This window comes from Alteribacillus sp. YIM 98480 (assembly GCF_009765375.1).
Lineage (GTDB): Bacteria > Bacillota > Bacilli > Bacillales > Marinococcaceae > Alteribacillus.
The window spans coordinates 1-54,459 of sequence record NZ_VTOK01000018.1 but is presented as its reverse complement, the minus strand read 5'-3'; the positions used below and the strand labels follow the sequence as shown (position 1 = coordinate 54,459).

Annotated in this window: 48 protein-coding genes, 1 rRNA gene, 2 pseudogenes, 1 riboswitch and 1 other annotated feature; of the genes and pseudogenes, 17 read left to right on the top strand and 34 right to left on the bottom strand. The window is 41.0% G+C overall.

The annotated features are described in order from the left end of the window. Positions 1 to 311 precede the first annotated feature (311 nt). A complete protein-coding gene (locus FZF09_RS19110) occupies positions 312 to 524 on the bottom strand; it encodes a hypothetical protein (RefSeq protein WP_158738190.1) in 213 nt (70 codons plus the stop codon). 94 nt (positions 525 to 618) lie between these two features. Then, positions 619 to 853, bottom strand: a binding site (T-box leader). 185 nt (positions 854 to 1,038) lie between these two features. Here FZF09_RS19110 and FZF09_RS19105 point away from each other — a divergent pair. Together FZF09_RS19105 and FZF09_RS19100 are read left to right on the top strand one after the other, a co-directional pair. After that, positions 1,039 to 2,013: a cation diffusion facilitator family transporter gene (locus tag FZF09_RS19105; protein ID WP_158738189.1), complete on the top strand. Its 975-nt coding sequence runs from the start codon at positions 1,039 to 1,041 to the stop codon at positions 2,011 to 2,013. Between the two features lie 96 nt (positions 2,014 to 2,109). Continuing rightward, the gene (locus FZF09_RS19100; protein WP_158738188.1) at positions 2,110 to 3,198 is read left to right on the top strand and encodes a PRK06851 family protein; all 1,089 of its coding nucleotides are present in this window, start codon (positions 2,110 to 2,112) and stop codon (positions 3,196 to 3,198) included. Positions 3,199 to 3,244: 46 nt separating this feature from the next. Here FZF09_RS19100 and FZF09_RS19095 read toward each other — a convergent pair whose 3' ends face one another. Together FZF09_RS19095 and FZF09_RS22685 are read right to left on the bottom strand one after the other, a co-directional pair. Next, on the bottom strand, positions 3,245 to 3,589 hold the full coding sequence (locus tag FZF09_RS19095) for a hypothetical protein (RefSeq protein ID WP_158738187.1): 345 nt from the start codon (positions 3,587 to 3,589) through the stop codon (positions 3,245 to 3,247). Positions 3,590 to 3,615: 26 nt separating this feature from the next. After that, a complete protein-coding gene (locus FZF09_RS22685) occupies positions 3,616 to 5,838 on the bottom strand; it encodes a hypothetical protein (RefSeq protein ID WP_199256827.1) in 2,223 nt (740 codons plus the stop codon). 472 nt (positions 5,839 to 6,310) lie between these two features. Between FZF09_RS22685 and FZF09_RS19085 the strand changes: the two genes are divergently transcribed. Then, complete coding sequence (locus tag FZF09_RS19085; protein ID WP_158738186.1) at positions 6,311 to 7,270, top strand: MBL fold metallo-hydrolase; 960 nt, start codon at positions 6,311 to 6,313, stop codon at positions 7,268 to 7,270. 111 nt (positions 7,271 to 7,381) lie between these two features. Continuing rightward, positions 7,382 to 8,935: a BCCT family transporter gene (locus tag FZF09_RS19080; RefSeq protein WP_158738185.1), complete on the top strand. Its 1,554-nt coding sequence runs from the start codon at positions 7,382 to 7,384 to the stop codon at positions 8,933 to 8,935. Between the two features lie 101 nt (positions 8,936 to 9,036). On the opposite strand, the gene FZF09_RS19075 is transcribed toward FZF09_RS19080, so the two are convergent. Continuing rightward, on the bottom strand, positions 9,037 to 9,708 hold the full coding sequence (locus FZF09_RS19075) for a TraR/DksA C4-type zinc finger protein (RefSeq protein ID WP_158738184.1): 672 nt from the start codon (positions 9,706 to 9,708) through the stop codon (positions 9,037 to 9,039). Positions 9,709 to 9,869: 161 nt separating this feature from the next. Between FZF09_RS19075 and FZF09_RS19070 the strand changes: the two genes are divergently transcribed. After that, positions 9,870 to 10,019, top strand: coding sequence for a YfhE family protein (locus FZF09_RS19070; RefSeq protein ID WP_158738183.1), 150 nt, complete (start codon positions 9,870 to 9,872; stop codon positions 10,017 to 10,019). A 191-nt stretch (positions 10,020 to 10,210) separates the two neighbouring features. Then, positions 10,211 to 11,449 (top strand): MFS transporter, encoded by a 1,239-nt coding sequence (locus tag FZF09_RS19065; RefSeq protein ID WP_370514511.1) that lies wholly within the window; start codon positions 10,211 to 10,213, stop codon positions 11,447 to 11,449. Positions 11,450 to 11,836: 387 nt separating this feature from the next. Here FZF09_RS19065 and FZF09_RS19060 read toward each other — a convergent pair whose 3' ends face one another. Both FZF09_RS19060 and FZF09_RS19055 read right to left on the bottom strand, forming a co-directional pair. After that, complete coding sequence (locus FZF09_RS19060) at positions 11,837 to 12,031, bottom strand: hypothetical protein (protein ID WP_158738182.1); 195 nt, start codon at positions 12,029 to 12,031, stop codon at positions 11,837 to 11,839. 28 nt (positions 12,032 to 12,059) lie between these two features. Beyond that, a complete protein-coding gene (locus FZF09_RS19055) occupies positions 12,060 to 12,278 on the bottom strand; it encodes a hypothetical protein (RefSeq protein ID WP_158738181.1) in 219 nt (72 codons plus the stop codon). Between the two features lie 163 nt (positions 12,279 to 12,441). Here FZF09_RS19055 and FZF09_RS19050 point away from each other — a divergent pair, with 163 nt between their 5' ends. Further along, positions 12,442 to 12,627, top strand: coding sequence for a DUF3243 family protein (locus tag FZF09_RS19050; RefSeq protein WP_158738180.1), 186 nt, complete (start codon positions 12,442 to 12,444; stop codon positions 12,625 to 12,627). A gap of 207 nt (positions 12,628 to 12,834) precedes the next feature. Here the strand turns inward: FZF09_RS19050 and FZF09_RS19045 are convergent, their stop codons facing one another. The 7 genes and pseudogenes from FZF09_RS19045 to FZF09_RS23475 all read right to left on the bottom strand — a co-directional run. Then, positions 12,835 to 14,400: a SagB family peptide dehydrogenase gene (locus FZF09_RS19045; protein WP_158738179.1), complete on the bottom strand. Its 1,566-nt coding sequence runs from the start codon at positions 14,398 to 14,400 to the stop codon at positions 12,835 to 12,837. Positions 14,401 to 14,422: 22 nt separating this feature from the next. Beyond that, positions 14,423 to 16,360, bottom strand: coding sequence for a TOMM precursor leader peptide-binding protein (locus FZF09_RS19040; protein WP_158738178.1), 1,938 nt, complete (start codon positions 16,358 to 16,360; stop codon positions 14,423 to 14,425). After that, positions 16,357 to 18,306 (bottom strand): putative thiazole-containing bacteriocin maturation protein, encoded by a 1,950-nt coding sequence (locus FZF09_RS19035; protein ID WP_158738177.1) that lies wholly within the window; start codon positions 18,304 to 18,306, stop codon positions 16,357 to 16,359. The genes FZF09_RS19040 and FZF09_RS19035 overlap by 4 nt, the downstream gene beginning before the upstream one ends. A 205-nt stretch (positions 18,307 to 18,511) precedes the next feature. Then, positions 18,512 to 18,766 carry a heterocycloanthracin/sonorensin family bacteriocin gene (locus tag FZF09_RS19030; RefSeq protein WP_370514509.1) on the bottom strand — a complete coding sequence of 85 codons (255 nt, stop codon included), beginning with the start codon at positions 18,764 to 18,766 and terminating at the stop codon, positions 18,512 to 18,514. A 254-nt stretch (positions 18,767 to 19,020) separates the two neighbouring features. Then, complete coding sequence (locus FZF09_RS19025) at positions 19,021 to 19,167, bottom strand: hypothetical protein (RefSeq protein ID WP_158738175.1); 147 nt, start codon at positions 19,165 to 19,167, stop codon at positions 19,021 to 19,023. 65 nt (positions 19,168 to 19,232) lie between these two features. Continuing rightward, positions 19,233 to 19,802, bottom strand: a complete 570-nt coding sequence (locus FZF09_RS23480; protein WP_483296085.1) for a glucosaminidase domain-containing protein — start codon at positions 19,800 to 19,802, stop codon at positions 19,233 to 19,235. Then, positions 19,797 to 20,588: pseudogene (locus FZF09_RS23475) on the bottom strand (N-acetylmuramoyl-L-alanine amidase); the annotation flags it as partial. The pseudogene FZF09_RS23475 and the gene FZF09_RS23480, both read right to left, overlap by 6 nt. Before the next feature lie 188 nt (positions 20,589 to 20,776). On the opposite strand from FZF09_RS23475, the gene FZF09_RS19015 reads away from it, so the two are divergent. Next, positions 20,777 to 21,580, top strand: a complete 804-nt coding sequence (locus tag FZF09_RS19015) for a TIGR00266 family protein (RefSeq protein ID WP_158738174.1) — start codon at positions 20,777 to 20,779, stop codon at positions 21,578 to 21,580. Between the two features lie 174 nt (positions 21,581 to 21,754). Here FZF09_RS19015 and mgtE read toward each other — a convergent pair whose 3' ends face one another. The 3 genes and pseudogenes from mgtE to FZF09_RS19000 all read right to left on the bottom strand — a co-directional run bounded on the left by mgtE (position 21,755) and on the right by FZF09_RS19000 (position 25,171). Further along, complete coding sequence (gene mgtE, locus FZF09_RS19010; protein WP_158738173.1) at positions 21,755 to 23,110, bottom strand: magnesium transporter; 1,356 nt, start codon at positions 23,108 to 23,110, stop codon at positions 21,755 to 21,757. Between the two features lie 444 nt (positions 23,111 to 23,554). Then, positions 23,555 to 24,931, bottom strand: a pseudogene (locus FZF09_RS19005) (Na+/H+ antiporter NhaC family protein); the annotation flags it as partial. Between the two features lie 102 nt (positions 24,932 to 25,033). Continuing rightward, positions 25,034 to 25,171 (bottom strand): hypothetical protein, encoded by a 138-nt coding sequence (locus FZF09_RS19000; protein ID WP_158738171.1) that lies wholly within the window; start codon positions 25,169 to 25,171, stop codon positions 25,034 to 25,036. Positions 25,172 to 25,723: 552 nt separating this feature from the next. Between FZF09_RS19000 and FZF09_RS18995 the strand changes: the two genes are divergently transcribed. Next, positions 25,724 to 25,885 carry a hypothetical protein gene (locus FZF09_RS18995; RefSeq protein ID WP_158738170.1) on the top strand — a complete coding sequence of 54 codons (162 nt, stop codon included), beginning with the start codon at positions 25,724 to 25,726 and terminating at the stop codon, positions 25,883 to 25,885. Positions 25,886 to 25,889: 4 nt separating this feature from the next. Here the strand turns inward: FZF09_RS18995 and FZF09_RS23175 are convergent, their stop codons facing one another. Both FZF09_RS23175 and FZF09_RS18990 read right to left on the bottom strand, forming a co-directional pair. Next, positions 25,890 to 26,024: a hypothetical protein gene (locus tag FZF09_RS23175; protein WP_255450612.1), complete on the bottom strand. Its 135-nt coding sequence runs from the start codon at positions 26,022 to 26,024 to the stop codon at positions 25,890 to 25,892. A 95-nt stretch (positions 26,025 to 26,119) separates the two neighbouring features. Then, on the bottom strand, positions 26,120 to 26,632 hold the full coding sequence (locus FZF09_RS18990; protein ID WP_158738169.1) for a MogA/MoaB family molybdenum cofactor biosynthesis protein: 513 nt from the start codon (positions 26,630 to 26,632) through the stop codon (positions 26,120 to 26,122). Between the two features lie 126 nt (positions 26,633 to 26,758). Between FZF09_RS18990 and FZF09_RS22680 the strand changes: the two genes are divergently transcribed. Next, complete coding sequence (locus FZF09_RS22680; RefSeq protein ID WP_199256825.1) at positions 26,759 to 26,920, top strand: hypothetical protein; 162 nt, start codon at positions 26,759 to 26,761, stop codon at positions 26,918 to 26,920. A 224-nt stretch (positions 26,921 to 27,144) separates the two neighbouring features. Beyond that, positions 27,145 to 28,149 (top strand): TIGR00341 family protein, encoded by a 1,005-nt coding sequence (locus FZF09_RS18985; protein ID WP_158738168.1) that lies wholly within the window; start codon positions 27,145 to 27,147, stop codon positions 28,147 to 28,149. Positions 28,150 to 28,942: 793 nt separating this feature from the next. Here FZF09_RS18985 and FZF09_RS18980 read toward each other — a convergent pair. The 7 genes from FZF09_RS18980 to FZF09_RS18950 all read right to left on the bottom strand — a co-directional run bounded on the left by FZF09_RS18980 (position 28,943) and on the right by FZF09_RS18950 (position 36,563). Further along, a complete protein-coding gene (locus FZF09_RS18980; RefSeq protein WP_158738167.1) occupies positions 28,943 to 30,046 on the bottom strand; it encodes an NADH:flavin oxidoreductase in 1,104 nt (367 codons plus the stop codon). Between the two features lie 71 nt (positions 30,047 to 30,117). Continuing rightward, positions 30,118 to 31,284 (bottom strand): TraB/GumN family protein, encoded by a 1,167-nt coding sequence (locus tag FZF09_RS18975; protein ID WP_158738166.1) that lies wholly within the window; start codon positions 31,282 to 31,284, stop codon positions 30,118 to 30,120. Between the two features lie 113 nt (positions 31,285 to 31,397). Further along, positions 31,398 to 32,396 (bottom strand): LLM class flavin-dependent oxidoreductase, encoded by a 999-nt coding sequence (locus tag FZF09_RS18970; protein WP_158738165.1) that lies wholly within the window; start codon positions 32,394 to 32,396, stop codon positions 31,398 to 31,400. An 18-nt stretch (positions 32,397 to 32,414) separates the two neighbouring features. Further along, the gene (locus FZF09_RS18965; protein ID WP_158738164.1) at positions 32,415 to 32,696 is read right to left on the bottom strand and encodes a DUF3219 family protein; all 282 of its coding nucleotides are present in this window, start codon (positions 32,694 to 32,696) and stop codon (positions 32,415 to 32,417) included. 160 nt (positions 32,697 to 32,856) lie between these two features. Continuing rightward, the gene (locus FZF09_RS18960; RefSeq protein ID WP_158738163.1) at positions 32,857 to 33,411 is read right to left on the bottom strand and encodes an NADPH-dependent FMN reductase; all 555 of its coding nucleotides are present in this window, start codon (positions 33,409 to 33,411) and stop codon (positions 32,857 to 32,859) included. Positions 33,412 to 34,056: 645 nt separating this feature from the next. Further along, positions 34,057 to 34,821: a 3-oxoacyl-ACP reductase gene (locus tag FZF09_RS18955; protein WP_158738162.1), complete on the bottom strand. Its 765-nt coding sequence runs from the start codon at positions 34,819 to 34,821 to the stop codon at positions 34,057 to 34,059. Between the two features lie 206 nt (positions 34,822 to 35,027). Then, positions 35,028 to 36,563: a BCCT family transporter gene (locus tag FZF09_RS18950; RefSeq protein ID WP_158738161.1), complete on the bottom strand. Its 1,536-nt coding sequence runs from the start codon at positions 36,561 to 36,563 to the stop codon at positions 35,028 to 35,030. A gap of 440 nt (positions 36,564 to 37,003) precedes the next feature. On the opposite strand from FZF09_RS18950, the gene FZF09_RS18945 reads away from it, so the two are divergent. Genes FZF09_RS18945 through betB form a run of 4 tightly spaced genes read left to right on the top strand, consistent with a single transcriptional unit; the run spans position 37,004 to position 40,959 of the window. Continuing rightward, entirely contained in the window at positions 37,004 to 38,074 is a 1,071-nt protein-coding gene (locus FZF09_RS18945; protein ID WP_158738160.1) for an amidohydrolase family protein, read from the top strand. Positions 38,075 to 38,076: 2 nt separating this feature from the next. After that, positions 38,077 to 38,436: a Rieske (2Fe-2S) protein gene (locus FZF09_RS18940; RefSeq protein WP_158738159.1), complete on the top strand. Its 360-nt coding sequence runs from the start codon at positions 38,077 to 38,079 to the stop codon at positions 38,434 to 38,436. A 21-nt stretch (positions 38,437 to 38,457) separates the two neighbouring features. Next, on the top strand, positions 38,458 to 39,447 hold the full coding sequence (locus tag FZF09_RS18935) for an NAD(P)/FAD-dependent oxidoreductase (RefSeq protein ID WP_158738158.1): 990 nt from the start codon (positions 38,458 to 38,460) through the stop codon (positions 39,445 to 39,447). A 42-nt stretch (positions 39,448 to 39,489) separates the two neighbouring features. Then, positions 39,490 to 40,959, top strand: a complete 1,470-nt coding sequence (gene betB / locus FZF09_RS18930) for a betaine-aldehyde dehydrogenase (RefSeq protein WP_158738157.1) — start codon at positions 39,490 to 39,492, stop codon at positions 40,957 to 40,959. Positions 40,960 to 41,091: 132 nt separating this feature from the next. Here the strand turns inward: betB and FZF09_RS18925 are convergent, their stop codons facing one another. The 6 genes from FZF09_RS18925 to thiC all read right to left on the bottom strand — a co-directional run bounded on the left by FZF09_RS18925 (position 41,092) and on the right by thiC (position 48,754). Further along, a complete protein-coding gene (locus FZF09_RS18925; protein ID WP_158738156.1) occupies positions 41,092 to 43,302 on the bottom strand; it encodes an S-layer homology domain-containing protein in 2,211 nt (736 codons plus the stop codon). Positions 43,303 to 43,539: 237 nt separating this feature from the next. Further along, positions 43,540 to 44,358, bottom strand: a complete 819-nt coding sequence (locus FZF09_RS18920) for an STAS domain-containing protein (protein WP_158738155.1) — start codon at positions 44,356 to 44,358, stop codon at positions 43,540 to 43,542. Positions 44,359 to 44,573: 215 nt separating this feature from the next. Beyond that, positions 44,574 to 45,764, bottom strand: coding sequence for a S1C family serine protease (locus FZF09_RS18915; protein ID WP_158738154.1), 1,191 nt, complete (start codon positions 45,762 to 45,764; stop codon positions 44,574 to 44,576). Positions 45,765 to 45,841: 77 nt separating this feature from the next. After that, entirely contained in the window at positions 45,842 to 45,976 is a 135-nt protein-coding gene (locus tag FZF09_RS23170) for a hypothetical protein (RefSeq protein ID WP_255450611.1), read from the bottom strand. Positions 45,977 to 46,085: 109 nt separating this feature from the next. Then, positions 46,086 to 46,646 carry a hypothetical protein gene (locus tag FZF09_RS18910; RefSeq protein ID WP_158738153.1) on the bottom strand — a complete coding sequence of 187 codons (561 nt, stop codon included), beginning with the start codon at positions 46,644 to 46,646 and terminating at the stop codon, positions 46,086 to 46,088. A 323-nt stretch (positions 46,647 to 46,969) separates the two neighbouring features. After that, entirely contained in the window at positions 46,970 to 48,754 is a 1,785-nt protein-coding gene (gene thiC, locus FZF09_RS18905; protein ID WP_158738152.1) for a phosphomethylpyrimidine synthase ThiC, read from the bottom strand. Between the two features lie 146 nt (positions 48,755 to 48,900). Then, positions 48,901 to 49,015: riboswitch (TPP riboswitch) on the bottom strand. 210 nt (positions 49,016 to 49,225) lie between these two features. Between thiC and FZF09_RS18900 the strand changes: the two genes are divergently transcribed. Next, positions 49,226 to 49,471 (top strand): hypothetical protein, encoded by a 246-nt coding sequence (locus FZF09_RS18900; RefSeq protein WP_158738151.1) that lies wholly within the window; start codon positions 49,226 to 49,228, stop codon positions 49,469 to 49,471. A gap of 645 nt (positions 49,472 to 50,116) precedes the next feature. Here FZF09_RS18900 and FZF09_RS18890 read toward each other — a convergent pair. Further along, positions 50,117 to 51,109 carry a protein kinase family protein gene (locus FZF09_RS18890; RefSeq protein ID WP_158738149.1) on the bottom strand — a complete coding sequence of 331 codons (993 nt, stop codon included), beginning with the start codon at positions 51,107 to 51,109 and terminating at the stop codon, positions 50,117 to 50,119. Beyond that, positions 51,099 to 52,289, bottom strand: a complete 1,191-nt coding sequence (gene spoVID / locus FZF09_RS18885; RefSeq protein ID WP_158738148.1) for a stage VI sporulation protein D — start codon at positions 52,287 to 52,289, stop codon at positions 51,099 to 51,101. The genes FZF09_RS18890 and spoVID overlap by 11 nt, the downstream gene beginning before the upstream one ends. Positions 52,290 to 52,543: 254 nt before the next feature. Here spoVID and FZF09_RS18880 point away from each other — a divergent pair, with 254 nt between their 5' ends. Beyond that, the gene (locus FZF09_RS18880; RefSeq protein WP_158738147.1) at positions 52,544 to 53,842 is read left to right on the top strand and encodes an MFS transporter; all 1,299 of its coding nucleotides are present in this window, start codon (positions 52,544 to 52,546) and stop codon (positions 53,840 to 53,842) included. Positions 53,843 to 54,163: 321 nt separating this feature from the next. On the opposite strand, the gene rrf is transcribed toward FZF09_RS18880, so the two are convergent. After that, a 5S ribosomal RNA gene (gene rrf, locus FZF09_RS18875) occupies positions 54,164 to 54,280 on the bottom strand. Positions 54,281 to 54,459: the final 179 nt, after the last annotated feature.

The following is a 54,459-nucleotide window of genomic DNA, read 5'->3' as shown; positions in this document are numbered from 1 at the left end:
GTTCAGCACTTCTGTTGCTTGGTTCAGCGCTTCCTCCTCTGAATTCGGACCTTCTCTTTGGATCCAGCGCTCTTCTCTTTTGGTTCAGCTCTTCTCCTCTTTAGTTCAGCGCTTCTTCTCCTTGTTTCGGCGCTTCCTCCTCTGAATTCGGCTCTTCTCTTTGGATCCAGCGCTCTTCTCTTCTGGTTCAGCTCTTCTCCTCTTTAGTTCAGCGCTTCTTCTCCTTGTTTCGGCGCTTCCTCCTCTGAATTCGGTCCTTCTCTTTTGGTCCAGCGCTCTTTTCTCCTGATTCAGCGCTTCTCCTCTTTGGTTCAGCGCTTCCTCCTCTGAATTCGGTCCTTCTCTTTTGATTCAGCGCTCTTCTCTTTTGATTCAGCGCTCTTCTCTTCTGGTTCCGCTCTTCTCCTCTTTAGTTCAGCGCTTCTTCTCCTTGATTCGGCGCTTCCTCCTCTGAATTCGGACCTTCTCTTTTGGTCCAGTGCTCTTTTCTCCTGGTTCAGCGCTTCTTCTCTTTGGTTCAGCACTTCTACCTCTTGATTTGGATCTTCTCTTTTGCTTCAGCACTTCTTCAAAGATGGGAAAAGCTTCTTTTTAAATACAAAAAACCTCTCTTCATCTTTAAAGGACGAAGAGAGGATCGCGGTACCACCTTTATTCACGCAGAATTAACATAAAACATACGTTTCTTGCATGCACTTAATTGGATAACGGATCTTCCGTCTTCCCCTACTTCATTCAAGGAAGCTGCTCGAGGGCGACATTCCTTCCATTTAACCTGAAAAATCTCGCAGCCGTGGATTTTTCTCTCTGGACAGGCGGAAATGAAAGTACTCCTCCCTGTTTTCGCTTTTCTTGATATATATAGTCATATTTTATACATCTATCTTTTTTTCGTCAAGGCGGTCTCTCAGCACCCATTATATCCTTTTTCGAGTTGAGCCTGAAATCGGATTTTTTTAATCTGTCGGTCATTGAGCATGGCATCTAATTTTTTAGCTCATATTAAAAGTACTATTATCAATTTGAGGGTGAAACGTTATGGCAATTATTGATTTTTTAAAACGTGGTAATAAATCATCGGGTATTGCAGCTCTTGGAAATACTGGTTTAACAATTACAAAAGGTATTGCTGCTGCCATAAGCGGCAGCGGGGCTATGTTTGCTACAACCATGCATTCGTTAGCAGATGCGACAAACCAGGGATTTGTTTTTTTTGGAAGCGCCCTTGCTGAAAAAGAACCAACGAAACGGTTTCCAGCAGGCTTTGGACGTGTTGTTAACCTATTTGTCTTGGTAGCAGTGATTGTCGTTTCTATTATGGCGTATGAAACTATTTTAAAGGGATGGGAAATAATCCAGGATCCTAAAGCTTCTTCAAATTTTTGGATGAACGTCATTGTCTTATCTATAGCGATTATTATTGATGGTTTCGTTTTAATTAAAGCAATGAAGGAAGTAGTAAGAGAATCACATTCCAGCGCAAAAGGACTTCAAATTGCGCCGGAAGCTTTTAAAAATATTCAATATGCAGCTCCTCCGACACGACTTGTATTTTATGAAGACATTATTGCTACTTTTGGTGCTATTTTGGCCTTGGTCTTTGTGGTGTTAGCTAATTATACAGGACTATATTTCTTAGACGGTGTTGGTACGATGCTGATTGGGCTGCTTCTAATTGTTATTGCTTTAAAACTTGGTTATGACAACACGATCGGTTTAATCGGTGTTGCCGCTCCAAAAAAGGTAACAGACCGAATTGCCGATATTATTTTAAATGATAACGATGTAGTAGATATCAAGGCAATGAGAATCCTTCAAGAAGGAAGGCAATACCATGTAGAAAGTTATATTGAATTAACAAAAGGCCTTACTCTCGATGAAGCAGATGATATAAAATTACGTGTACGTGAATCGATTTTAGAAGATCCTGACATTGATGATGTAACGTTAGGGGTCATCGAAACGGACGAGCAGCAAAACTGGACAATAGATGACGAACCTCAACCAGAATGATCTACTGCCCAGCAATTTAGTTACTCACCTATAAGCACCGTTTGCATATTTTACAGTAAAGGTAAAAACGGAAACTGCTTTAGGGAGTGTTTCATAATGGAAAGAGATAAGCACTATTTTGCTGGGGACCACACAGCTAAAGGTTTTTATCCATTGTATTCTACGAATTTTCAAGAATTGGATCTCATTTTGAAACTGACAGGATCATCAAACTTTGTAAAAACAGCTGGGATGAAAAAACTAGCAGCAGAATGGAAAAGTAAAGGGTATGACGTGGAATGGATTCACTGTTCTTCTAACAATGATTTAATAGATGGAATTATTCTTCCAGAATTAAAAACTGGTGTTTATGATAGTACTTGCGGCACACTCGAAAACGAGACTGCATCAATTGAAATAAACGTAAATAAATCGCTTAAAACAGAGGCGCTTGAAGAAAAGAAAACGTCTATCTTGAACTATCATCAACGAATAAATAGAGCACTCCAATCAGCTCGTCAATCGTTTAAAACGGGCTTATTCATTCACGATGATCTAGAGGAGATTTATATTAATAATATGGATTTTCTTAAAGCAGATAAAGTCGCTAACGAACTAATAAACCATTTATTTAATAATACACCACATACAGGCAAAACTTCTCAAATAAAGCATCGATTTTTTGGAGCTTCCACGCCAAATGGAGTTATTGATTATATACCTAACTTAACTGATAATCTTGATAAAAGGTACTTTATTAAAGGAAGAGCAGGAACTGGAAAATCTACTCTGCTTAAAAAAATTGCGGCTGCCGCTGAAGAACTTGGCTTTGATGTAGAAATATATCATTGCGGGTTTGATCCAGAAAGTTTAGATATGGTGATTGTAAGAGAGTTAGATTTTTGTATTTTTGATAGTACTGATCCTCATGAATATTTTCCCGAAAAGGAAGGGGACGAAATTATTGATCTTTATGACAAAATCGTCACTTCTGGTACAGACGAAAAATACAAAGAAGAAATAAGTAAATTAACGAAAAAGTATAAATCCTATATGAAAAAAGGAGGTACTTTTTTAAAGAAAGCTAAACGAAATAAAGAAGAATTAGATCAAATTTATATGGATGCAATGGATAGTTCAATCACTGAGGAAATTTTTTATACAATGAATGGGAAAGTACAACGGCAGGCAAGCGTACTAGACTAAAAATGTTGACGCCAAAAGAAATTAAATCTTTTGGCGTCATAGTTCGTTATTTTATTCCTATCTCTGCGTTTATGGCCCCCCTGTTTTTAGAAGAAACAGAAAGCCCTTTTCCTCCACTAAATTGAGTAGCTTCAAAAACTACTTTTCTGCTGACATTGGACACATCGATTTTATACACTTTATCTTCTCCAAATTTCAAAATATCTGATTTTATTAGCTTATCGTTTAAATAAATGGGTAATGATTCTTTTTCTGCTGAGTCTTTGTCATAAGCTTTCATTGCAAGTTTGCGGGCTTTTTGCGCTGCTGTGTTGTTTTTTATTTTAACGTATAATTCATTTTTACCGTTTCGAACCGGTATCGAACAGCGCGATACATTCTTTTTTGCCATACGATCTCCTCCATTTATTTAAAAATTTAGTCTTTTTTAAGAGAATTAATAGCATCCATTATAGCTTTACGTTTAACATCTTCGTCTTGTGACATTACATTTAGTGTATTTGTTAGCTTTGAGATGAGAGCGTCGGTATTTGTTCCATTTTCGCCGCCTTGCAGAGCTTCTAACATAACGAGCGTAGCTATTGCCATAGCTATCGGTTGAGTCCCTCCATCGTAGACATTGACAAGAGTATTGTCTCCTGTTCTCAGCGTGTTTCCGCCTGCATCTGCGGTAATAGTGTTATTGTCAAAACTAGTAGAGGATTCAGATTCTGACTCTGAGTCAGCTTCGGCTTCCGCTTCTGCCTCTGCTTCCGCTTCTGCCTCCGCTTCTGCCTCCGCTTCTGCCTCTGCTTCTGCTTCCGCTTCTGCTTCTGCTTCGGCCTCCGCTTCCGCTTCTGCTTCTGCTTCCGCTTCTGCTTCTGCTTCTGCTTCCGCTTCTGCTTCTGCTTCCGCTTCTGCTTCTGCTTCTGCTTCTGCTTCCGCCTCGGCCTCTGCTTCCGCTTCTGCTTCTGCCTCGGCCTCTGCTTCTGCCTCTGCTTCCGCTTCTGCTTCTGCTTCTGCTTCCGCTTCTGCTTCTGCTTCCGCCTCGGCCTCTGCTTCCGCTTCTGCTTCTGCTTCCGCTTCTGCTTCTGCTTCCGCCTCTGCTTCCGCTTCTGCTTCCGCCTCTGCTTCTGCTTCTGCTTCTGCTTCCGCCTCGGCCTCTGCTTCTGCCTCTGCTTCTGCTTCTGCCTCTGCTTCCGCTTCTGCCTCTGCTTCTGCTTCTGCTTCTGCTTCTGCTTCCGCTTCTGCTTCCGCTTCTGCTTCTGCTTCCGCCTCGGCCTCTGCTTCCGCTTCTGCTTCTGCCTCCGCTTCTGCCTCCGCTTCTGCTTCTGCCTCCGCTTCTGCTTCTGCTTCTGCCTCCGCTTCTGCCTCTGCTTCCGCTTCTGCTTCTGCTTCCGCCTCGGCCTCTGCTTCCGCTTCTGCCTCTGCTTCTGCCTCTGCTTCTGCCTCTGCCTCTGCTTCTGCCTCCGCTTCTGCTTCTGCCTCTGCTTCTGCTTCTGCTTCCGCCTCGGCCTCTGCTTCCGCTTCCGCTTCTGCTTCTGCTTCCGCTTCCGCCTCGGCCTCTGCTTCCGCTTCTGCTTCTGCTTCTGCTTCTGCCTCTGCTTCTGCCTCCGCTTCTGCCTCTGCTTCTGCTTCCGCCTCGGCCTCTGCTTCTGCTTCTGCCTCCGCTTCTGCCTCCGCTTCTGCTTCTGCCTCCGCTTCTGCTTCTGCCTCCGCTTCTGCCTCTGCTTCTGCTTCTGCCTCTGCTTCTGCCTCTGCTTCTGCCTCTGCTTCTGCTTCTGCCTCTGCTTCTGCCTCTGCTTCTGCCTCTGCTTCTGCCTCTGCTTCTGCCTCTGCTTCTGCCTCTGCTTCTGCCTCCGCTTCTGCCTCTGCCTCTGCTTCTGCCTCCGCTTCTGCCTCTGCTTCTGCTTCTGCCTCTGCTTCTGCTTCCGCCTCTGATTCAGATTCTGCGAACGCTACTGATTCTGCTTCCGCCTCGGCCTCTGCTTCCGATTCGGATTCTGACTCCGCCTCTGCTTCTGCTTCAGATTCTGACTCCGCCTCTGCTTCTGCCTCCGCCTCGGCCTCTGCTTCCGATTCGGATTCCGCTTCCGCCTCAGCCTCTGCTTCCGATTCGGATTCCGCTTCCGCCTCAGCCTCTGCTTCCGATTCGGATTCCGCTTCCGCCTCAGCCTCTGCTTCCGATTCTGATTCCGCTTCCGCCTCAGCCTCTGCTTCCGATTCGGATTCCGCTTCCGCCTCAGCCTCTGCTTCTGATTCGGATTCCGCTTCCGCCTCAGCCTCTGCTTCTGATTCGGATTCCGCTTCCGCCTCAGCCTCTGCTTCCGATTCGGATTCCGCTTCCGCCTCAGCCTCTGCTTCCGATTCGGATTCCGCTTCCGCCTCAGCCTCTGCTTCCGATTCGGATTCCGCTTCCGCCTCAGCCTCTGCTTCTGATTCGGATTCCGCTTCCGCCTCAGCCTCTGCTTCTGATTCGGATTCTGACTCCGCTTCCGCTTCTGCATTTGCTTCAACGTTTAGTAAGCCGGAATAACCACCTCCAGATAGTTCACTATTTTCTAAATAATTTATAAGGTTTTCTAACTCTTCTATTTTTGAAAGTAATTTATCTTTTCTCAATTTTAATCTACTAAGCCTTGAATTACTGTTTTCTGCCATTTAGTTTCTCTCCCCCATTCTTAGTTGTTAAATTAGCCATGTGTCAAAAGGGTTCCAATGTTACGGGAAATAATTTTTCTAGTTTTAAAAAGCAGTATTTTAAAGAATAAATAAAAATAAATGCTTTACAAATAAAACTTGCTTTTTTTGTTTAGCTTTTATTTGACTTAGATTCTTCTTCTGCAATTTTTCTTTTTAACTTATTTAATTGCTTTACTAACCTTTCCCGTTTTCTTTTCGCTATTTTTAGTCTATTATCACTCATTCTAGTCCCTCCTTTTTGCTCGAGGTATTTTCATTATAGTAAGGTTCGTACGATTTGTTGTGGGGCCGTACCTCTTACGATTAGCGGAAATTCCTCTAGTAACAAAAAAAGAGACTAAATAAAACGGCTTTTCCATGAGATAAGCCTATTATTCAAAAATTTGGTAAAATTAGTTTTAATAGAACCAAAAGAAAGTAGTGATTAACTTTGAAATATGGAAGCAGTGCGGTATATCCCATCAAAGTGCCTGTAGAAAATAGTCTAAAAAGCTTCAATTTCTTTTTATATCAAAACGAAGATTCTCTCACGTTAATCGATGCTGGTATGGACAATGAAACGTGTTGGAATGGGTTGCTAGAGACGTTAAATGAAAATAATTTTTCACTCTATGATATTGACCAAATTGTGCTAACCCATCACCATATCGACCATGTCGGTTTAGTTAATAAAATTACTTCCAGACACTCTGTCCCTGTTTATGCTCACGAACGATCTATTCCTCGTTTAAAGAGAGATGAAAATTATTTGAAGAGGAGAATAGATTTTTTTGAAGTGTTATACCAAGAGGCAGGATGCGGAGAACGGGGGCAAAAACAGATTACCTATTTAAAAAAAGCTCTTCATAAAAATAAAAATCAAACCATTCAAACAGACATTCTTCCTTTCCTAACAGCTTTCTGTAATTTCAAGATCATAGAAATGCCAGGTCATGCTGACGATCAAGTTGCTTTTTATGATGAAAACGAGAAATGGCTTTTTGCTGGTGATCTCCTGATTAACCATATATCCAGCAATGCCCTTATCGAACCTAATATAAATGGAAGGCGAACAACTCCTTTGCTAGATCATATAGAATCATTAAAAAAAGCAGCCTTATTAGAAGCAGAGCTTGTCTTCCCAGGTCATGGTTTCTTTATAAAAGACCATCAGATATTAATAAAAAAACGATTAGAAGCGATAGAGAACAAAGCGAACAAACTTTATCACTTGATTGGCAAAGGATACACAACCGCAAATGACTTGGCGAAGACCTTTTACAAAAAGAAATATGATCAACAGTTTGCCCTTGTTATGTCAGAAATTATTGGCCATTTAGATTACTTAGAATCGGCTGAACGTATCCAAAAAGAACGAATAAATGGCATTTGGGAGTTTTCTTTCGTTTAAACATTACATCTAACATAACCCAGGGAACAACCCGGTACATATTTTCTTTTGAACGCCTTACATAAATACATCCCCTTCTTCAGACACTAACGTAAAAAGGGGGCGTATCGAATGGACAAAGTAACCAGGGTCTTTTGGGTTTCCATCGCACTAGCTATTATTTTTGTTCTATGGGGTGTTTTCTTACCTACTAACCTTGAGAATGTTATGAATGCTGCACTCACCTTTTTCATGGAAAATTTCGGATGGTTTTATCAAATTGCAGCTACTTTCTTCTTGCTGTTTGCCTTATATTTAATATTCAGCCGGTACGGAAAAATTAAACTTGGAAAAGATGAAGACAAGCCTGAATTTAAACGTTCTACTTGGATTGCCATGTTGTTTAGCGCAGGGATGGGGATAGGGTTATTATTTTTCGGAGTATCCGAACCGATTTCCCACTTTGCTAATCCTCCCTTGTTAGAAGGGGGAGGTACAGATGATGCGGCTGTTTTAAGTCTCCGTTACACTTATCTTCACTGGGGTTTTCATGCATGGGCTATCTACGCCACCATTGCCCTTGGTTTAGCTTATTTTAAATTTCGTAAAGGGTACCCTGGTTTAATGAGCGCAACGCTTCGACCATTGCTTGGAGATAAAGTGAAAGGGAAAACCGGTGAGGTTATTGATGTTGTTGCGATTTTTGCCACCGTTTTTGGAGTATGTGCTTCTCTTGGTTTAGGAGCTGCTCAAATTAACGGAGGTCTCAGTTATTTAACTGGCATACCTAATACCTTTTCTATTCAATTTCTCATCATAGCTATTGTTACGGTCCTGTTTATGTTTAGTGCTGGGACGGGAATTAAAAAGGGAATTAAATACTTGAGCAACGCCAATATGGGGCTGGCTGTTATTCTTTTTGTACTCTTTTTTGTACTAGGCCCTACCGTATTCTTATTAAATTTGTTTACGACTACGTTTGGATCTTATCTGCAAAACCTGCCGCAGATGGGGCTTCGTTTAGCACCATTTAATACCGAAGATGCTGCCTGGTTTCAAAGCTGGACCATTTTTTACTGGGCATGGTGGATTTCCTGGGCTCCATTTGTAGGTACCTTTATTGCCAGAGTTTCAAAAGGGAGAACAGTCAGAGAATTTATGATTGCAGTATTAATTGTTCCAACTGTCGTTTGTTCCATCTGGTTTTGTGTGTTCGGAGGAACGGGCATCTTTTTTGAGTACAATTTGGGACTTCCCGTATCGGAACAAGGTTTAGAGACGGCCCTGTTCTATGTATTCGAACAAATGCCTTTAAGCTGGCTATTATCCATTATCACCTTGTTTCTTATCAGTACTTTTTTTATCACATCGGCAGATTCTGCTACCTATGTATTAGGCATGCAAACCACTAAAAAAGGGGTAGAACCTCCAAATATGGTGAAGTTCAGCTGGGGAATCATTCTTGCTGCAGCAGCTATCGTTTTAATGGCTTCAGGGGGACTAGAAGCTATCCAAACAACCATTATTGTAAGTGCCTTCCCTCTTGCCATTGTGCTGGCAGCAATGTCCTTTTCTATTATAAAAGCATTTCGAACAGAGCCAAGACCGGACCCTCGAAAGGAACGACGGAAACGAAAAAAGAGAAAAGGGGACGAAAATATTAACGAACAAGTAAACCCGACTTAAGAGATGAACACTGGCTGTGACAACTGCAGCCAGTGTTTTTTTATTGTTAGGAGTATGCGAACTGCTGAAACGTAGGGCAGTTACGTCTCTATTTCACACTTTTATTCGTCAGGATTCTTCCTATCAAAGGAATTTCTGTTCCCCTCTCCGTATTCTTTCTGATCAGATGTTTGTCCGGTATCATATCCTTCTAAATCCGCCACCGGTGTGTCTTTAGGAGCTTTTGAATTTCCTTCAGCATTGTTGTAGCCTTTATCTTCTAAATTGTCCGATGGAGATTGGGAGGTCCCATGATCGCTCGCTGCTTCCCATGCATCCTCTCTGTCAAAAATCACTTCTTCTTTATTGTCATTGTTTATAACAGATGATGGAATCACATCCTCTTCAACCGCTCTATTGTCCAAGGGTTTTTGTTCATGAGCATGTTTTAGACATCTTCTTGTTTCTGGTACAATTTCTAAACGCTCCATCGAAATTGCTTCTTTGCACACCTCACACCTTCCATAAGTGCCTTCTTCCATGGCTTTTAAAGCTGCTTCTACATCCTCTAACTGCTGTCTGGAATGATTATTAAAAGCAATATCCTTCTCTCTTTCAAACATTTCCGTAGCCTCATCTCCGGGATGATTACTATTATGAGATAATTCTCCTGTTCCTTCGGGTCTGGCAGATGGTTCTGTTTCGTTTATTCCGCTAGCCAGTTGATCCTGAATTGCTTCTTTTTTGTTTAACAATATATTTTTTTGCTTATTTTTCTGCTCCGTTGTAAGCATTAGGATCCCTCCATTACATTTCTTTTTCAGCCCTTAGAAGCCGTTATTATGCTCATTCACAATAATACTTTGTATTAAACATATATGGACAATCCCAAACGTTTAATTGTCCGTATCGGTGGGAAAGATACAATCAACATCTTAAAGGAAGGAGAATTTGGATGGACGAAAAAAAACCACCTCACAAACAGATGACAGATAAAAACAATGGCTTAAGCAGTACACAAGAAGTTATTTACCCTGGTGATTATAAAGAGGCCGATGAAGCTTACCAAGACGAAGCACACGATACAAATGAGAAAAACGATTAATATCATCCCCTGCTATCGAAAGTGTCCCTAATATTGCTTTTCATTAGGGACACTTTTTTGTACTGTTATAGATAAGCTTTTATTTTTTCAGCTTCTTTACATAAAGCTGAATTTTCCAATATGATATATTATTTACATCGCTTTTTATTGTTTTATTTTATACACTTGTATTTGATAGAAAAACTAAACTTATCGAAACAGACATTAGATTGTCTGCTACATATAATATTGAACGGAGTGAACACCTTTTGCATACAAAAAAAGCGTTGCCGATATTATTTTCCGTTATGTTTCTTGTTATGGTAGGATTTGGGATTATTATTCCTGTTCTGCCCTTTTATGCCGAAGAGCTCGGTGCCTCACCAGCCCAATTAGGATTATTAATGGCTGTCTATTCTTTCATGCAGCTTATGTTTGCGCCGATGTGGGGGCGGATTTCTGATCGGATCGGCCGCAAGCCTGTCATGATGCTTGGCATCTTGGGCCTGGCTTTTTCATTTTTTTTCATGGGTGCAGCTACAGAGCTGTGGATGCTTTTTGCTGCCAGGATAATTGGAGGCTTTCTTTCATCGGCTAATATGCCGACTGTCATGGCTTATGCTGCCGATATTACAAGTGAAGAAGACCGTGGTAAAGGCATGGGGATCATTGGAGCTGCTGTTGGTCTAGGGTTTGTTTTTGGTCCAGCCATCGGCGGTATTTTTTCAGAAACGAGCTTAGCACTGCCTTTTTATATAGCTGGAGCTTCCTCTCTCCTTACATTTTTTCTCGTGCTGTTTATCCTAAAAGAATCGTTAGGCAATGAAGAAGAAAGGATACGGGCTGAAAAAACACCATTTCGAAAAGCTTGGAACAGCCCTATTTCTATCTTGTATTTCTTACAATTATTTGTTTCTTTATCCCTGTCCGGTTTAGAAGCAACGTTTGCTTATTTTGCTGCTGAAAAAGCAGGATTGGGAACGATCGAGTTAGGTTACATATTCATGATCATGGGTTTTTGCGGCGCACTTGTACAGGGAGGATTAGTTGGGAAGCTGACGAAGCAATTTGGAGAAGGGTTTGTCATCCAAATTGGAATCGTTACTTCTGCTCTAGGATTTGCGCTTATTTTACTTGTAAACAATTTTGCTACGGCTGCCGTCTTTTTAAGTATTTTCGGGATTGGAAATGGTGTTATCCGTCCAAGTGTTTCTGCACTCATTACAAAAACAGCAACAACAGGCTACGGAAATGCTGCAGGATTTTTATCGTCGTTCGATTCACTTGGAAGAATTATCGGACCTCCCTTAGGAGGCTGGTTTTTTTCTATCTCCATTGGCCTGCCGTACATTTCAGGCATTGTTTTGTCTTTTGCTGCCTTTCTTTTATACTATGTTTATAAAACCCAATCCAAGAAATTACCTGTCTCCGCTTCCTCTGCGGAAGGATAAAATGAATAAGAAAAGCGCAAGCGCCCTGGTCAGCCGCGACAGGTTCTGGAGCTTTCGCGCAGGGTCGCCTGCGGTCCGGAGTCGAAAGGGAAGGCATCAGACGTTCAGTTCATTTTAATGAACTTCTCCTAAAATCGCACACGTCGACGCATAGGATGTCGCCAATGCCCCAGGACGTGGCGTTTTTGGCGACGAGTGTGCAACGTAGAAGTCACCACATCGTGTGGAAGGAAGTCCTGTGCCAACGCTGAACGGGCTTGCACTGGAGGTGTTGACTTTTGCGTTGCGACAGGACGTTCGCGGTTTTAGTAAAAGTTCCTCTTTATCGTGTGCGCCTGAGCGGCTGGGCGCTGAAGCTAGACATTAAAAACGCCAACTATTTATAATTTAATACTTTTTAAGAAAAGCGCAAGCGCCTTGCTCACGAGCGACAAGTCCTGGAGGGGTGGCATAAGGAAAGCTGATCTTTGCTTTCCATTGACGAACCGAAGGAAGCTCGAGCGAGTAGGCGCTTGCGCTAGCTAAAATGATATGGAAATAGTCATCTGCAAAATCTCCTAGACAGATATAAAAGCCCCCCACTTATTCATACAGGTGGGGGTTGTATTTATTAACTCTGATTTTGATCCGGATATGTTTGCATCGCATTCGCGTTTGCTCCAGCTCCATTATCTGCCTCTGTTAATTCCTTTAATGAATGAATATTACTCTCAAGCCTCTGTACTTCTGTTTTAAGTTCTTCCGGTGAATTAACGATTTCCCTTATTCTTTTTCCGGATTCCTCGATCTCATCACTCATTCGAGATACAAGAGACACATCGAATTTCATAGTAACTCCTCCTCAAGAAGTGTTTTTAATAGGATGACCTTTACATCCACTCTTTATTACGTAGGAAATTTAACATTGCGAAAAGAAAGGTGATCCTCTACTAAATAAATATGGAAAACATAAATAAACCGGAAGAGAAAGAAAAGAATGAAGTGAAGAGAAAATGAAAAATTTCACAGCGTTTCGTGATTTTTCAGAAGATAAATTAGGTGAAAAGTTAGACATGGGCGAAGATGCCCTTACTAAAAATGCAAAACGGATCGCCGATTATTTAGCAAATCATAAAGAACCCCGAAATCGTGAAGAGCAGCTGCTAAATGAGACGTGGAACGTTGCTAATAAAAGATGAACGGGACCACTTAGCTCACCTTTAGTTAAACTTGCAGATCGAACTAATGATTGATGGAAGAAGCTGTCTCAAAAGTCTTTTAAGACAGCGATTGCTCTTCCTAGGTTAGTAACGCACCATATTTACTTTCAATTCAGGCAAAATTTTTACTAATATCCGAAAAGTTTATCGACACCTCAAATTGTACGAGGACTGCAAAAGCTACCATTAATGAAATAAACTCCCCCTCAACCACGGCCGCGGCCGATAAGGACCAATCGGGATTTGTATAAGAGTTGTTTTTTCCTGTTTATCAAGCTTGTAAATCTCATCACACATGCCCGCATCAAACCCGAGAATAGGGTGTCCACCCATTCCTATGGCTGCAGCTGTTAACAGCAATCGCTGTACGAGCATGCCTGCTTCCATTTGTTGGATACGGTATCCTCTGTATCCGAGTTCGTTTATTAAATGATCTTTGTCGCCTGCAATATGCAAGCATAGCGGAACTTGAAATAGGTTCACATTGTCGAGTGACATTCCATACTGCAGGCTGTGCCGATGATCTCCAGGGTTAATCTGGCATAACGCATGATTGGTGCTGTCATAATAATAAGCACCGTCTGGAATACCACTGACATTATAAAAACATCCATACAACGATACGCGGGATCCCAGCTTTGCAGGACTTTTATCCAAATCGTTTTGATAGGTGAAAGAAGCTGCCGCCTCATGCAGCAGAAGAGCCAGCTGTGATTGGCTTACCTTTTCCAAAACAAAATCCATATTAGGTGAATACCGTTTACGGCAGGCCGACGCGAAATCATACGACAATCGTTCTGTCTGAGGCAGAGTTATTACTTGCCCCTCCACACTACTTCTCTCTTGCGCCGTAATCTCTTGAAACGAGCTAGAAGTTTCCAGCATGGATGCTTCATTTATCTTCGTTAACAACGTATGTTCTTTCACCCTTTGGGAGCGGACGTAGTGATCAAACGTCTTTTCTTTCAATTGCATGCAAAGTTCTTTAGAGGTGATGTCCTTTTCTTTAGTAAATCGGTTGATAGGATTTAACGACAGAGGGATAACAGCATACACGCTTTCCTCTTGTTCAGGTAATCCGAGAAGATGGTTAAGAGCGCGATCGAGAAATTGAAAATACACTTTCGAGGAGAATCCAAACCGATTTGCTGCTTCACGCAGCTGTTCAATCACTACCCCGGCATCGAGCCCTTGCAGCCGGTAGGCAAAGTTATTGTATTTAAAGAAATTTTTCCAAAACAGAGTAGACACAAACACCGTACCAAAACAGGCAGTCACGTCACATCGGCTGCCAAGTGCCTTTGATATATAGGAATCGAAATTGCCTTTTCTCAACAAGACCAGGCGGTGGTGCGCCACATCATAATGATACACCCCCTCTGGCAAATCTTTTATTTTCAAATAGATGTACAATTCATTTGGATACAAGCCGCCGCCGGAAGGAACAAAGCGCCGGTACGACTGGATGAGATCCGCTGTTTGTTCGGCGGAATCCAAGCTGGACACGGACTGACACATTTCCGTAAGACCAAACACATACCAGAGTAAATCACCGATATGGTGAAAAACAGGGTTCACCGGAGTTTTTTGTTCCTCAAGAGCTAAGGGTACTTCAAGAGAAAACGGAACACTAGGCAATCCTCGATAGAGTTTATACGTAAGCGGGGCATCCTCCCAATCCACTTCCCAGTCCGGCGGGCTTATCTTGTTAATGTCAAAATGCAGATTGTGTAGAAATGTTTTTAAGTTCATCCTCCTGCCTCCTAGCCCCTGATTATGGAAATGGATGAGGATATGGATTAAGCTGGTCAAATGTCAGGGGCTGTTTTGTATACCCTAGCTCCATAGGTACCGTCAACACCCTCTTCAGTCCTGTAATGCGAGTTAGATGTTGACCGAATGTCATCGGCAGCATCCCTGGAATTAGAACTTTCACACAATACAATCCGTTCCTTGCAATTTCTGGTGTTGTCTGGTCTACTACAATGACTTCGAGGTTCAACTGGCGAAATGCTTGAAGAATTTCCTCTAAATCATCAGTTAGATCGTCATGCCCAGGCGGCCGTTTGAACTCTTCATCAAACGTTCGTAATGGACGATTATCGTCAAGCAAAAACTTCAGCCGCTCCTCTGCTTCTGGCAATCCATAGAGCAGACCATGATCATCCATCTGCTGAACGAGGGAAGAATCCTTTAACATTCGTAAAAGCTCCTTCTTATTTTCCTCAAGCTTGTCGTCAAGCGTCAGCATCATGCCAGCTAACTCATGAATCGAGCTTTTCACAGCCCGTAACGGATCTAAATGAGCTCCAGCAGCACAAATGATATTTAATCCCTTTTTCTTTCGATTTTTAGCCATCGCAAAAACACTTGGAATACCGTGCTCCATCGTGGAATTAAAGAAATACAGATCATATCCCGCAGCCGCTCGCACACGGTCGATCATTAACGCCAGTTCCTGATCGTCAGCAGAGTAAGGATCAATGCGTGGAAGAGGCAGCTGCGCATACCAAGTCATCAAAAACGCATCACGCTCTAACACTTCCATAATGCCGTAAAAGACAGCCTCTTCCAAACTTCCTCCTAATGCACATCCGTTTGACGTTTCATAGACAAATCCATCTCCGCAGCCTAAACTATAGTAGGCGAGCAATTCTGGAACGAGTGTTGGACGCTCTTGTAAAAACGAATAGCCCCATACCCAATGGATAGAGCGCTCAGGATCAAAAGGTTTGAATGGGAAGCCAGGTTTGGTATACTGTTCCTTTTCATGCACCCCTACATCCATAGGATGAAGAGCTTGGTCTTTAACATTTTGGTAACTATCGTGAATGACTGTCCGTTTCCCATGGGGGGCAAGACCACAATACCGCTCCAATCCTTCTAAAATAGCAGTTAATTCACTTTCAGCATATGAATGTGTCCGTCCTGCTACTCCCTCATCTCCCATAATCAATGGCAGATTAACATTAACATCGGCAAACGGCGGCACAAGATCATACATTTTCTCGTTTAAAAATCCTGTCCGGGAATCGAGATAGTCTTTAGCAAGAACTTTTTTCAATTCGTCCATTGAACGGCAGCGATAACTGTCTGCACTTACCTTTGGACTCGGTTGAAGGGATATTTGCGCTCTAGTTGATGAATCTTCAGGTAATTCACTGCAAACGGAACACATTGGGTCAGGAAGATAAGAATGTCGTGAGCTTTTTAGTGTTTTCAAGTTCATTAGAAAAATCTGCTGTTTGGAAATGGCACCAGAAAGCGCCTTTTTTGCCTCTGTCTCAAGTAGGTGAGCTAACTGCAATACCCCCGTGCGTGATGCCCACGCATCCCTTATCAATCCTTTATTGTTCTTTAGCTTTTCTTCCAACCCGAGCATCTCTTTACGATCGCGTCCTGCCATGAGACGCCGCATATTCGCACATTGAGAGCACCCTTGCGTTCCCGGCTGAATCAGCGGACCAACCACACCTTCCCCAAACGAAATAAACCCTCTCAGCCAAGGGATTCCCGCCGGCTGCAACACTTCTTCTGCCTTTTTATGAATAATTGGTTTCCAGGCATCATGTACTACCAGCACCAAATCAGCACCTTCTGGCACTCCATGTTCAAAGTCATTGTGATGGGATACCTGGTATAGAGTGGACAGTTTTTCCGATACAAAGTCTTTTAATATTCCTTCACCGACTATAGCTACGTAAGTACTCACCGGGATTCCTCCTCTCTAAGCAGCACACCAAATACGCCCGCAAGTGGTGTTTTTAAAAATGGTTCTAGTTCTAGTTCGAAAACCAAAAAGCGCATATGGTTTTGTTCTAGCACTTGTTTAGAGGAGTGCAGCATGTCTGAAGATCTATTTTCTTCTGTAATTTTTATAGGTTCTGGCCGTATCTCATCGAGCCTAACTGATGAAAATGAAACCTCTAATACTTGGTCTGCCTGGCAGTCTTCTTTGTTTTGCGCCTTTAAGAGCGCCCCTTGTAACGCATGCCGCAGCGCCATGGTTATACTCAATCCTGGGCTTGCGTACCAGCTGGTGTTCGTACCAACCCACACAACAGGAAATCCATGTATGTTCTTTCCCACCCCTATCAAGGGATCTCCTTCTATCGTTGTCAGTGCCTGCAAATAAAACTGGCATCGTTTGTCTTCCACTGTACGCAACTGTACTGGTGAGACCACATACTTTTGGTCAACCTGTCTTTTCCATTCATCAACCAAACATTTATTTAATCCACGGCATACTCCTTCAGAAAATGTTTCTCCTGCTCCAACACCAACAAATAGATTAGTTTCATTCAGACTGCCTTTTAATGCAGGATTGGGAGGCAGACTCACAGCGAGCCGGTCAGCTATTCGTGCCCCATACATTTCCACCCCGGTGAGGCCTGCTTCTTTTCGTACCTCCGTATGTGTAAGACCTGTACAAACAATTTCAGGCAATCGTTCAGCTGGTCCTTCCGATAAAGGATCCATTGCCTGAACACGGCATTGAGCCAATGGCAATTGTTTTAAGCTCCCCTCTTCCCATATATGAAAAATTCCTGATTCCTTTGAGGTCAGCTCGTTAAAATACAGAAGCAATTCATTTGAACTGGTTTTGCTTACATTCTGTTTTCGATGCTCAAAATCTTGAACCCATTTTACCTCTGTACGTCCGGAAACGAGGGGATGAGGGCTGAACATGTGCCAATTTCCTTCTAACGTCTCTAAATCAAGCAGAAAGAATTGGTTTTTCTGTTCTGATTCCGTCAAGTCTGCAGCCATTTTAAACCATTCAAACACAATCACATTCGCCAGCATAGCCAGTGCTGTGGACGAGGAGGCGGTCTCTTTAGAAAGAATATATTGGTGTAAAGAGCGCCATGCTGACTCCCAGCATCCGTTAGAATCTGGATGGACAAGCGGTCCTGCCATTCCCGCCTGTTGGAAACACACTGCTGGCAAGAACACTTTTTTTTCTTCCCTGCAAGCCTTATGCAGCTTTTGCAGTTGTTCTATTTCACCTTGAGCAACATAAAGAATGGCATGATACGGTTTAATAATCTCCTGCCAAGCGCTCTCCCCCTCCTTTGGCAGCGGGACTTCTTCTATTTCTACCTCAGGATCTCTTTGACGGGCATGTTCCACAAGTTCCTTCAACCGCTGTTTATTTGTCTGTACCGGATCGGTTATGAACATATGAATCTTAGGAAGGCCCGATTCGATTAAAGCAGAAACCAGCGAAACAATAAATGCGCCAGTTCCAACTGCCAGTACTTTTGTTTGCCGATAAAGTTGAAAACGATATGCTCCCGAATCGCCGAAACTATTCAAAAATTCTATTTGGGAAGCATATGTTTTAACAATTTGCTCCTTTAACTGGTGCGGACGATCTTTACTGACATCTCGAACAAATCCGTTTTGATATAATACTTCTGCAATCTCAAACACCCGATTACGGTGGGAAATTGGCAATCGGTTCGTCATCTCCCCCAACGTATGCTCTCCGTTAAACATTGGCAGCAGCTTTTCCACCCACTGATCGATCATACTGCCTTCCATTCGAAACGAGCTTTCGTTGTTCCGAAAATACACACCTCCACTGTTTGACTCAGGGAGGAAAAAGGTGTCATTTTTTACTTTCAGACGCATAGACGGGGTCAACTTTGTCATGTCGCTCCTCCTTACCCGTAAGGCTGGTTACCACTCTGACTGATATTGCTCTCTTATCATCTTATGTATCGAGATTTGTCTTATATGTCGTTATCTTAATGAGAAATCGATCGGTCTCTTTCAGCTTGTTATTTTATACCACCTAAAGATGGAGCTGCCCGGTGATGGACAACTCCTATCTTTTTCGCACGATCTTCGTGAATAGTTAACCGCTGCAGCGTCCTCCACAGCGACCGCCGCATCTTCCTCCGCAACGTCCTCCGCATCTAAAACAATTCGAGCATCTAAAGCAGTTAGCGCACCGAAAACAGTTAAAGCAAAAGAAGCAAAAAAAGCAGCTAAAACCACCGCATTGCCGAGCCTGATCAATATAGTGCTGATTTTGATCCCAAGGAACTGCTTCATTCGCCTGGAAATCACCTACATTCAAATTTTGCAGTTCGTTTTGAAATTCATCCATTTTCATAACCTCCATAAATGTAATAAAAAATGTGTGCTTGCAATATGAAAGAGGAGCTAAACAAATACCCTTCTTTCGTTTCCTCTCCTTCAACAAAGTATGAAGGATAATTGGGTATTGTTACTGATTCAAATAGACCATTTAAAATAAGTGCTTATTTACGTTGAAAATTATTTAAGGAATGCAGATAGAAAACTGGACAAAAACGGATAAAGTTGAAACCGCTCATTAGCAAAAGAATGAAAAGGATTGTCCTAGACAATAAGAAAAGCGCAAGCGCCTTGCTCACGAGCGACAAGTCCTGGAGGGGCGGCATATGGAAAGCTGATCTTTGCTTTCCATTGACGAACCGAAGGAATCTCGAGCGAGTAGGCGCTTGCGCTAGACAGGTAAAACGCCAACTATTTATAATTTCTTACCGTTAAAAAAAGAGCCGTCCTCTGAATGAACAGCTCCGTTTAACCCATTATGCTTTAATTTCTTCAAGTAAATCTTCTAATGTTTTCTGGCTGGCTTTTACATTTCTTTCATATAAGTTTAAGATCATTTGGCCGTACCTGTCTCCAGGAACTGCCCACTTTCCATTTAATCCAACCCAGGTCGTGGCTGAACCTCTTTCTACTAGTTGAAATCTCGGATCTACTAAGGGATATTTATCTGGCAGAGCAGATGAGGAACTATACGCATACAAGTGTTGGATATGAGCAAGCACCCCTTCCTCTGGAGTATCAAAACTTGCTCCGGGATTATCGCGATCCGTAGCTCCTAATCCGCAAAAATTATTTTGTTCAGGCTTTACAACCCCAGTAAAACGGAAAAAATCGGTTTCATGTAATGCTTGAGCGAAAGCAACGTCTCCTCTTATGCCGTAATATTCTCCATATTTCAAATAGTAGTATCCCAATTCAGGTGCACCTGAATGAATAGATTTTGCAAATTGATTTAAAAGTTGTGGGGAAAGAATCGTATCACCTAAAATAGAATAATTTTCTTCATCCACGTCTTGATTGTCTTCATTTGTTTGATCTTGATCGATAGTAATAAAAGCGTCCTCAATCCCCAGCTGCCTTATCCGTTCTACACGTGTTTCTGCATTATCTCTATATTTAAACGATCCAGCTTGAACCCGGTACCATATTTTATCGGAAATTGTCGTTAATACAACAAATGCTTCTATTCCATTATCATTTAATAATGCCGCACGATTATCAGCATGTTCTCTATTTTCAAAAGATCCCGCTATTACTTTATATAATGTTCCATAATCTTGTTTTTGCTGAAGATTAAAGGCCTCTTCTAATCCATTAACATGTCCGCGTGCAACCGCCTGCCGCCATGATGATTCTCTCATGATTGCCGCATCGCTGCTGTTATCAATAAATCCATTTTCTGTTAGTAATGCCGGCATTCTTGTTTCTCTTAGGACATGAAAATTAGCTTTTTTCTTACCCCGGGTTGATAAACGATTAACAGAGGTAATATGCTTATGCATAATTTCTCTTAATCGAGCCGTTTGAGAAGAATCAGATAAACTATTGTGGATATAATCTTCATAGCCTCTTGCCTGACCATTATATGCATTACAATGAATAGATAAAAAATAATCAGCATTCCATTGATTAGCATCATTGGTTCGCTGGGTTAAACTTACGGTTGTATCCGTTCTTCTACTCATTCTTACTTCAACATTTTGGTATTCGTTTAACAAAATATTTCTTATTCTTAATGCAATATCCAAATTTACAGCTTTTTCTAGTAATCCATTCCCACTAGCTCCTGTGTCGCTTCCTCCATGTCCCGGGTCTAAATACAGCTTCATCATAAACCCTCCCTTCCTCATTTATCATATGGACCAAATGGTTTGATGTGTGGACAAACATACTAATCCATCTAAACCCAGCATGTTTTTTCAAAAAATTCCGTTTATAACTATTCATGTATGGTATATTTTTACTATACAACATGAAAAACCCGTTAATTATTATTTCACTACAAAAGGATGATTTAATTATGAATAATCACGAAATCGATTATACGTTATACGGAGATGACATGCAGTTTGTAGAAGTGGAATTGGATCCCGATGAAACCTGTATTGCAGAAGCAGGCGGTTTGATGATGATGGAAGATAATATTAAAATGGAAACAATCTTTGGAGATGGCTCTAGTTCATCTAGTGATGGAGGCATCGTCGGAAAACTAATTGGTGCTGGAAAACGAGTCGTTACAGGAGAAAGCCTCTTCATGACCACTTTCACAAACGAAGGGAGCGGTAAAAAACGCGTCTCCTTTGCTTCCCCTTATCCTGGAAAAATTATTCCTATGGATTTAAGTGAAATAAATGGGAAATTAATATGTCAGAAAGACGCGTTCCTTGCAGCCGCAAAAGGTGTTTCTATTGGAGTTGAATTTCAGCGGAAAATGGGTACTGGTTTTTTCGGCGGGGAAGGCTTTATTATGCAAAAGCTCGAAGGGGACGGAATGGCATTTATCCACGCTGGCGGCACCATTCATAAAAAGGAACTGGAACCTGGTGAAACATTGCGTGTTGACACAGGTTGTCTCGCTGCAATGACAGGAGAGGTGGATTACGATGTAGAGTTTGTTGGCGGTGTGAAAACCGCACTATTTGGCGGAGAAGGAGTCTTTTTCGTTACCTTGCGCGGACCAGGAACTGTTTGGATTCAAACCCTTCCATTCAGCCGTCTGGCAAGCCGTGTGTTTGCTGCTATGCCGCAAGAAGGAGGATCTAAAGGAGAGGGCAGTCTTGCCGGTAGTTTGTTTAATAATATTTTTGGCGGGGACAGAAGATAGTTGATGATGGAGAAGTATTATATAGCCATACAGTTGATACTGTTTCCGTTTGAACAATAAAGTTTAGCGTATCACTACTTAGAAAAACTAGATAATTTCAAGAATAATTGTCATTTCGCATGACTATTAGAAATGATGAAGAACAGCCTGCTATCTTTTTAGCAGCTGTTCTTTTTAAAGATACTGAATGAATGAGGTAGCAATGGTGAAGTAAATGAATAGTCCAATAATGTCATTGAGCGTAGTAATAAACGGTCCGGATGCTACAGCTGGGTCAATATGAAGTTTATTAATAATAAGCGGAAGTACCGCTCCAATGAAGGCAGCAACACTTAAAGTGAGGAAGATAGAAACAGCAACAATACCTGCAAGCATGGGACTGTCATATATAATGCTAACCGTTATAATAAGTACCAGTGCACATGTTAGTCCCATCAGCACACCTGTGCCAAGTTCACGCTTTAACATTTGCGAAATTCCTTTTCTTTCAAATGAACCTGTTGCTAAGCTGCGTACAACGACAGCCAATGACTGCGTTCCTGTATTACCAGCCGAATCCATAATTAATGGAATAAACACAGATAACAAGACAACCGCCTCTAAGGTTTCTTCATATTGCCCTATGACATTTGCGGTTATCAGACCAAGAAACATGAGAAGCACAATCCAGGGAGCTCTTTTTTTCGCCGCTTGAAAAGCAGTCAAATTCGTATCCGTTGACCCTTTTGAAGCTGAAATCTCACCAATATCTTCTGTCATTTCGTCTTCTAGTACATCCATTACGTCATCTACTGTCACAATACCCACTAGATCTTTTTGCTTGTTAACAACCGGTACTGCTAGAAGATCGTATGTTTTTATCATTCTAGCAACTTCTTCCTGGTCAAGGTCATCCTCTACAGAAACTACTCGTGTGCTCATAATATCTCGTATATTGGTATTTTCGTTATTTACTATCACATCACGAAGCGATACTACTCCAACAAGACTCCCTTCTTCATTTACTACATACAAATAATAAATCGTTTCTACTTCCTGACCCGTTTTTCTAAGAAATGTCATGACATTCCCAACAGTTTGGTCGGCAAAAATTTCTAAATACTCCTTCGTCATGATGGCCCCTGCTGTTTCGCGGGGATAGGACAAAATTTCTCGTACCTTTGCTGCTTCGGTCGGGTCCATCATTTTAAGCAGGGACTCTTTTCGTTCTTCTATTGGAATTTTATCAAAAAATGCAGCTGCGTCGTCTGCACTTACTTCATTTAACATTTCAGCTGCATCATTTTCACTTATTTCTTTTACTGTGAAAAATTGGTCTTCATAATCCATTTCTTGAAATATATCGGAAAACTCCGCTGGTGTCAGCCACTCATAAAGAAGGCGGCGTTCTTGTTTTTCTAGTTCACGGATAACTTGCATCTGATCATTTGCGTGCCAATCTAAAAACGTTTCTCGAAAAGCACGATCATCATGCTCCTTTAACCAATTCCTTACTTGCTTTTTCATTTGAACTATCGAATGTTGCATCATTTTATCATGTGACCTCCTTTCACACCGTTCATTCTCGAATATCTTTATTATTCCTCAATGCTCTATGATACAAACCCCTTTGTACGAAAGAAAACTGGCTAGCGCCAAGCCTTTAGGTGCAGGAGATTGCCTAGTTGCACTTATACTGATTTCCTCAACATTTTAACGACGTCCTTTCAGTGGAACAAAAGTGAAAGCTCCTGAAAGAGGAAGTTCAGCTAAGATATAAAAGAACTGCTACTACTAAAAACGCAATCATAGATGTACAGGGAGCTACAACAGGAAGTACGCGTCTTAGCAAAAGCTCCTTTTTATCGTGTCTGCTCGCACGGCTGGATACTGAAGCTAGACATACACCAAATAATATAGAACAGTTATCTGCCATTTTATAGACAGAAAAAAACCGCCCTGACAATGAGGACGGCTCTAGTAACTACTAAATTTTTATTCTTTAGGTCTTTCCTTCAAAGCTTCTCCTTTTTTGCCTTCATATCGTAATCCCCAGCTGGTCAATGCAGCAATAAGCATAATGAGAGCTAAAAACCAGCCGTGAAAGACAAATGGGAATACTTCGCTTGGCTGCACAATCGGAAGCCAGTTATACGTCTCTTGCATGCTCCGAATGGTGGACCAGCCTAGTAAAACAGGTGCTCCCCATGGGAAGATATAACCTAAAGCAGAAGTGACAGCGTCGAGCATATTCGCTCTTCTATATCTGTGAATACGATATTTTTCTCCTATGGCTCTGACAAACGGGGCAGCAGCAATTTCGGCTGCCGTATTAATCGTAATGGCACTATTTAAAAGCGCCACAATTCCCCACATCGCTGATTCTGCCCGCCGCATCGAGGAACGAACCCATTTAATAACGGCATTTGTGATCGCCTGCATGGTTCCTCCTAAATGCATAAGATGAGCAGCTGCTACAATTAATAATATTAACACAGCCATATTCACATATCCTTTAATCCCTTCCATAAGCGCGCCTTGTATAATATCATCGGATGAAGCATCAAAATGAATAATATCGCTTAATGTTCCTAAGTTTAATAACAGAATTAACGGAATCGAAGAAATAATTCCCCAGGTTAAAGAAGTTAATAGATGATGACCACTTAACGCTAAAATAAGGACTAAAACAAAAGGCAGCAGCATAATTAAACCGATTGGATCGGTTGAATTCATAATAGTAGAAAGGGATCCTTGTTCTCCAAGCGGAGCTGAACTTCCTCCAAAAACAGCAAATAACAGAACAGAAGGAACAGCTGCTGCAATCGAATACTTAAAACGGCTCCGTACAACTCCTGGCACATCTGCATTTTGTGTGGTAGCTGAAACAATGGTCGTATCCGAGACAGGAGCTAAATTATCACCAAACACTGCTCCTGCTAAAATCGCTCCAAAAAGCATTACAGGATCAGCTCCTGTTGCTACTCCTGCCGGAAACATTAACGTACAAAAAGCAACCGTAGTACCGTATCCTGTTCCAACGGCAGTAGAAAATACAGCAGCTAGAATAAATGTAAGCGCAACAAATAGGCCTCCGGTAACGCCTGTTGCTATACCTATCCAAACAAGACCTTCTACTAATCCGCCCAGCTGGAGAACTTGAGAAAACATACCTGCATAAAACCAGGCTATAATAGCTACAACCCCTACAGGTTGCGACAAACCTTCAAATAGTCCTTGTGCATAATGTTCCCATCGGCTTTTACAAAGAAGCAAGCCGATAGTTAATCCAATCATCGCTCCCATTACTAAACCGATTTCAGAAGATATCTGTAATACACTGATCGTCACAGCCCAGGCCACAAAAAAGACAAGTGGTAAAGCCGCTCCGAATGGTCCGAACCGGAAATGCAATGAGGTAATTTTATTCCCAATTTCTGAATTGTCCGCCATATGTTTCACCTTCATTTCCAATCAATTTTGCATTAGAAAAGCGCAAGCGCCTTGCTCACGAGCGACAAGTCCTGGAGGGTCGACATATGGAAAGCTGATCTTTGCTTTCCATTGATGAACCGAAGGAATCTCGAACGAGTAGGCGCTGGAGCTAGACATGTAAAACGCCAAATATTTATAATTTCTTACCTTTTTAGAAAAACTCGGCTTATCAACGAGTCCTTATGGCCAAAGCCGAAGTTTCACTTATACTGTTTACCAATAAAAATTTTTGCTTTCCTAACAGTATAAAAAAGTTAAAAAACCCAATTTTCTATTATGAAGGGTTCTCGCTTACATTTCAATCATCACTTTCTTCCTGCTGCTTAGAAAAGCTCAATTTGCCGCTGAGACCCTTTAACAAAAGGAAACTTTACTAAAGGATAAGAAAAGCGCAAGCGCCTTAAAAGAAGGAAGTTCGGCTACGAGCGTCACGTCCTGTGACAACGCCGAACTGACTCCCATCCTGGGAGCCCGCGACAGGTTCTGGTGCTTTCGCGCAGGGTCGCCTGCGGCCCGGAGTCGAAAGGGAAGACATACGACGTTCAGCTCATTTTAATGAACTTCTACTAAGATCGAACACGTCGACGCATAGGATGTGCTAATGTCGCCAATGCCACAGGACGTGGCGTTTTTGGCGACGAGTGTGCAACGTAGAAGTCACCACATCGTGTGGAAGGACGTCCTGGGACAACGCTGAACTGGCTTGCACAGGAGGTGTTGACTTTTGCGTTGCGACAGGACGTCGCGGTTTTAGCAAAAGTTCCTCTTTATCGTGTGCGCCTGAGCGGCTGGGCGCTGAAGCTAGACATCAAAAACGCCAAATATTTATAATTTATTATCTTATAAGAAAAGCACAATCGTCTTGCTCACGAGCGACAAGTTCTGGAGGGTAGGCATATGGAAAGCTGATCTTTGCTTTCCATTGACGAACCGAAGGAATCTCGAGCGAGTAGGCGCTTGCGCTAGACATGTAAAACGCCAAACATTTATAATTTCTTACCTATCAAAAAAAGAGCCGCAAAAGTATGTACTCAAGCGGCTTGTGTCACCATTTTCTGCCTTTTGTTAAAGATCCTTTCGAACTTCCCGAATTACATGCGCTAATTCAGGTATGATGATTTTATTCATAGCCAAACGTACGGCTCCTGAGGACCCGGGCATGGAAAAAATAGCTGTGTCACGATACACGCCTGCAACTGCCCTGCTTAAAATGGCAGCAGATCCTATATCTTCCACATAGCTTAAATAGCGAAATAATTCACCAAAACCAGGCATTTCTTTTTCGAGCATCTTTTGCACCGCTTCATATGTAGTGTCACGCTTTGCTATTCCTGTACCGCCGTTTAATAAAACAGCATCAATACTCTCATCCTTCGCGGCGTTATCAATTAATTGTTGTATGTCTTCGTATTCATCTTTTACAATTTTATGTTCTTGAACAGTGTAGTTGGCTGATTCAAGACATTCACTTATTAATCTTCCGCTTTTGTCATCCTCTTTTGTCCGCGTGTCTGAAACTGTAATAATCATACAAGCAGCTGTCTGTGGTGCTTCCTGCCGATGTTCTCTCACTGACATACTTTTTCCACTCCTTTTTCTTAATCGTAATCATTATGATCTATTGTAACATATCAAAGAATCTATTCATAAAACGAATGCTATTATCGCAGACTATTTACTAAACAATGAACAGGAGTGATTGACGTGAGCGACTGGAACGAGCAAGCGAGTAAAAATAACAACATCCAACCTGATATCTCATTTAAAAAAGAGAAATTAACGGAAAAAAAGATTCAGTACGATGTCCAAGAGCAGTTTGATATGGATGCGGAAGAAACAGACATTAAGCCGAAAAGAAATAGATAGTATTTCGGATAGATTGGCTAGTATTTTGATAAAAACGGCTAGTAAATCTCAATTTTTGGCCAGTATTTGTAAAAAGTGGAAAATACTTTGGAGTGAAAATGCTAGCTCGCCGTCTTGATTTTTCTGCCTCTTTTCAATTTTTAATGATTTTACTCTTTTTTAAGAATAAGATTTCTTTTTAGATAGAAAACTAATCTGTAGATCCTTTTATGGAGGATAATCAGATGACGACACAGCTTATTGAAGTTTATGTTCCGCAAGAAACCTTTCCTGTATTAAAAAACGCAGTAGAAAAGTTCGACATTATTTCCCAATGGACGTCATATGAGTCCTCCGATTATATACTTGTTCGAATTTTAGTAGAAACCAAACATTCAGAAGAAATTCTAAATTATTTAGAACAAGCATCCAATCAAAATGACAAATTAAGTGCACTATTATTTTCCTTGAAGACCTATATTCCACACTTAGAAGACAAAAAAGAAGAATTAGAAGAGGAAGATGAAAAATCAGAAGAACGAGAACTGATCCGTGCAAGCCGGCATGAACTATATTCCGTCGTTTTTGAATCAAGTGAGATTAGTAAAAGTTTCTCCTGGTTTTTATTATTGTCGGCTCTTGTAGCTACAGCCGGTATTGTAAAAAACAGTCCTGCTATTGTGATTGGTGCGATGATGATAGCGCCAATTATCGGTCCTTTTTCAGCGGTTGCTTTTGCTTCTGTACTAGGAGACTATAAGCTGTTACGACGAGCTTTAGTATCAGCTTTATATGGCCTTATCCTTCCTATAGGAGTTGCAATCATATTCGGATATTTTTTTGCCCTTCCCGTTAACAGTCAAGAGTTTTTATCGCGTATGAATATTGAATTAATTGATATTATTGCGGCCCTGGCTTCTGGGGCTGCAGGAGCTATTTCGTTTATAAAACGCGTGTCCGAAGCTTTCGTCGGGGTAATGGTGTCCGTCGCTTTACTGCCGCCAGCTGTCGTATTTGGCATGATGGTTGGAGCGGCAAAATGGGAGGGTGCCCTTACTCCCCTTCTATTATTGTTAGTGAACACTTCCTCTATTGTTCTATCTGCTATTGTTGTCTTTTGGTTAAGCGGCATTAAACCAGTGAACTGGCAGGAAATACAAGAAGCTTATACTTCACGGAAGTTTTCCTTGCTTTTTGTTATTCTAATCATTCTCACTTTATTTGCAGTTATTTTCTTTATTCAATTTTAAGAAAAGCGCAAGTGCCTTAAAAGAAGGAAGTTCGGCTACGAGCGTCACGTCCTGTGACAACGCCGAACTGACTCCCATCCTGGGAGCCCGCGACAGGTTCTGGAGCTTTCGCGCAGGGTCGCCTGCGGCCCGGAGTCGAAAGGGAAGACATAAGACGTTCAGCTCATTTTAATGAACTTTTACTAAGATCGCACACGTCGACGCATAGGATGTGCTAATATCGCCAATGCCACAGGACGTGGCGTTTTTGGCGACGAGTGTGCAACGTAGAAGTCACCACCCGTGTGGAAGGACGTCCTGTGACCACGCTGAACTGGCTTGCACAGGAGGTGTTGACTTTTGCGTTGCGACAAGACGTTCGCGGTTTTAGCAAAAGTTCCTCTTTATCGTGTGCGCCAAAGCGGCTGGGGCTAAAGCTAGACATCAAAAACGCCAACTATTTATAATTTCTTATCTTTTAAAAAAGAGCTGTCTCACAAATTCTATAGAAAAGGAATCTTTCATTTAACAGTGCCTGCATTTAAAATTCATTGATTCGGGAGTTTATCAGCTTTGATTTCTTTTGACGGAGACAGGCACCACATTTTGAACAGAAGCCTTAACAATGGAACCGTGACCGAGAAAATATTTGTTCGATTAAGTATTTATGATCCACTTTTTCCCGCTTATTACTTACTCGCACCAAGTCCCAATAGCGGAAGTCGCAGTTTTTTCTTATACTTTGATCCTTTAATATTATTCCTAAAGTACAAAAGAGCCATCCCCTTTTGCTTTGGGGAAAGCTCCATATCGATTAATATAATGTTTTTAAAGAGTCTCTGCTGTAAGGCAGCAGCTCTTCGGCTTTACCGTTGCGAATTTTTTCGACCCACTCCGGATCCTTTAATAGAGAACGTCCAATTGCAACAAGATCAAATTCTTCATTATTAAGCCTTTTCATCAATCCATCAAGACTGGTTGTGTCAGCACCTCTGCCGCTCGTAAATTCTCCGTCAAGACCTACTGACCCAACAGAAATGACGGGTTTACCCGTTAATTTTTTTGTCCAGCCTGCAAGATTTAAGTCAGAGCCTTCAAATTCTGGTTCCCAGAAACGACGAGTGGAACAGTGAAAAATATCAACACTTGCTTCTGTTAGAGGTTTTAAAAAGCGTTCTAACTCGTCAGGTGAACTAGCAAGCTTTGCTCCGTAGTCACTCATTTTCCATTGAGAAAAACGCAGGATAATTGGAAAATCAGGACCCACTTCACGACGGCAAGCTTCTATAACTTCGACTGCAAAACGAGTGCGGCCGATGATATCGCCGCCGTAGCGATCGGTCCGCTGATTTGTTTTTTCCCAGAAGAATTGATCGATTAAATAGCCATGAGCACCGTGAAGTTCAATGCCGTCAAAACCGATACGTTTAGCATCAGCCGCTGCTTCGGCATAGGCTTCTACCATCTCTTCTATTTCTTTTTCCGTCATCGGCTCCGTTACTTTTTCTCCGGATAAATCAAGACCCGACGGCCCTACCGGAAGCGCATCTTTATTCGGCAGATCACCAATACTTCTTGTCATACCGACATGCCATAACTGAGGTACCATTTTCCCGCCGGCTTCATGTACCTGTTTTACGACATGAGCCCAGCCATTTAAGGCTTTTTCTCCATAAAAAACCGGGATGCTTGAGCCTGAAACAGAAGAAGGATGGTTAATCCCTGTTCCTTCTGTCACAATCAACCCTACATTATTTTCAGCTCGACGCCGGTAATAAGCTGCCACATCTTCTCCGGGCACACCCTCCGGTGAAAAACGCCTTGTCATCGGCGCCATTACCGTGCGATTGGTCAGCGATAAACGGTCACTCGTAAATGGTGTAAATAATGGGGCTGTCGATGTATCAGTATTTCCCAATTATCGTTCTCTCCTTTCTTTACTTCCGCATAAATTATTACAAAAACGGACTCGAAAGAAAAGAAATCTGCTTATAAGTTTTCTATAAATAACCGGACTACATCCGCCCCGCCTATCATGGTTCCTAGCGTACTTCCTAAGTTCGCAAGTACAACCGTTAGTAAAATACGAGTTACTTTATTGTTCCAAAATCCTTTCACACTATAAACATCTTCATTCAGCGTTTCAAAATCACTAACACTTGGCCGCCGCATATACGCTTGTACGATACCTGCAAACCATCCAGCCGCAACGAGTGGATAAAGAGAGGTAATTGGTGCAGCTACGAAGGCTGTCAGAACCGCAAGCGGATGTCCTAATGCCATCGCAGTTCCAAGCGCAGAAAACGACCCATTCCAAAGCAGCCAGCTGATCGATTGCTGTAAACCAACAGAAGGATTCGCATAAAAGGTATACGCAATCACAGCAAGAATAAGAATCGGTATACTCCAGGCAATGATAGCAGGAGTTTTCGACTTTTTCGGCCGTTCGGATAACCGTGACAAATCATGTTCTTTTTCTATTTGTTTTTTCACGCCTGGAACGTGAGCAGCTCCTAACACAGCAACCACTTTTTCACCAGGTGCATCTTTAATTTTTTGCGATAAATACTGATCTCGTTCATCAATTAAAGGAATCTTTAATTTTGGAAAATTCACGGTCAAATCGTTCAGCATTGCATCAAGCATATCTTGGGATTTTAATTTTTCAAGTTCTTCTTCGGAAATATCCTCATTATAGAAAAAGCTGTAAATCATCTGAAAGAACAACTTCATTTTTCCCCAAAAACCTACTCCATGCCAAATACGAGCAAAAGTTATTTGAATATCTCTATCTGCTAAAACAAGATTGGCGTCTGTTTCTTTTGCAGATTGTATTCCTTGGATCATTTCTTGGCCAGGCTGCACACCAAATTGACTTCCCATGCGTTTTTGATAAGAGGAAATAATAAGGTTCATTAAAAGCAGCGTGGCTTTTTTCTGTTTGATAACTTTGAAGATGTCCATATCTTTCCATTTATTTCTATTTACTATGGATTGGTAACGCTGCTCGTCCAATTCAACACAAATAGAATCCGGATTTTCGGCTTCTATAACTTCCTTTACCTGCTCCGCGCTCTGTTTGGAAACGTGTGCTGTTCCAATAAGAACAATTTCTTTTCCATTTACTTCTAATCTTGTTATGTTTTCTGCCGACATAATGACCTACCCTTTTTCATTTTTCTTCCTGCTAACAAAAAGATATTCTCCTTTTGTTATACATGAAATGGAACAAGAAGTCATGTGTTTTTCAGAAGGAAACTTTCATTACACTAGGAAATAAAATTTTCCGCAATTAATTCATACGATTCTGTTCGGTGTACCGGATCGTGTGTAATCGTGTTGATCATTATTTCATCTGCTTGATAATAGGTTTGCAAATCTATTAGTTTTTCTTTAACTTCATGCGGGTTGCCGATGATCATCTTTTGTTTCTTTTTATGAAACGAGTCTTTTTCTTTTTGATTTAACTTCATGTGCTTTGCTTCTTCGATAGAGGGGACGCCTCGCTGTCCTCCGCCCTTATCTTTTTGTACGCCCCAAATTAGAGAGCTTAACGCGATTTCTTCTGCTTTGTCGGTTGTTTCTGCACAAAGAGCAGACACTGTAACGTTCACTCGCGGTCTATCCCCTTGTTTTCGTGGCTGAAAATTATCTTTGTACGTCTGAATGATTGCTGAGCCATCTTGATCACTCATAAACTGGCCGAATGTGTAAGCCAGTCCGTTCTTCGCCGCAAGCCGCGCGCTTTTTTCACTTGTACCTAAAAGCCACGGAACTGGCGGTATTTCTGGATAAGGGGAAGCTGTAACTTTTGCATGCTTTTGATCAATGGGGAACTGTTTGTTTACAAAATGCAGCAGTTCTGTTACTAACTCAGGCATTTTCCCAACGTTTTGTAAAAAGTTATCAGACAAAGCGTTAGCCGCTTCTGCTGATCCTCCAGGAGCCCGGCCGATTCCAAGATCAATCCGTCCCGGAAAAAGTGTTGCCAGCATGTTAAATAACTCTGCTACTTTATATGGTTTATAGTGCGGCAGCAAAACAGCCCCGGATCCAATGCGGATTGTATTAGTGCTTGCTCCAATATAACTGAGCAGCACTTCTGGTGCCGGACAGGCAAGTCCAGGAAGATCATGATGTTCTGCTGCCCAATAGCGAGTATACCCTAATCTTTCCCCAGTTTGGGCCAATTGCATCGATGCCGTCAATGCATGTTGGGCTGTCTGATCAAAAGATATAGGAGATAGATCTAATATACTTAACTTCATCGCTGCTACGCCTTCTTTCTATTTCACCTCAATCAATCGTAAATGAAAATCAGCTGTCTGTCCTTTTTTATATAGATTGGTAATAGAGGTGAAGTATTGTTGAATGGTTCCTGTAAACGTGATATCACGCTCTGGAACCGCTACGTCAAATGTACCTCTGTACAGTAAAGTAGTTATGTCATGATATTGTTCACTGTTCACTTTAAAATCAATAGAAATTTGATGAAAACCGTTTAGATTATTTTCATCATAACCATTTATTTTAAGCTTGGTGTCATTTAGCCATATTTCTTTAACCAAAAGCACTCTCCTCCTTTTCTTTCGCAGTTCCTTATATTATAGAAAAACTTGACTTACCGCCAACCTTATGGCAGAAGGCGTAGTTTTACTTATACGTTGATCTTTTAACAAAGTATAAAAAATCCGCTGAGATCTTTTTCTCAACGGATTAATACCCTCATTAGTTGTGTACAAAAAATTGTTTTTCGAGCCAATGAACAACGTTATTTACAGCACCATCTAGAAATGAAATGGTTGCTTCATCTACAAGTTTTCCCTCATCATTTACTTTTTCATGTACATTTCCTATTAATACTTCATTACCAGGAAGAACAGGAGAAGATAAACCAGGTGCAAATAAAATATCACGTAAATGGGATTGTGCTTTCACAGTGCCAAGCGCTCCCATTGATGCTCCTACGATCCAAGACGGTTTTCCAATCATCACTTGATCGACCCGCGACAGCCAATCAATTGCATTTTTAAGCGCACCGGAAATCGAACCGTTATATTCTGGCGTTACCCATAAAACGGCATCTGCATCTGCTACCTTTTTCTTAAACTCAGCCACTTCTTCCGGCGGATCGTTTTCAATATCTTGATTGTAAAAAGGGAGACCACCAATTTCTAAGATATCAACCGAAAATCTATCACGATATCTTTCCTGAATATGTTTAGCAATTTTCAGATTATATGATTCTTTTCTCGTGCTTCCTATAATAGCAGCAATTTTCAAGGTAAACCCTCCCGCTTATTTTTATTAAGTAACTTTCTACTTTTATTATTGTAACTGTGGTTTGATTGAATTGCTAATAATGTGCTTAGCTGTTCTCACAATGAAACTTAGCGCAATCGTATGGTGCTTATGATGTAGTGTTTTACACGCTGTCCAAACAAACTCAAAAGGAAATAAACCGTTTGAGCGGCGAATAGACAAAGTTTGTTGCGTAGCAAAATTTCGAGCTATGCACAAAACAAGCATAAAGGCCCATCCATATAATTCACTAAAATTTTTCTCCATGTTATCCATGAAAAATAAACAGTACTCCATAATGATTTCTAGTGTCATCAATGCTAAAATCACGATTATTTGTTTAATTTTTCTGCCTGGCTAAACATTTTCCTCTGATATAAGGCAACATTTCCGATGAAAACCTATAAAAACATCACCTATAGCAATGTTCATTTCCATTTCTTTTCCAATACTATCCGAATTTGTTGATTTACTCACCGTTTCTAACCAAATACTCGCCAAAAACATGTTTTTACTCGCCGAAAATCACCATTTACTCGCCAATAAGAAAAGCGCTGGAGCTAGACATGTAAAACGCCAACTATTTATAATTTCTTACCTTTTAAAAAACTCACCATGATGGTGAGCTTAATCCATTACTAATCCCCCGTCCACCACAAGATTTTGACCTGTTACGGCCCGGCTCCACGGAGAAGAGAAAAACAACACAGCATCCGCAACATCTTCAGGTGTGGTTACTTTTTGCAGCGGAGTATTTTCTTTTATGACTTGAAAAACGTCATCCGGTGTTGCAGCGCTGGCATCCGTTTTTTCGAGCAGCCCGCCAGAGACCATATTAACTGTGATATTCTCCGCTCCAAGTTCACGTGCCATATTTCTCGTAAAGCCAAGCAGTGCGGCTTTGCTCGTATTGTATTCATGGTAAGCAACGACAGGGTTTTGAAAGAGATTGGTTCCAATATTTATAACTCTTCCAAAATTCAAATCGGCCATGTCTTGTTTGGCAGCTTGTACTGTGTGAAGAGCTGCTTTCACACTTCCTTCGAACTGCTCCTGGTAATCTTCCCAAGTAAGCGTATCAGCAGTTTTCTTGTTCACCGCATCAAAGGTGAAATGAATTAAAGCATTATTAACCACTGTTGTGACCGGCTTCCCGAAATGGTCTTTCGCTTTTTTAAACATCGTATCGACTTGATATTCATCCCTCACATCTGCTTGAATAGCAAATGCTCGATCATTGCCTATGCTCTCCACTACTTCTAACGCTTTATCTGCATTTTTTACATAATTAACAACGACACTCGCACCTTCATTTCCAAATGCTTTTGCAATCGCAGCACCAAGCCCCCGGCTGCTTCCTGTTACTAACACCACTTGCTCATTAACTTTCATTAAAAAACACTCCCTACAAATAATTTTCAAAAACTGTTTCTTATTATTGCCCAATTTTCGTTGAATACTTTCTATTATAAGCTTTCATCCATTTTTTCTGAAAAAACCTGGTTTACCGCCAATTCCATAAGACCTTTTTAACGTAAAACAAGCCACCTCATACCAGAATTGCCGGATTCTGGTATAAGGTGGCTTTCTTACTTGATTCAACTAACCTGCTCGGTTTCTTGTTTTCTTCTTCTTCTGCTTTCTTTTCTTTTTACAGAAACAACTTCCTTATTGGCAGATAAATAGAACGAGTAACCCATTAATAATATGACGACAGAAAACGGAAAGGCTGCGACAATTAGAACATTTTGCAGTCCTTCTGTTCCGCCGAAGTAAACGATAATAGCTGCCATCGCTGACAACGATAATCCCCAAATGATCTTTACCGCTCTTGACGGGTTTAATGAACCGGAAGTAGACAGCATTCCCAACACAAAAGTGGCAGAATCTGCCGATGTAATAAAGAAAATAGCGATAACGACGATGGTAAGTAACGACAAAATCATTCCAAGCGGATAGTGTTCAAGCATGGCGAAGGTAGTCGTTTCCATCGAGTAGTCAGACAGAGTTGCAATGCCTTGTTGTTGAAGCTCTAATGCCGATACGCCAAAGACGGCAAAAAAGAAAAAACATACAACCGCTGGAACAAATAATACCCCTAACATAAATTCTTTTATTGTACGGCCTTTTGAAATTCTCGCAATGAAAATACCGACAAATGGAGACCAAGAGATCCACCATGCCCAGTAAAAAATCGTCCAGCTGTCAATCCAGGATCGATTGTCTGCGTTTAATGGCTCCATCCTCAAACTCATTTCAAAAAAGTTGGTAATATAACCACCGACAGAATTGGTGAACATATTCAAAATTAACAACGTAGGACCAACGATTAATAAAAGCACCATTAAAACAAAACCAAGGATCATATTGACATTACTCAAATATTTGATTCCTCTGCTAAGGCCTGACCAAGCTGAAATGATAAATAAAACAGTAGCAATGACGAGAATCCATAATTGAAATCCGTAGTTATTTGGAGTGCTGAATAAAAAGGCAAGACCTTCGTTTATTTGGGCCGAGCCAAACCCAAGGGTAGCAGCTACACCTACTACTGTTGCAAAGACAGCTAAGATGTCTATTATCTTTCCAGCGGCCCCTTCCATCCGTTTTTCACCAAATAAAGGTACAAGTGTGGAACTAATCAAACCTGGATACCCTTTATGAAATTTAAAATAAGCCAGTACTAACGCGACCAGTGCATATACGGCCCATGCATGGATCCCCCAATGGAAAAATGAAAATTCGAGAGCTTCCTTGATGGCCTGAGGAGTACCTTCTTGTCCATTTGGACTGCTTATAAAAGCATGAGAAATTGGTTCTGCAGTTGTCCAAAAAATTAAACCAATTCCCATTCCAGCACTAAACAGCATCGCAAACCAGGTTGGCAGGCTAAACTCCGGCTTGTCGTCATCTTTACCCAGCTTTATTTGATTGAACCTGGAAAATATTAAGTAAATACAAAACGCAAGCATCAGCATGATGATCAATAAATAATACCATCCAAACCTAGTAGAAATAAATGCTGTTACATTAGTTGTCACTGTTTTTAAGTTCTCTGGAGCTGCTCCTCCCCATAAAACAACGAGCCCGCAAATAGCAATACTATACCAAAAAACGAGAGTGGCGTTTTTCATATACTCACCTCTTAATCTAATGATTTTTTTCTTAGAAGTAGGAGTGATTATAGATGGATGTCAACAACATTTTCTTATGGTACATACGATTGCTATTAATTGCAAACCTCTTTACTCTGCAATGCCACGAGCGCGCACAGATTGTATCAAGTGCCTTAAGGCCTATATAGAACAGGCATTACGAAGTTTTTATATCCTTCAATATGACGTAGTTTAATCCTCCAAAAAAAAATATTTTAGGCCTCTATTTTGTAACGAGCTGCAGTACCTGCACTCACCCTATTGTTAAAAATTAAAAATGTGTCACTGAACTTCACTGAGCTTTACTGAACTTCACTGAACTATCTAACTTGCGCTCAATCGTTCTCAGTAGGTTTGGTACATTGTTTAAGCCCTGATACTATTTATATTGCGAAACGAACGAGAAGGAGGAATTTACATTGGCTAAAAAACAAATTCCACTAATAGATACAGATATTCACGAGAGAGTTCAATACAAAGATATCCTTGAATATCTTGACGAACCGTTTAAACACTACATGAAAAATTGTCATTGGATCCAGGAAAAACACATGCCTTACACTCAGCCTGCAACAGCAGGCGTTGATCGTGCAGACGCTATCCTTCCGGACGGACGCCCTGCAGGTTCAGACTTAGCATTCATGCAAGAACAGCTATTAGATGACGTAGGTCATGAATTCGGTATTTTAACCGGTGCCCTAGACCCTTCGCCTTCGTCTATGCATGGTTGGTACGAAATGGCAGCCGCTCTTGCAACGGCTTATAACGACTGGCAAATCGAACATTGGCTCGAAAAAGATGAACGTTTATATGGTTCTGTTCATATTGCATCCCAGGATCGTGACGAAGCTGTAAAAGAAATTGAACGAGTAGGCTCTCACCCAAAAATGGTGCAGATTTTACTCCCGATTGATGACATTATGTGGGGAGATCCGTACTATCATCCTATTTTTGAAGCAGCTGAGAAACACGATTTAATGATCGGCATGCACCACAATGAACCACCCGTATACTACGGCAAATGGCCAAGATACTTTATCGAGTGGCATACGTTAATCCCAACTGCTCATATGAAAATTATTGTTAATATGATCTTTAACGGTGTTTTTGATAAATTCCCGAAACTTGGACTCATGATGATTGAGGGCGGCTTTACCCATATTCCTCATTTGATGTGGAAAATGGATCAGCAATTTCGGGATTTACGCCATGAAGTTCCGTGGCTGAAACGAAAGCCAAGTGAAATAATGAAAGAGCAAGTTCGAATTACTACCCAGCCTGCTGAGGAATTGACGAAAAAGGAATTTATGTCTCTCATTGATCAAATGGGTACAGATGAAATGCTATGTTTCTCAACAGACTACCCGCACTGGGATTACGATTCTCCTTACCGGGCCCTTCCTAATATGGAGCCTGAATTAAAAGAGAAGATATTTTCCGAAAATGCTAGAGCCTTTTATCCAAAATTGCCTGATAAGAGGGAGGATTAATCATGAAAGAACAAGTTGTTTGCAAGACTTCTGATTTGCAGCCAGGTGAAATACGAGAATCCTTTTTCGGCAAGCAAAATATAATCATCTGCCGAACACAAAACGACAATTTTTATGCTTTTATGAATCAATGCATTCACCAAGGGGCTCCTCTTGGCAAAAGCCTTCTTTGCGGGGCTACGACCGGTGAGAGTACCCCCGGAGATTATCATTACTGCCATAAAGATGAAGTTATCCGCTGTCCCTGGCACGGAAGAGAGTTCGATATGAAAAACGAAGGAAGAATGCTGGCTAATCCTGACAAAAAACTTGTCAGCTTTAAAGTAAGAATAGAAAACGAGGACGTCATTGTCTATAAGTAACAAACAAGAAGGTGATTTGAAATGAAGGAAAATGTGGTAGACGCGATTATTATCGGAGGAGGACCAACAGGATTATTTGCTGCCTTTTACGGCGGTATGCGTGAAATGTCGGTTAAGCTGATTGACAGCTTGCCGCAAACCGGCGGCCAATTGATGGCATTGTATCCTGAAAAATATATTTACGATGTTGCCGGCTTTCCAAAAATATTAGCAAAAGACCTTGTCGCTCAGCTAGAGGAACAAGCCAAGCAATTTGACCCGGAAATATGCCTGGAAGAAAACGTTCAAGATGTACAAAAACTAGAGGAACAACTCTTTAAAGTGACGACGACAAAAGCCGTTCACTACGCTAAGACTGTTGTTATTACCGGTGGAGCCGGTGCCTTCCAGCCACGTCGTCTTAAAGACGAAACGGCTCAACAATATGAAGGCAATAACCTTTTCTACTCCATTACTGACCTAGAAGCATTCAAAAACCAGCGTGTTTGTGTGTCAGGCGGAGGAGATTCTGCTGTGGACTGGGCTCTTATGCTCGAAGGAATCGCAGATGAAGTGACCCTTGTACACCGCAGAGACAAATTCCGAGCTCATGAACACAGCGTCAATCAATTGAAAGACTCAACGGTTAACATTAAAACTCCAATGATCATTAATGAATTAATTGGGGAAAATAACTTTATCCAATCGATTGAATTAAAAGAGAATAAAGGCGAAACATCGGAAAATCTAGAAGTAGATTCTCTCCTTGTAAACCATGGCTTTCTCTCGAGCCTCGGCGCTATTAAAGAATGGGGCTTAGAACTGCAAAAAAATTCAATTTTAGTCAACCAGAAGATGGAAACCAATATTTCAGGCATCTATGCTGCTGGTGACATTGCCACCTATGATGGGAAAGTTAAACTTATTGCCACAGGCTTTGGTGAAGCTCCGACAGCAATAAGCCAGGCGAAGCATTATATTGATCCGAATACAAAAGTTCAGCCTCCTCACAGTACAAGCGTTTTTAGTTAAATTAAACAAGGATCTAGTCTTTATGAAGGAAGAGGGTCGTATATGAATACTAAAAAAATGTTTATAAATGGAGAATGGGTTTCTGCATCTAGTGGAAAAACACGTACCATCATCAACCCGTTCAATCAAGAAACGATCGCAGAAGTTCCAGAAGGTGATGAAACAGATACGCAAGCAGCTATCGACGCGGCGAGGAATGCTTTTGATGAAAGTTCATGGCCTCATACCCCTGGAACAGAGCGCGGAAAACTTGTATTGAAAATCGCTGAATTGATTGAACGCGACAAAAAAGAATTAGCAGAACTTGAAACGCTGGACACAGGCAAAACACTTACTGAAAGCTATGAAGACATGTCCGATATAGCGGAAGTATTCCGCTACTACGCTGGTCTAGCTGATAAAGATGGCGGAGAAGTTATTGAATCGCCTATTCCAGATTCCAAAAGCAAGGTCGTACGAGAACCTGTCGGTGTCTGCGGACAAATCACACCCTGGAACTATCCGCTTTTGCAGGCGGCATGGAAAATAGCCCCCGCTTTAGCTGCAGGGAATACGATCATTGTAAAACCAAGCGAAATCACGCCATTAACTACTATTAAAGTGACAGAGCTGATCGAAGAAGCCGGTATACCTGCCGGAGTGGTTAATTTAATCTTGGGAGCTGGTCCAAAAACCGGACAGCTTTTGGCAGAAAGCCATGCGGTTGACCTTATATCCTTTACAGGTGGTGTAGAAACTGGACGCAAAATCCTGACAGCTGCTACAGGAAACTTTAAAAAGATTGCGCTTGAACTCGGCGGAAAAAATCCCAATGTTGTATTCGATGATGCAGACTTCGAAACAGCTGTAGACCAAGCATTGAATGCCGTATTTTTCCACGCCGGACAAGTATGCTCTGCAGGGGCGCGCTTACTCGTGCAAGACACGATTCACGAGACGTTTGTTAAGGCGTTGGTGGAGCGAACCAATCAAATTAAACTTGGTAACGGCTTCGATGAGTCTACTCAATCTGGTCCGCTCATTTCAAAAGAGCATCGTGAAAAAGTGGAAAACTATGTAGAGATTGGTATAAAGGAAGGAGCAAACCTGGTTATCGGCGGCAAACGTCCGGAAGCGGACGAACTGCAGGACGGTTTCTTTTTTGAACCGACCATTTTCACAGACTGCGATACGTCTATGCGGATTGTTCAGGAAGAAACCTTTGGCCCGCTATTAACGATTGAAAGCTTCAGCACCGAAGAAGAAGCAGTGCAGTTAGCCAACGACTCCAAATACGGTCTGGCTGGAGCGGTATGGACCACTGATATTAGAAAAGCCGAAAGAGCAGCTAGTAAGTTGCGAATGGGAACGGTATGGATCAATGATTTCCATCCTTACTTTGCCCAAGCACCATGGGGCGGGTACAAATCCTCTGGTATAGGAAGAGAATTAGGCAAACAAGGACTCGAAGAATACACCGAAGTAAAACATGTCTTCGAAAACACTGCCCCCCAACCTATTAACTGGTTCTAATGTAAAGTTACAAGCGAACATTTTAAGTATACAAATGAGGCTGCCCCTTCAGTCATTACCATCGACTGAAGGAGCAGCCCTTTCTATTATACATACTATATGCTTTTTCGCTCACAAAAAGAATGGTGGTCATTAGTTGATGGCAACATCTAAATCATTTGCTGTTTCTGCTAATCGGAAGTTGGAAACAGCCAGTTGTGCTAATGTCACTTCGTTTTCAGGGTTAAACTCATTTTCAGCATTACCTTGGAATAAGCCAAGCTCATGAGAAAGAGCAACATATCCCTTATATTTTTCTGGAATGGCATCCGCATCACTAAACGGTACTTGATAGATATCAGAATGCTTCGCCGCTGCCTCTAAACCTAAGGCACGAACATACCAATAAGCCAATGTTTGACGAGTAAGCGGTTCATCTATTGCAAATGTAGAGGAATCCGTATCAATAATGTTTCTTTCTGCTGCACGTTCAATGACCTGGAAAAGCTCATGATCGGGATCGATATTCTCAAACGTTGCTTGCGGCTCTTGATCCTGAGGTGCTGGCGGAACTTCATGAAATCTAGTCAATGATTTCATGATAACTTCTAGCGCATCCCCTTTTTTTATAACATGATTAGGGTCCGTTTCTTCATCCGCAGAAATAATGTCCGATTCAATCATGTAGTTTAGTTCATCAGCAGCCCAATGATCGGAAAACACAGGCTCTGATGGTTTTTCTTCTTGTTCTCTTTTGCTCCATTTCCCTGTTAACGCATCATAGTATTCAAATCCGTCTTTAAAAGCAGGACGATAGACAAGATAATACTTGTTATTTTCCTCCGCTTGCGGATGATTTATATAAGACAAATCAACCTCTAAGTTGTTTACATAGTCTTCTAAGGCCGTTTCTTTATCAACAGTATTTTCAGCAGATGGCCAGTTTGCTATAGACGTTGAATTTCTATACAGAGACTCAAGAGAACCGTCTTCAGCCGAAATGCTGACATTCAACGAACTGCCGTTCACTAAAATATCGTTTTTTACTTGAGGAAAATGAAAGCGATAGATGCCTTGATCTGCTTTTTTATTCATATCATTTATTGGGTAAGCATATTCATGCATAATCGACGGTACATACTGCTCCAATGCCTCTAATGCTTTTTCAAGCGCTTCTTCATAGCTTAGGTTATCTTCAGGTTGTTGGTTTTGAATAGTTGGATTATGGTAATTCATAATCTCTCCAGTTTCCTTGTTCACATCAAAGCTGCTTCCATATCCTGAATTACCTTGTCTTATACTATATTGCACCGTAAAAACTTCCCTGTCGTTTCTATTGGCTTCACGAATGGAATCAATATGAAGTTCACCGTCTTCTTCTTTAACCGATAACAACTCTTCAGCTAATGCTTCCACATCCTCACGTGAAACTGCACCGTTATCGACTGTGTTTTCCTCATTACTTAACTTTTTAAGTTCTGTTTCTTTAGGAAAGTCATCTTCAAAAGATTGACCAACTTCCCATTTTCCGTTTATAGCGTGTACTCCTCCGAATGACGGGGAAGGCGCATAAACGAGACGTACTTCTGGTTCAGTACTTCCTGGCTCATGATGAAGCATATATTGTAATTCAATGTCTAGATTATTCTTTATGTCTGCAACAACGTTTTCTTTCTCTATAATATCGTCTTGTTTTTCATACTCTGCTGGTTCTGAATGAGGCTGGCTTCGGTTATAACGAGTCATTTCCCCATTTCCTAAAATAGTCACATTAAGGTTTTGATTAACGACAGGGACTCCGTTTTCCAATCGTTGAAAATAAAATTGAAATTCAACTGGTTCTGTCAACGTACGATTGCCCCAAGTAACGTGGGGTTCGACTTGATCACTTAATTCATATTCCCCATCAGTCGTTTTGTTCACGAAATCCTCTGCTATCTGTTTCGCTTCCTCTTGAGTAACCTCTGGTGGATAGAGAGCACCTTTTATATCTTTTGGTTGATAATGAAAATTATGTAATTCAAGGTCATCTCCTACAAACTCAACACTTCCGCTGATGTGCTGGTCACCCTCCCTTTTGTTAAATAAAAGAGAATGACGAATCGTCTCATCTTCCCAGCCAATCATATGATGATTATTCATCTGAAAATCCTGCTCTTCTAAGAAGTCAAATTGTCCAGGAAATAGGGAATGCAGTCGTTCTATTAAATCTTCTTTCTTAACGTCTACATCTGCCTCCTGTATTTCTACTTCCTCAACGGATTCTTCCTCCATTTGCTGAACTTGTGCTGCAAAAGCTGGAGTACTAAGGCCAACAGCTAGAACAGTTGAAAGGGAACACAAACCAACGTACTTATACTTCATATAAAATTCCTCCCTCTTATTACCTACTAAACTATCTTTTTACCAATTTATGGATATAAATATGTGACGTCTATATTATATCAGACTATTAGCATGATGATAAGGTCTCATAATAAAGGAGTGTTTTTTTATAATAGTTACATATAGTAAAATGGAAATCATACGTGCTCCATGTTTCCTATCAATGTAAAGCATAAAAGACCTTTAAGATATTTATACAACATTGTCAATTTTAAGTTACTGTATGTTTTCTAAAGCTTGCTTCACATTAGCAAAAGATTCAATACCAGATAATTCTATATTGCTGCTTACTACCGTTTGGACGAGCTCAGGCCGCATGCCTGCAGTCACTACGTGTACCCCCATCATACGAAGCATTTCACCTATTTGATGAAGCGATAGTGCAATTTGACTATTTATTGTTAACACACCTGAAAAATCAGCTATAACATGTTTTACTTCCATATCGGCAATTCTTGGGACAACATTGTCCATTATATGCTCCGCTCTATTCTTATCAATATAACCAATTAATGGAAGGATCACGATATCATCTTTAATAGGAACGATAGGTGCTGACAATTTGAGGAGTTCTGCTTGTGTATCTTCCTTGTATTTATCGGAAAGTCGTTTAAATGAGAAAAAGGTTTCATTTAAGCTGATATCTAACATGTTATTTATCCGTTTTAAAATATAAGCATTTTCTTTCAGAGACAAATCAAGTTCAACGCTGATTCTCGTTAGTATTTCATTAAAAATATCTCTTGTTGGCGGATAACGAACAACAATTTCTGAAATTTCCCCATCTGATGATATTTGCATTTCTGCATTTTTTTTACTCCACTTTATAAGGGCTTCTGGTGCAGCTTCTTTATCTTCTTCCATTAGTGATTCCCCAAAAAACTTTAAAAGCTCAATATACATAGCAATAGCTTGTTCTTTCTCCCAGTCTGGAATGTCTAACTGCATTCTGTTAAGTACTGAATCAACCACTTCTACAGCTAAAGGTTCTGCCTTTTCATGTATGTATGTAGAAAAATGTAAAAATGGGGTCATCCTTATTCACACTCCTTTTTTTATTCTAGTTGTTTTTATAAATAACTGCGCTGTATAAGCTGTGCTTTCTTCAATAAATCTATTAGTTAAATTTTATAGTCTTTTGCTTATTTTAACAAAAAAGATTATATAAACATATAAAAGAGGAACTGCCCAAAAATGACAGCTCCTTCGTCCATTCATCTCAATCCTTGTTCCATTCTTTCTATCACGCCTTAGGTTTGCGTCTCGCTTGATTCCCCAAGAGTCAGCTCTATTGTTTGCTGTTCACCATTTCGGTAGAATGTAATTTTAATAGTCTCTCCCACTTCCACTTCCTTATAAAGGATATTTCTTAAAGCATTGCCATCTGTTATATTTTCATCATTTATAGCTGTAATAACATCATATTGTTGAAGTCCAGCTTTTTCAGCTGGCGAACCAGAGGCCACACTATTTACAAAAACCCCCTCTTCAACATCTTCCGGAAGTTTCAACGTTTGTTCCCAGTGAACACTAGGAATCTGATCTAAGGATCCAATCGTTACACCAAGCTGAGGCCGTTCTACTTGGCCAGTTTCTTCGAGATCTTCAAGCACTGGAATCGCAACATTGGACGGGATAGCAAAACCGATGCCTTCTACGGCAGACTGCGCAATTTTCATAGAATTGATTCCAATTACTTGTCCTTTAATATTTATTAGAGCACCACCGCTGTTCCCTGGATTAATGGCTGCATCGGTTTGCAATACGTCAGCATTCCAATCGATTTGTTCATCCCCATTTATATCTACCGGAATGCTGCGGTCTACAGCACTAATAATCCCTTGTGTGACGGTTCCATCTAGATTTGAACCGAGTGGATTTCCGATCGCAATCGCCGGTTCTCCTGCAGAGAGAGTTTTTGAGCTGCCAAACTCCGCTACTGTATCAACATGTTCTGCATCTATGCTTAACACTGCTAAATCAGTCAATGGATCAGAACCGACTACTTCAGCCTCTATTCTTTCTTCATTAGCCAAACCTACTTCGATTTCATTGCTTTCTTGTACGACATGATGGTTTGTTACAATATAGGCAGTATCTCCATCTTTTTTATAAATAACGCCAGAGCCAGACCCTTGAGCTTCCATCCCACCGGACTGCTGCAAATTGAAAATGCCAACAACCGCATCCGACGCCTGCTCTACAGCTGATGTGACCTCGCTTGATACTTGTACACGTTCATTCGTCATTTCTTCCACTTCCATCTCGGCTTCAGACGATTGTTCTTGGCTATTGGAATTAGCTGTCGAAAGTAAACCTTCACTACTTACAAATGGCATCGTTATTCCTACTGCTGCAGCTCCAATTACCGCTCCAATCAATCCGGTGATACCCGCTTTTTTGTTTTGATTATTCTTTTCTGGTTTTCTTTTGTCATCCATTTATTAGTGCCTCCCTTTTTAAGATGATCTCACTTCGATATGTTTTATTTTATTGATGAAATGTGTCAGCTATATATCTAAAGTTTTAAAAAAAGCGAAGCGGCTTGTTCACGAGCGACAAGTCCTGGAGGGGCGGCATATGGAAAGCTGATCTTTGCTTTCCATTGACGAACCGACGGAATCTCGAGCGAGTAGGCGCTTGCGCTAGACATGTAAAACGCCCAATATTTATAACTTCTCACCTTTTGAAAAAGGAAAAGGACGCTGTTCCCTTATTATAGAAAAGCGTCCTTTTTTTGTATTTATACATGTATCACTGATTTACATTTCTAACTTCAAGAAATTTTCTTCCATTATTTGCAGTTGGCTTAAGTACCTCTTTTCATAAAACGCATGGATATTTACATCAATATATTCATACTTCATAGCTAACTTCATGAAAGTTGAAGCACGCTTTCCATGATATTGCCACATTTGCCACGGATCATCACTCTTATAATTATCATATTCCGGTTTGTTTTCCACTGATTTTAAAAAGAGACCTTCCAATAATTGGACATGCCTTAAAAATTTAGCATAATAGTGGATATGCATTTGCGGATTGATAAATTTATATTTATCAGCAAGAAGCATGTAATTAGACGACAGTATTCGTTGGTATTCTAAATTTGATTCATTTTCCATATAAGGAATGTGCTGTTGTAACGCAAAAAAGAACTGCTCCATTTTTTGTAAATGCTCTAAATACTTCATGCCGAACTGATGATGAAGCTTTCTATTTATATATCTATATTTATCAGTAAGCATAAAATATGTTTCGGCCAGGTTTTCTTCAAAAAACCAGTTATGATAAAGGTTGTTTTCCATAACCATTTCTCTCAACCAAAACTCCCCCTCTTAAATAATAAATAATGACAGTCTATGTATTTGCCTATGGGTTCGTGCCTGACTAATTGTAATACTTCCGTTAAAAACAAAGAGAGCGCCCTCCTTCAGAAGACGCCCTCTATTATTTCAGTAATATAAAACTTCTATTTTATGACATTTTACGCATCTCTCATAATACGAATTGCCCTCAAAATGATGATGACAGTTTTGCTGGATTTCTTTTAAGCGGTTTTCCAAAAAAGCAAGATAGGCTTTAGACTGTTTCATTTCCTCTTCAATTTCTTGGACCTTCGACAACATTCCAACCTCCTAAAACGTTACTGATAAATAGTGCCCCCAGACTTCTTAAATTCTTCCGCTTTTTCTTTCATCCCTTTTTCAATATCTTCTTTCGTAAAAAGTTCATTTTCCTCAGCATAATTACGTATATCTTGAGAAATTCTCATACTGCAGAATTTTGGCCCGCACATCGAACAGAAATGGGCTGTTTTAGCACCTTCTGCTGGTAACGTTTCATCATGATATTCTAAAGCCCGTTCCGGATCTAAAGATAAATTAAATTGATCTCTCCACCGGAATTCAAAGCGCGCTTTTGATAAAGCATCATCTCTTTTATGAGCGCCTGGATGGCCTTTTGCTAAATCCGCAGCATGGGCAGCTATTTTATAGGTAATAACCCCTTCCCGAACGTCATCTCTATTTGGGAGGCCTAAATGTTCTTTTGGTGTAACGTAGCAGAGCATCGCTGTCCCGTACCAGCCAATCATGGCAGCTCCAATTGCAGAGGTAATATGGTCATAACCAGGTGCTATGTCTGTTGTCAGCGGTCCAAGTGTATAAAACGGGGCTTCTTCACATGTTTCCAACTGTTTGTCCATATTTTCTTTAATGAGATGCATCGGTACATGCCCTGGTCCTTCCACCATGACCTGTACATCATGCTCCCACGCTATTTTTGTCAACTCCCCTAGTGTATCCAGTTCCGCAAATTGTGCTTCATCATTTGCATCGGCAATTGATCCCGGACGCAAGCCATCTCCTAAAGAAAAAGCAATGTCATACGTTTTCATTATTTCACAGATTTCCTCAAAGTGAGTATATAGAAAACTTTCTTTATGGTGATATAGACACCACTGCGCCATAATCGAGCCGCCCCGGGAAACGATTCCTGTCAGCCGTTTTGCTGATAATGGCACATAACGGAGAAGAACTCCTGCATGAATGGTAAAATAATCCACGCCTTGTTCTGCTTGTTCAATCAATGTGTCACGATAAACCTCCCAAGTGAGATCTTCGGCAACCCCATTTACTTTTTCTAATGCTTGATAAATAGGAACAGTGCCAACAGGAACAGCAGAGTTTCGAATGATCCACTCCCTCGTTTTATGAATATTTTTGCCTGTTGATAAATCCATAATATTATCAGCACCCCAGCGTGTTGCCCATGTCATTTTCTCCACTTCTTCTTCAATCGAAGAGGAAACAGCAGAATTGCCAATATTCGCATTAATCTTAACATGGAAATTGCGGCCGATAATCATAGGTTCTGTCTCAGGATGATTAATATTGGCAGGAATAATCGCACGGCCTTTTGCCACTTCATCGCGTACAAAGGCAGGATCCATATTTTCTCTTATCGCGATAAATTCCATTTCAGGCGTTATGATTCCTTGTTTTGCATAATGAAGCTGTGTAACATTGCCTCCTTGTTTTGCTCGTATTGGTTTTCGTTTTAAATTGGGAAACACTTGATGATTAGAACGGGGATCATTTTCATCACGATATCCATTATCTTCAGGTTTTATGTTTCTGCCTTCATATTCTTCTACATCCGCTCGTTCATGAATCCATTTACTGCGGATGGCAGGAAGACCTTTTGAAATATCTACCGAATATTCAGCGTCGGTATAAGGTCCGCTCGTATCATAGACACGTACTGGCGGATTTTCTTCTTCCCCGAAGCTGCCGGTTGTAGGACTTAGTCCAATTTCACGCATAGGGACCTTAATATCGGGTCTTGAGCCTTCGACATAAACTTTTTTGCTGCCTGAAAAACTAGACATGATGGAAATGTTTTTTTCATTTAATGAGGATGTGGTCATAAAAAAATCTCTCCTTTTCAACATGATGGTCATTGATAAAGGACGAGATCTAGAACATAGCATTGCAGCTGAAAAAGTGAAGTACATTAAAAAGCCGGATCCATAAAAGGATGGACCCGGCTTTGTATGTAGAAGTAAATTCATCAGTGATGATTTTCTAACTTCCCTACGCTGGTATGATCCAGATCAGGTCCAAAGGGTCAAGAAACTTCTACGCGTTTCTTTCTCAGCCCAGCTTATTGGACTCCCCTAGTTAATTGATTTATTCTATTTGATTTCAGTATAAATAAATATGCGGGTTAAGTAAACACTTATCTAGAAAAATAAAACTTTTTTACTTTCGGGCTTTATACTATATAGGGTTCTAATACTGATTAGGCTTGATACAACCTTTTATCTTGAATATGGCGGACACTCTTTCTAGATCCTTGCATAAACTAAAATAAATACTTTAGTGGAGAAGGTGGAAAAATGGGGTATTATCCTCCTTACCACGGACCGCCGCGTCCTCCATATTATCATCCCCCGAAAAAGCATAAGAAAAAACACCGAAAGCAGCCGTTCTGGTGGAAAAAATGGAAGCTTGCTTGCTCGCAGATTCTTATTCCATTAGTATGTTTTCAATTATTTCGAACGTTGATTTTTCCGACCAGCTTTGATGTTATGTTATTAATTATCCTTGTCAGTTTAACCGTTTATTGTTGTTTTACTTGTTAGACAGATTATAAATCAGTTTTTTGTAAAACTTGGTTTCCTGCGTTTAATCGAAAGCTTGGCATTTCACATATTAGAATGACGTGTAGAAGCTGTCCTTTAAGTCAATGGTCAGTAAACAAAGCCGGAATATATTTGCTTTCACCCTCAGGGCCAAAGGGCGACTCGACGCTCAGATAGAATGAACAAATAATGCAGGGAAAGTTATCTGTCATAAGAAAAGCGCAATCGCCCTGGGCAGCCGCGACAGGTTCTGGAGCTTTCACGCAGGGTCGCCTGCGGCCCGGAGTCGAAAGGGAAGACATAATACGTTCAGCTCATTTTAATGAACTTCTCCTAAGATCGCACACGTCGACGCATAGGATGTGCTAATGTCGCCAATGCCACAGGACGTGGCGTTTTTGGCGACGAGTGTGCAACGTAGATGTCACCACATCCCCTGTGACAACGCTGAACTGGCTTGCACAGGAGGTGTTGACTTTTGCGTTGCGACAGGACGTCGCTGTTTTAGCAAAAGTTCCTCTTTATCGTGTGCGCCTGAGCGGCTGGGCGCTGAAGCTAGACATCAAAAACGCCCAATATTTATCATTTTATACCTTTTTAAATAAAAGCTCCACTTTGGGCAGTTTTGCCTAGTGGAGCTTCTTTCTATTTTTCTTTATTTTCGGATAAATCAGGCCAAGTATCGAGATCTTGTTTTATTTTTTCTAGCATCCAAATTCGCTCTTCTAATTGGAAAGTGAATGTATGTTCATCTGCGAGGGTGCGGTGGCTTGCTCTCAATAAAAATGGATACATGCTCGTTTCATCAAGCAGCTGACTTTTTAGAAGCGCCTCGTCCCCAGCTTTGAATGGAAAATGATGGTCGTACGTTTTTATCCACGGATAAGCCTGAATAGGTTCCCACATTCTTTCTTTCATACAGGAACGGTAAAGCCATGCGATGTCATGTAAAGGATACCCATCTGCCGTGTGTTCGAGGTTAATAAATCTGTAGTTTCTTTTTTCATCTATAACGAGATGATCAGGCGAAGGTCTGCCATGACAACGTACCATTCGAAGTCTCTCATTTTCAGCAGCCGTCCTTTCCCACTTATCGTACCAGTACAAGGAATCTTTATGCAGACGATATAAAAACGGAAAATGTATGAGAAAAGCTAATTCAAATGGAGAATAGTAGCGCTTTTTTTCTATATTATCCGCCATAGCTTCTAGTTTAAGCAGCTGTTGATCTCGCTCTTTTTTTAAAAGTTCTCCTTGTTCTTTCCAGACATTTTCTGGAATGGTTTCTTTGTATTCCGTGGAACGATGAAAAATCGCCAAAGCCTTGAAAAATTCTGTTTCATGCTGCAGCCCCCGGCATTCGGATCCCCATGGCGTCAAATAATATATCAATTCGTTTTGGTTGCTGCACCATTCACCATAGTTTGTTCTAAGGACTGGCACCACTGTTTTCATCTGTTGTTTTTCAAAGAAACGGAGCGTTTGTAGGAAACGCTCCGCCTGGTGTTTGTTTAATTGGGTTTCTTTCAACGCAAATGTGCCTTCTTCCGCTTCTACTTTTGCTATTTTATCAAATGTTTGCACACGAATTGGATGGATAGGATAACGTTGAAGAATATATTCGATATTACCCTTCATTTTTATTACTTCCTGCAGCGGAGGCCGGAATATATAAAATTTGTCCTTCTTCTAAGTGCTCATTGTCCAAGCGATTGTAACGGACAAGATGACTGATTGTAATATCATAGCGTTCAGCAATGGTGTCTAGTGATTCATTTTCTTGTATGATGCACATTTTCACTCGTGAAAATTCTTCTTCTCCTTTCGTCATGACTTTTGTTAAATACAAGGCGTTGTCATCGCGGTCCGACATGGATGGACTTGTTGATTCTTCCTCGCTGCTGTCTTCTTGTTCTGTTTGTACAGTATCCTCTTCTTCTATATCCTCAACACTTGGCTCTATTGTTTGAACGTTTTCTGATTCGGTTTCATCACGACTGTGAAAAGCGGTAACTATAGGAGAGCTGCTTTCCCCTTGTTCTTTTGCTTCTACCGATTGGTTATCTATTTCATCCTCTTCTTGTTCATTATTTGATATTTCACTGTTCCTATCCTCTACAACTTCTTCGGTTTCTGTTGAAAATTCTGCATTCTCTTCTTTTTCATCTGATTGTAAATCTTCTCTCTCGTTAAATGGGTCTTCATCTTTTTTTTCTGTCACATTTTCATGAGATGTTTGAAAATAAGAAGAAAAAGTGCGGTCATATGGACGTGGAAAGTCTGGTGGTGCAGCTTCTTCAGGCTGATGCTTTGCCTCTATATCCCACCTTGGCATCGGCTCTGGCGCGGTGACCGGTTCACGTTTTTCTTCTTCACGGGCTGTTTCTTCATTTTTCATGCCCGTAATACTTACATCTGCTGTTAGTTGAATACAATCGGGTTCTGGTAAATCATAATCAAACCCATCTATTTGCACATAAATATCATCAAGGTTGTGAATCCGATTTAATGGTATAGTTACGTCCACCGGAAAAAAGTGTTTAATTTCACCAGTACCATCTTCTCGCTGTTCACCATTTTCTACATATTGAGGAGCAGGATTATCATCGGTTGGTTCCTCATTTCTCTCTTCTTCAAGTGGACGATACTCCCCTTTTAAATGAAGCCCCCCTTTAATTGCGACATAATCCAATTTTTCTTCGATCCGAATATCCGGTTCGAGTCCCAGCGACAGCAATTCCTTCATTTTCTGTCCTTTATCGAGCCACACTGATTCTTCTAAATTAAAAGTAAGTGCTGACGAACGTTCAGCTCCCATGAATGGCCCTCCTTTATATATGTTTTAAGTACTTCCTAGATTGCATATCTTCAGATGTAGTTCGTGACCAAAGAATCGCTAAACGGACAAAATACACTTCATTCATTGTTTTCTTTTCTGTGCTAATACTATTTCAATGTATGCATCACCAGCCGTATCTATGAGTGCCAAAATTATTTTCCTAATCGTTGCCAGTTTTTCATCGTATTGATAAGATATATGAGTATCTCGAAAAATGATTAAGGGGGAACTTCATGGCTAGCAAGAACAACTCATCCTCACCTTCAGAAGGAAAACAAACCCTCCCGGTGAATCCTCCTTTTTTTTATGGATGGATTATTGTCCTTATTGGCGGCTTAGGAGCGTTTTTCTCCGGTCCGGGACAGACCTTTACATTTTCTGTTTTCATAGATGCCTATATTGAAGATTTTTCGGCCTCAAGAACTGTCATTTCAAGCATATATTCAGCAGCAACATTATGTGCCGGATTTTCGTTATTTTTAATTGGGAGATTAATTGATAAAAAAGGGCAGCGTTTTATGGCTGCCGCTGTTGGAACCATGCTGGGTATAGCTTGCTTTTGGAACAGTATGCTGCTTGGTCCGATTATGATGTTTATTGGGTTTTATATGCTTCGTCTATTCGGGCAAGGTTCCATGACATTAGTACCGAATACTCTCGTCCCTCAATGGTTTGATAAACAACGAGGAAGGGCGATCAGCTTTATGACACTTGGCATCCTTATTAGTGCTGCAGCTCTTCCTCCTGTTAATTTATATTTAATTGAAACATGGGGCTGGCGCTTGGCGTGGCAATTTTGGGGGGTACTCTTACTGGTTCTATTTGTGCCGCTCGCCATTATTTTCATACGTAACAAACCAGAAGATGTTGGACTGCTTCCAGATAATGCTGGTAAAGGGGAAGATCAAGCAAAAGCAGCCGCCGCTTCTGCCAAAAAAAGAAAAGCCTCTTCATGGTCAATGAAAGAGGCCGTTCGATCTAGACAGTTTTGGTTCGCTCTGCTTTGCGCAGCTGTTCCAGCATTAATCAACACGGGAATCATGATACACCTGTTTTCTATTCTTGGAGAAAAAGGAATAGACCGGACGGTTATCGCGTTTTTATTAAGTCTCATGCCGATAGCAGGATTTATTTTTACAGTTGCAGCGGGATTTATCGTTGAAAAACTACATGTGCATCACTTATATGCCGTTAGTTTTTTGTTAAACGCAGGCACCCTTGTTCTATTAATTTATGTTCAACAGATTTGGTTGATCGTTATTTACATCATTCTTTGGGGTATTTTCGACGGTACGACAAAAATATGCAACAATATTATTTGGCCGAATTATTTCGGATTAGAAAATTTAGGTAAGCTTAAAAGCATGGCTACCACCGCCGTAGTTATTGGTTCAGCACTTGGACCGCTACCATTTGGAATGGCATTTGATTACTTTGGAAGATACAATGAGATATTATGGATTATGATGATTCTCCCCCTTGCAGCTGGTGTGCTCGCCCTGCTCTCGCCGCCGCCAGTTAAAAAAGGATAAAAATTTCAAAAATCCGGAACGGAACTGTCCCAACGTTATGGGGCAGTTTTTTGTGTAAAGAAGGAAACAGTTAGCGTATGACGTGACAAGAAAAGGATTCACATATCTAAACATTAATAAAAGTTTAACGAGCAGACTGCATCTGACTATCCTGTTTTTCTTGATATACAAAATCTTAAGTAATAAAGAAAACTTGGCTAGTTGCACTTATACTGATTTCCTCAAAATTTTAGCGTCGATGATTCATCCACGCTAAAATTTTATATTTTCCTATCAGTGCAAAAAAGCTGCCAGAATTCTATTCTGACAGCTTTCATTAGTGCCTGGCAGCGTCCTACTTTCACAAAGGGTTGCCCCTTCATTATCATCGGCGCAAAAGAGCTTAACTTCCGTGTTCGGCATGGGAACGGGTGGAACCTCTTCGCTATCGCCACCAGACTTTGAATGGAGTCGTTTGATCATCGTCTCATAGGAAACAACATCTCACGATCCTTTTTTTCTTGATAGGGAATTGCTCCCTCAAAACTGCATAACGAATGTTCAAGCCGACGAGGCGCTTCCCTTTGTATAGGATAAGCCCTCGACCGATTAGTATCTGTCAGCTCCACGTGTCACCA

Coding starts and splice junctions, on each gene's coding strand:
- FZF09_RS19030 (WP_370514509.1), bottom strand. CDS start 18,766: ATGGATGAATTTCAAAACGAACTGCAAAATTTGAATGTAGGTGATTTC.
- FZF09_RS19015 (WP_158738174.1), top strand. CDS start 20,777: ATGAATAATCACGAAATCGATTATACGTTATACGGAGATGACATGCAG.
- FZF09_RS18915 (WP_158738154.1), bottom strand. CDS start 45,764: ATGGATGACAAAAGAAAACCAGAAAAGAATAATCAAAACAAAAAAGCG.
- FZF09_RS18935 (WP_158738158.1), top strand. CDS start 38,458: ATGAAGGAAAATGTGGTAGACGCGATTATTATCGGAGGAGGACCAACA.
- FZF09_RS19050 (WP_158738180.1), top strand. CDS start 12,442: ATGAAAAATTTCACAGCGTTTCGTGATTTTTCAGAAGATAAATTAGGT.
- FZF09_RS19095 (WP_158738187.1), bottom strand. CDS start 3,589: ATGGCAAAAAAGAATGTATCGCGCTGTTCGATACCGGTTCGAAACGGT.
- FZF09_RS18975 (WP_158738166.1), bottom strand. CDS start 31,284: ATGTCGGCAGAAAACATAACAAGATTAGAAGTAAATGGAAAAGAAATT.
- FZF09_RS18880 (WP_158738147.1), top strand. CDS start 52,544: ATGGCTAGCAAGAACAACTCATCCTCACCTTCAGAAGGAAAACAAACC.
- FZF09_RS23175 (WP_255450612.1), bottom strand. CDS start 26,024: ATGTCTAGCGCAAGCGCCTACTCGCTCGAGATTCCTTCGGTTCGTCAA.
- FZF09_RS18970 (WP_158738165.1), bottom strand. CDS start 32,396: ATGAAGTTAAGTATATTAGATCTATCTCCTATATCTTTTGATCAGACA.
- FZF09_RS18955 (WP_158738162.1), bottom strand. CDS start 34,821: ATGAAAGTTAATGAGCAAGTGGTGTTAGTAACAGGAAGCAGCCGGGGG.
- FZF09_RS19000 (WP_158738171.1), bottom strand. CDS start 25,171: ATGTCTAGCTCCAGCGCCTACTCGTTCGAGATTCCTTCGGTTCATCAA.
- betB (WP_158738157.1), top strand. CDS start 39,490: ATGAATACTAAAAAAATGTTTATAAATGGAGAATGGGTTTCTGCATCT.
- FZF09_RS19105 (WP_158738189.1), top strand. CDS start 1,039: ATGGCAATTATTGATTTTTTAAAACGTGGTAATAAATCATCGGGTATT.
- spoVID (WP_158738148.1), bottom strand. CDS start 52,289: ATGGGAGCTGAACGTTCGTCAGCACTTACTTTTAATTTAGAAGAATCA.
- FZF09_RS19075 (WP_158738184.1), bottom strand. CDS start 9,708: ATGCTTACAACGGAGCAGAAAAATAAGCAAAAAAATATATTGTTAAAC.
- FZF09_RS19055 (WP_158738181.1), bottom strand. CDS start 12,278: ATGAAATTCGATGTGTCTCTTGTATCTCGAATGAGTGATGAGATCGAG.
- mgtE (WP_158738173.1), bottom strand. CDS start 23,110: ATGATGCAACATTCGATAGTTCAAATGAAAAAGCAAGTAAGGAATTGG.
- FZF09_RS18890 (WP_158738149.1), bottom strand. CDS start 51,109: ATGAAGGGTAATATCGAATATATTCTTCAACGTTATCCTATCCATCCA.
- FZF09_RS19035 (WP_158738177.1), bottom strand. CDS start 18,306: ATGACAAAGTTGACCCCGTCTATGCGTCTGAAAGTAAAAAATGACACC.
- FZF09_RS18920 (WP_158738155.1), bottom strand. CDS start 44,358: ATGACCCCATTTTTACATTTTTCTACATACATACATGAAAAGGCAGAA.
- FZF09_RS18900 (WP_158738151.1), top strand. CDS start 49,226: ATGGGGTATTATCCTCCTTACCACGGACCGCCGCGTCCTCCATATTAT.
- FZF09_RS18940 (WP_158738159.1), top strand. CDS start 38,077: ATGAAAGAACAAGTTGTTTGCAAGACTTCTGATTTGCAGCCAGGTGAA.
- FZF09_RS18950 (WP_158738161.1), bottom strand. CDS start 36,563: ATGAAAAACGCCACTCTCGTTTTTTGGTATAGTATTGCTATTTGCGGG.
- FZF09_RS22685 (WP_199256827.1), bottom strand. CDS start 5,838: ATGGCAGAAAACAGTAATTCAAGGCTTAGTAGATTAAAATTGAGAAAA.
- FZF09_RS19100 (WP_158738188.1), top strand. CDS start 2,110: ATGGAAAGAGATAAGCACTATTTTGCTGGGGACCACACAGCTAAAGGT.
- FZF09_RS18925 (WP_158738156.1), bottom strand. CDS start 43,302: ATGAAGTATAAGTACGTTGGTTTGTGTTCCCTTTCAACTGTTCTAGCT.
- FZF09_RS23170 (WP_255450611.1), bottom strand. CDS start 45,976: ATGTCTAGCGCAAGCGCCTACTCGCTCGAGATTCCGTCGGTTCGTCAA.
- thiC (WP_158738152.1), bottom strand. CDS start 48,754: ATGACCACATCCTCATTAAATGAAAAAAACATTTCCATCATGTCTAGT.
- FZF09_RS18990 (WP_158738169.1), bottom strand. CDS start 26,632: ATGTCAGTGAGAGAACATCGGCAGGAAGCACCACAGACAGCTGCTTGT.
- FZF09_RS19070 (WP_158738183.1), top strand. CDS start 9,870: ATGGACGAAAAAAAACCACCTCACAAACAGATGACAGATAAAAACAAT.
- FZF09_RS18985 (WP_158738168.1), top strand. CDS start 27,145: ATGACGACACAGCTTATTGAAGTTTATGTTCCGCAAGAAACCTTTCCT.
- FZF09_RS19080 (WP_158738185.1), top strand. CDS start 7,382: ATGGACAAAGTAACCAGGGTCTTTTGGGTTTCCATCGCACTAGCTATT.
- FZF09_RS19045 (WP_158738179.1), bottom strand. CDS start 14,400: ATGAACTTAAAAACATTTCTACACAATCTGCATTTTGACATTAACAAG.